Here is a 55599-nt window from a genome sequence, read left to right on the forward strand (position 1 = left end):
CGGGCCGGGCGGGCGGGGCGCGCTCCCCCCCCTCACCCCCCCACCCTTTATACCCCCCCCCCCCCGGGGGGGGCCGCGCCCCGGCGGGGGGGCCCCCCCCCCGACCGTGTGTGACGCGCGAAACCCTCAGTGCCCCGAGCGCCGCCGGGGTCGCATCTCGACCGGGCGGACCTGATACACGCCGCGATCCCGGTCCCGCTGTTCGTCCGCCACCTGGAGCGCGATCAGGATCTCCAGCGCGCTCCACGCCATGCCGAGCATGCCCAGACCGACGAACAACATCCCCCACACCCAGAACCAGGTGTGTGCCCAGACGCCGAGCAGCGCGACCATCGCCGCGACGATCGTGAGCGCCAAGAGCACGCCGGTACGCGCCGCCGCGTTCCGCGCGCCGTCCGGAAGCCGCGCCATGGCCGAACCTCCCTGCCGCCGAGTGCCCGGATGACCCACGCCTGCCCCCTCAGGCGCGGAAGGAACCCGCTCGGGCCCGCTGGTCCGGGATCCGACAAAACTCCCGCCAGGCCTCCGAGATGCCGGGTACCGTGCCCGAACCGTAAGGCTGCTCGGGCCGGTTCGCCGGCCCCGGCCCGACCGGATCGGCCCCGACGTTCGCGCCGTACCACAGGTCGTGCCGCCGACGAGCGAAGTACCGGACGCCGTCCCGCCGTTCGTACACGTCCCGCCATCCGTACACGTAGCCGCAGTCCACGGCCGACGCGTACCCGGCGGCCGGTTGCCGGATCCGTTCGTGGGCCGGGAGCCGCTGTACGTCGTCCATGGTCCGACAGCCTCTCAGGCCGGTCGCCGGCCGATCTCCTGCGGGTTGGACACCACCTCGACACCCGAGGCCGCGTCGAGTCGGTCCGCGAAGCCGGCGAAGGCCCGCTCGACCTCGGTGTGCGCGGACCGAGGTCGAGCGCCGCGGGTGCGCGTGATCCTGCCGTCGCCCCGTCGGGAAGGCCGGCCCCCACCCGATCGGCGAAACGGAACCATCGCCGGCTGGTATACGTATTACCGATCGCAACAAGCCGGCCGGGGTCCAGGCGAGCCCGACGGCGGCCGAAGAAGTCGAAGACGCAGAAGCGGAGGGGACGCGAGTGATCCGGTACCGGGTCCGGGTGGACTTCTACCAGGACGTTCCACCGGACCGTCCCCCGACGGGATACGTGGGTTCGTTGCTCTCGGGCGACTTCGCGGGCCCGGCGCTGCCGCGCGGCGGCGACTCGATCTCGGCGATCCCGCTGGGCGGCGCGCACATAGGGCCGTGGACCGGCGGGCCGTACATGATGGTCCACCGGGTCGAGCACCACCCGGTCCCGGTGGACGGCGAGGGACACATAGTCGAGTGGTGGGAGCAGTATCCCCAGCCCTCGGTACATGTGGTCGTCAACGCCGAGTGGCCGGACACCGAGGAGTCCGAGCACGAGTTGATGAACCTGTACGAGGAGCAGAGCTGGAGTTCGTTCCCGGCCGGCCCGGAGAACCCGTTCCTCCCGGTGGCCGCGGCGGCCGACTTCTAGGCCTGTCCGCCACGGCGGAGCGGGCTAGGACTTGGGCTTCTTGTAGGCATCCGTGTCCACCGACGCCAGGATCTTGTTCACGTCGCCGTCGTATTCACGGGACAGGCCGGCCGTGGAGAACGAGATCATCGACTGTGGCAACCACCACAGTTGGGGCTGGAACGAGTCGCCGCTCTTGCAGGTCACGCTGTACGACGCGTAGTCGTACTTCAGGCTGGCCCTGCTCGGTTCGGCGAGCTTCTTCCCGCCGGTCTTGCTGGTCGGCGGCGCCGGGTCGTCGGTGCGCGTCACGCAGGTCGCCTTCGCGCCCAGGGTCCAGCCGGCGGGATCCTCGAAGTCGACCTTGCGCTGGGCGTTCTTGCCGACCCAGATCCGCAGGCCCGCGCGCTCGCACGTGGTGCGCTGCGCGGCCGGGGTCGCGCTCGGCAGGACGCACACCTCGGTGTCGCTGACCTGCTGCAGCTCCCAGTTGCTGGGCACGGCGAACTTCATGCCCTTGATGTCCTGGGTGAATCCGCCCGGTTTGCCGGTGAGTTTGGGCACTTCGGCGCTGGGGGTGGTCGACTTCGGCTGGGCCTGCGGCTCGGGCTTGTCGTCGTTGCCGCGCAGCGCGAACACCGCGCCGACGCCGATCGCCACCACCGCAACCGCGCCGCCGACGATGATCGCCAGGCGCTTCCGGTTCGGGCCGCCGGAGCCGCCCGCCGCACCCTGTCGGGCCGCCGCACGGCCGGTGGGCGGCGGGGTGTGGCCGCCGGTCGGCGCCTGGTACTGGTTCGAATGTTGGGTGGCGTGGGTCGCGTGCGTGCGGTTGGCCGGGTGCCCTTGGCCGGCGGTGCCGTACTGGCCCGAGGGTGTCCCGTACTGCCCGGACGGCGTGCCGTACTGCCCGGACGGCGTGCCGTACTGCCCCGACGGTTGCGGCGGGACGCCGTGCGCACCGGAGGCGGGCGCGTCGCGGTAGAGCGGCGGTTGCGCGGGGGACGCGCCGTAGGGGTCGTGCGTCGGCCGGCCGTAGGACGCCGGCGGCGGCGTCTGCGGCGTCTGCGGCGGCACGGCGGGCGCGCCGAACGCGGCCGTACCGCCCGAGCGTGCGGGACCGCGCGGCGGTTCGTACACCCGCGGCGCCGGGGTCTGCGGCGCCTGCTGCTGCGGACTCTGCTGCACCTGCCACGGGCCGCCGGAGGCGGGTGTCGTCCACAACTGGCCGATCAGCGAGGTCGCGTCGGCGACCGGGTCGAGCGAGGGCGCCGCGCCGTTGCCGAGCGCGCCGCGCCACACGTGGGTGACCGAGGCCAGCAACTCTCGCGCGTGCGGCCGGTAGTGCGGTTCCTTGTCGCCGGCCCGCTTGACGATCAGGCGCAGTACGTCCGGCACCCCGGACAGGTCGGCCTCCTCCTGGAGCACCCGCAGCGCGACCACCTCCGGCGCACCGGTGCCGAACGGGATCACCCCGGTGGCCGCGTAGGTGATCAACATCGCCCAGGCGTACACGTCGGCGGCCGGCGTGCTGTCGTGTCCCTTGAACCGCTCGGGGCTCATCCAGGCAGGTGACCCGATCATCATCCCGGTGCGGGTCAGCCCGCTGTCCTCCATCGACCGCGCGATGCCCAGGTCGAGCACCCGCGGACCGGCGGGCGAGCAGATGATGTTCTGCGGCTTGAGGTCGCGGTGGATCACGTCGGCGTCGTGCAGCGCAACCAGCGCCTCGGCGAGCCCGGCGGCCAGGCCCATCAGCTCGTCGCCGCGCATCGGGCCGCCCTGGTTGATCCGCGCGTCCAGCGTCGGGCCCGGGACGTACTCGGTGGCGAACCACGGTGTCTCGGCGTCCACATCGGCGTCGAGAACCGGCGTGGTGCACGTGCCCTTGATCGCCCGCAGCAGGTTGACCTCGCGGGTGAACCGGGCCCGGAACTCCGGATCGTCGGCGTACTGCGCGTGCACGACCTTGACCGCCACGCGGCGTTCGTAGTCGTCCAGGCCCGCGTACACCGCGCCCATTCCACCCGCGCCGAGCCTGCCGGTGATCCGGAAGGGCCCGATGTGCTGCGGATCGCCCGGACGCAACGTACGTATCTCGGCGCCGCCCTCGGCCGTCATGGACGTGCCTCCCGTGTTGGTTCGCCGGCCCGCGGCTGCGGCCGTACCGGGATGGAATCCTCTCATCCGGTCTTGTGACCTCCCCAGGGCACCGACTGGTTCCCCGTTCGGGCGACTGCTTCCCCGTTCGGGCGAGAAGGCTCGCCTTACCCGCTGGGGCGCGTGATAAGCAGGCGGTGCCGCCGGGCGGGTCAACGCCCGGATCCGCGACGGGTGTTCGAGCGGGATCGGGCCGCCCGCACGGGTATCGCCGCAGTACACACCGCTGCCACGACCGAAGGGCCGAACGTGAAGATCGTCGTCGACTTCGACAAGTGCAAGAGCAACGCACTCTGCATGGCGGAGGCGCCCGAGGTGTTCGAGGTTCGTGAGGACAACTTCCTCTACATCCTGAACGAGAACCCGACCGAGGAGTTGCGGCCCCAGGTGGAGGAGGCGGCCCGGGTCTGTCCGACCCGAGCCATCACGATCCAGGAGTGAGACCGCGCGATCGGTGCGGGCAAGTCGCCTCATCCGGTGCCGCGTCGGGGTGAGCCGGGGCGAGTCGGGGTGAGCCGAGTGAGTCGGAGTGAGTCGGAGTGAGTCGGAGTGAGTCGGCTCAGGTCGGGTCTTCGGGGTGGGCTCCGGAGACCCGGCTCGACTGCCACATCTCGCGGGCGCCACGGGCACCCTGGGCCATCGCGGTGGACGCGCCGCGGGCACCCTGGACCACGGCGGCCGAGGCGTTCCGGGTGGCCGACCAACCCCGGGCCAACAGCTTGACGTTGACCACCACCGTGCCGGCGGTCCGGTCGTGCCAGGTGCGCCGGCGCGGGCCGAGCACGGCCAGCGGGTCGAGCAAGCCGATCAGGCTCAGCAGCGCGAACAGGCTTGCCGCGCCCCACTGGCGCAGCGCCACCTCGTACCAGGTGAGCAACACCGCGGCCCAGGGCACCACCACGGCCACCAGGGTGCGTCGGGCCGCCCGCCACGCGCCGACCGGAACCCGGCCGGGGACCTCCGTCGCGGCCGTCCCGACCGGAACCACCTTGGCGCCGACCAGGATCTTGCCCAGGGTGCGGCCGAACCGGGCGTGCATGAACCAGTCGTAGAGCGCGGGGACCAGCAGGTGCGCCAGGACCAGCAGGAGCAGCAGCGTCTTGGTGGTGCTCCACAGACCGTCCACGGCCTCCAGCGGCGCCCGTTGCGCCTCGCCCGCGCGGCCGAACACGACGTCCAGGAACGCGGTACGGACCGTCTTGGTGGGCAGGTCCGCAGCCTTGCCCTGGAGGTAGTGGTAGGCCAACACCCACAGCGGCAGGACCAGGGCGGTGGTCAGCGCGTAGTCCGCGGTGCGCGCGAACAGGCGCATGGTCCGGGAGGCGAGCGGGAGTTGGCCGGGGTCGGCGGGTGGCTCCGCGGGCGGGGCGGGCGCAGCGGTCGCCTGATGGGGGATCAGGGGCCGGGCGGTGCCGGGTGGTTGGTACCAGGACAGGTGTGGATCACCGTCGACGGAAGGCTGGTCCCCGTACGGCGACCCTGGCCCGGGTGGGGGCTGAGGGATCGTCACAAGCGGGACGTTATCGCGCAGATCGCGTGTCGGGTCGAGCCGGGGCGGGCCTTCGGTGGCCGGACCTCGGCGGTCGGCGGTCCGCGGTGGCCGGTGCTCGGCAGTAGGCAGTCGGCGGTGGCCGGTGCTCGGCGGTCGGCAGTCGGCGGCCCGCTCAGCTCGTGAGTTGACCGAGTGTCACATCGACCGTGGCCTTGCTGCCGTCGCTCGCGCGGATCAGGCTCACCTTGACCTTGTCGCCGGGCTGCTTGCCGCCCAGCACCTCGGACAGAGTCGACTGGTCGGTGATCTGCTGGTCGTCGATGGCGGTGATCACGTCGCCCGGTTGAATGCCCGCGGCCTTGGCGGCGCCGCCGTCCTGTACCGAGACCACGCCGACGCCGGCGGCCCGGCCGTTGGGGCCCGCCACGGTTCGGACCGTAACGCCGAGGGCGGCCTTGCCGGAGTTGTCGACCTTGCCGTTCTTGATGATCTGGTCGGTGATCGACTTGACCGTGTTGGCCGGGATCGCGAAGCCGATGCCGGGGGCGGCGCTGCCGTTGGTCTGCGGGTCGGTGGCGCCCAGGGTCGGGATGCCGATCACCTGGCTGTCCAGGTCGACGAGCGCGCCGCCGCTGTTGCCGGGGTTGATCGCGGCCGAGGTCTGGATCGCGCTGGAGATGGTCGCGCCGGGTGAGCCGGAGGACTGCGGTTCGCTGACGGTGCGGCCGACGGCCGAGACGATGCCCTCGGTGACGCTGGAGTCCAGGCCGAGCGGATTGCCCATGGCCATGGTGATCTGGCCGACCTGAAGCTTGCTGGAGTCGGCGAACCGGGCCGGCTTGAGATCGCCGGGCGGGTTGTCGAGGCGGATCACCGCGAGGTCGTCCGGGGCGAAGGCGGCGACCAACTTGGCGGTGATCGACTTGCTGGAGTTGGGGAGGGTGACGTCGAACGTGGTCGCCTGGCCGACCACATGGGCGTTGGTGACGATGTTGCCCTTGTCGTCGTAGACGACGCCGGAGCCGAGGCCGGCGCTGGTGGTGATCTGGACCACCGAGGGCAGCACATTGCGCACCACCTGCTCGTACTGGGCCTGAAGATCACCGGCCGGGCCACCACTCGGCGCCACCGACCCGGACGCGACATTGCCGTTGGCACCGCCGCTGCCACTCGCACTATTACTACCGGTACTACCGGTACTACCGGTACTACCGGCGCTCGAATTCTTCTTCGAGTTCGACCCACTGTCACTGCTGCACGCGCTCACGCCGCCGCCCAGCGCGATCACAGCGGCCGTCAGCGCGACCATGGCCCGTCGCCGCGTCGTCCTGGTCACGATGTCTCCCTCGGGTTCGGTACCGGATCGGGTCCCCCGAGCATTCTTCGTACTAACCCCGCCGCGGGACTTTTCACCGTCCCGCCGAGGCCATGCCTCTTTCGCCATGTACTTGTTCGTGTCAAGTTGGCCCTTCGGCGTGGCAGAACCGGAGAAAGAAGGCCGCAAATGTTGACACTCCAGGAAATCTCCGACCGGATGGAGATCCAGGACCTGATGGTCCGCTACTCACACGCGGTGGACACCGGCGACTGGGACGCACTGGACACCGTCTTCACCGCCGATGCGCTGATCGACTACTCGGCGATGGGCGGCTCCACGGGCGGCCTGCGGGAGACCAAGGAATTCCTGGCCTCGGTCATGCCGGGCTTCGGCGCCTACCAACACCTGATCGCGAACTCGTCGATCACCGTCGACGGCGACACCGCCACGGGCCGCACGATGTGCCACAACCCGATGGTCTTCAAGGGCGAGGACGAGCAGACGCCGGGCCCGACGATGTTCTGCGGCCTGTGGTACCTGGACACCTTCGAGCGCGTCGCCGGCGAGTGGCGAATCTCCTCCCGCAGCGAGGAGAAGTCCTACATGTACATCGCGCCGACCGCATAGCCGTCCCGAGGTAGCGTCGATTCATGATCCGCGAAGCCACCCCGACCGACATCCCGGCCATCCACGCCCTGATCCGCGAACTCGCCGACTACGAAAAGCTCCTGCACGAGGCCAAAGCCACCGAGGCCCAACTCCACCAGGCCCTCTTCGGCCCCACCCCGGCAGTCTTCGCCCTGATCGCCGAAGACGAGGAACACGGCCTGCCCGTCGGCTTCGCCCTATGGTTCCTGACCTTCTCCACCTGGGAGGGCGTACACGGCATCTACCTCGAAGACCTGTACGTCCGCCCCGAAGCCCGAGGCGCCGGCCACGGCAAGTCCCTGCTCAAACACCTGGCCACCATCTGCACATCCCGAGGCTACGCCCGCCTCCAATGGGCAGTCCTCGACTGGAACGAACCCAGCATCGCCTTCTACAACTCCCTCGGCGCCCAACAAGAATCCGAATGGCTCGGCTACCGCCTGACCGGCCCAGCCCTGGCCACCCTCGCCGACAGCTGACACCCGCCGTTTATGCACAAACGTGGGTAGTCCTTGCCCTCGCCGACGGCATCTTCTAGCTTCCTCGTGAGTAGTCGAGTGAACACGGAGGGCAAATCATGAAGCTGTCGCGCATCTCTGGTGGGGACCCCGAATGCCGCTCGAACGACTGCCCGACGGTCTATGCCACCGATGAGGATGGTGTCGTCGCCGTTCAAGGCGTCCTCGTGGATCACACCACACCCGAAGGCGAGGCCGTCGTCGCGCTGCCGGAAGAGGTACTCCGGGAGGCCGCACGTGCACTTGGATGGTGAGCACTGGTCTTCGTTCTTCGATTCATTCGAGCACGAGGCATTCAGGCTCGAAACCTTATCTGCCTATTCCATGCTCGGCGAGGAGCAGGAGTATGCGGATTTCATGGCCACCGGGTACCTGGACCTGCCCGAGGACGACCCCTGGCTGACCAAGCTCGCACACTACCGGGCGAGCGGGCGCAAGGTCTCCAGGGTTCATGTCGTCACACCTCCCCTATCCGATTATCTTCGATACGAGTTTGCGGCATATCGCTACAACGTCGCAGCCGGCGAGGACGTCAGGATCCTGGATACGACCAGACGCCGGATCATCCCGCCGATGCCCTCGGATTTCTGGCTGCTCGACGATGCAAAGGTTGTCGAGATGCAGTATGACGAGCACGGCGCTCAAGTAGCCCGAATCCTGCTCGAATCGCCCGACCTCGCCTGGTATCGACGATCCAAGGAATCGGCACTGGCTCTGTCCGTTCCGTTCTCGGAATATCTTTCGGCTTGAGCTTCGATCCGCAGCAGGCCGGCCGAGACCGGTTGCGCTTGGCATCGGCCCTGAGAGCCCTGCGGAGCGCAACCGGCCTCTCGGGCGAGCGCCTTGCCGTCCGATGTGGAATGTCGCAAAGCAAGATCTCCAGGATCGAAACCGGGCGCACTCTGCCGTCGATCCTCGATGTGCAGCAAATACTCGAAGCACTCGGGGTGGACGCGGCCACAGCGGACGAGGTTCGACGCCTGGCAGAGGTTGCGAACACGGAGTACGAGGATGTTCGCACGTCGGTACGACGCGGCCGCCATCACCGACAGCGAGAGCTTGCCGCCCTCGAAGCCGGGGCCGACCACATCCGTCACTTCCTCCCGACGATGATCACCGGCCTACTACAAACTCCCGCATACATGCGACAGGCCATGGCACCGACCGTCGATCCTGCGGCGGGCGACACGGCAAAGATGATGGCCATAAAGCTTGAGCGACAGGCGGTACTCCACGATCAAGGAAAGCAGTTCGAATTCCTGCTGACAGAGTCGGCCGCACGCTGGCATCTCTGCCGGGCTTCCGTAATGGCACTCCAAATGGATCATCTTATTTCCATCTCGAAACTTCCGCAGGTCCGAGTGCACATACTGCCACTCCGGCAACGGATGACGGACGCCCCGTTCAATACATTCGTCATCTACGGGGACCATTTGGTGACCGTCGAACTGTTCAGCGGTCAACTCATCCTTCGAGACCCGAAGGATATTGCATACTATCGAGACTTGTTCGACTACTTTGTCGATCGTTCACTTTCCGGTGACGAGGCCCGGGCTGAAATCGAGTCGTGGTCCGAATCCTTTCGAGAGAAATCCATGCAGGATCGCGACTGACGATGGACACTCGATTACGGTCCGAGGAATCATGAAATGCGACCCGAATCACATCGAGGAGATTTCCATGGGAAAGCACCGCGACCCCGCGACCGATGACGGGCACAAGCCCGAGAAGCCGGTTCCGCCGCCGATTCCGCCGGACAAGCCTGCCAACCCCGGCACTCCGAAGAAGAGGTGAGCCGGGTGTCCGTGAGTACCGAAGACCTCGAACGGGCCCGCGTAAATCTGCTGCGGCAGGTCGAGGCGTCGGTCGGCACGCTGCCCGAGGAATGGCGACAGGCGTTCGCGGGCGTACCGCGGCACATGTTCCTGCCCGATGTGGTGTGGCTGCGCCGGCCGGACGGCACCCGACACGATCGCTGCGAGCGTATGGAGGAACCGGAGCGCTGGTGGGCAGCCGCCTACGCGGACGCACCGGTGGTCGTCCAGGTGTGCGACGGCGCCGATCCGCGACCGGGTGGACCGGCGTGGCCGTCGTCCTCGGCGTCCCAACCCTCGATCGTCGCGGAGACTCTTCTGGCACTCCAAGTCGCCGACGGGCACCGGGTGTTGGAGATCGGCACCGGGACCGGTTGGAGCGCCGGGCTGCTCGCGCATCGACTGGGCCACCGGCAGGTGGTGACGATCGAAGTGGATCCGACTCTGGCCCGATCGGCACGAAACCGCCTGGCCGCGCTCGGGTTGAATCCCACCGTCGTCCTGGGCGACGGCAGTGAAGGATGGGCAACCGGCGCCCCCTACGACCGAATCGTGTCCGGCGCGGCGGTCACCCGCCTGCCGGCCGCCTGGATTCGGCAATGCCGGCCCGGCGGCCTGATCGTCACGCCGTGGGCCACCGCGTGGACCGCGAACGGCACCCTGGTGGCCACGGTACGACGAGTCGGGCCGAGTCCACAGACACTTTCGCGCCGGTGGGGCGTTCATGCACCTGCGCGAGCACCGTTCACGGATCACCGACGTATGCCAGGTCGTCGCCCCGGACCACGACGCCACCCCGAGCACGACGACGGTGTCCCCGTGGGATGTCGCCGGTGGCGACCTCGCCGCCGAATTCGCGATCGGCCTGATGGCCCCCGGCATCTGGCAACACTGGGACGAGGACGCCGGGAGCGACGGCGTACACACCCGCCTGTGGGTGGGCGACGAAGCCGGCACATCCTGGGCAAGCGTCGACTACGACGGACACCAACTCGCCACGTTCGCCGTACACCAACACGGCCCACGCCGCGTCTGGAACGAAATCGAGGCAGCCTGGTCCCGCTGGCGCGCAGCCGGTCGCCCGACCATCGAGGCCTTCGGCTGGACCGCCTCCGCCGACGGCGCCCAGGGAGCACAAGTACCGGAACCCACCGATGAATTCCGCTCCGAGCCACACGCCGACGGACCGTCAGGACTTGGGTTGTCGGCTCGCCGGAATGGCCGTGCCGGCGGCCGATAGGAGGATTGGCAAGGCGGCCAGGGCGTAGATGGCGGGCAACGGGATTCGGTCGATCAGCAGGCCCGTGGTGGCGGTCCCGGCCGAAGCCCCGGCGTTGATCGTGGTGTTGACCCACGCGCCGGTCCTGGTACGGGTGTTCGCGGTGGCCGCCGCGTCGGCCAGGAGGTAGGCCGTGGTGATCGCCGGGGCCACGAACAGGCCGGTGAGCATCGTGACCGCGGCCAGGACGTAGAGGTTCGGGGACAGGCCGGCCGCCGCCAGCGATACGCCCAGCCCGAGGCCGAGCAGCGGCAGTCGGCGATCCGGCGCCGACCGCCAGGACACCGCCCCGTACGCCAGACCGCCGACCGCGCTGCCGATCGAGAGCGCGGCCAGGATCCAGGCCACCGCGTGGGCCCGACCGTGCGCGTCGGCGAAGGCCACCGCCGACAGGTCGATCGCGCCCAGGCTCAGCCCCACCCCGGCGGCCACAACCACCGCCCGCCACAAGCCCGTTCGGCGCGAGACGACGACCGCGTCCGCCTCATCCTCCGATGACGACGACGCCGACGCCTCCGCCGCCCGACCCACCATCGGCGACGACACCAGCGCCAACGTCCCGACCAGGATCAGCCCCGCGCTCACCACCACCCCGGCCGCCGCCGGCGCCACCCCCACCAACGCGCCCACCAGCAATGGCCCGACCGTGAGCACGACCTCCTCGGACACTCCGTCCAGGCTGAATGCTCGCTGCAACAACCGGCGATCGGGGGCCAGTTCGCTCCACAACGCACGCATCACCGGCCCGACCGGCGGCGTACAGGCCCCCGCCGCCGCGACCACGCCGCCCACCCACACACCGGACACCCCCGGCCGCCACGTCACGACGGCGATCCCGACCAGCAACACCGCGTACACCGCGACCATCGGCGGCAACACCCGCCGCGGCCCGTACCGATCCACCAACGCCGCCCGTACCGGCGACAGAAACACGCTCGTCGCCCCGAACAACGCCATCACGGTGCCCGCCACCGCATACGACCCGGTACCGGCCTTCACCGCCAGCAACAACGACAGCGAGACCATCCCGTACGACAGCCGCCCCACCAACGCGGCCCCGAACGCCCGTCGGGCACCGGGTATCCGCAACACGGCGGCATAGGAGAGAGCCGGCCCGGACGGCACATCGGCAGCGGGCAACTCGAAAACAGGCTTGGCAGCCACAGGACGAACGTTCCTCTGCGCAGTCGGCACGGCCCCGCCGCACCGAAAAGACCTACGTGGACGCCGAATCGGCCGTGCCCGTCGATCGGGTCACGGCCGCGAGACGCGTCCTACGCACAGAGGAGGAACATGCCCGCCAAGCTACCAAGAACCGGCCGGCCCGGCCTACTTCTTCGGCGCCGCCGTCAACCCCGTGCACGGCCGCAACGTCTCGCGCCGATCCAGGATCCGCCGTGCCTCCGCGCCGGCCGCCGGCATCGGCACGCCGCGCTTGTCGATCGAGGCGGGGGTGAACTTCTCGCCGACCACCTTGCCGTCGCGGATGGTGAGGGTGGCCACGCCGGTGTCGTTCGAGTCCGGGTACGGGGACGTGCCGTACCAGAGGAAGTTGCCGTAGCCGTAACCCACGTAGGTGTCGCCCAGCCAGCCCGCACCCTGCATCACATGCGCGTGCGTACCCAGGATCGCCGCCGCGCCCGCGTCCGCGAGCTTGCGGGCCACGCTCTTCTGGTCCCCGCTCGGGCACTTGTCGCCCTCGATGCCCCAGTGCATGTACACGATCACCACGTCGGCCTGGCTCTTCGCGTCCTTGACCGCCCGGACCAGCCGATCGGTCTGCAACGCGGTGGCTATCCCGGGCTTGTTCGGGCCGGCCTGGTAGAGCTGGTTGGTGATGTCCTGCACCTGGCTCGCGGCCAGGAACGCGACCTTGACGCCCTTCACGTTCTTGATGAACGGGCGGTACGCCTGGTCGGCGTCCTTGCCGATCCCGACCACGCCGATCGGCGGGTCCTGCACCGCGGCGACCGAGTCCTCCAGGCCGACCTTGCCGTAGTCCACCGCGTGGTTGTTGGCCATGCTGACCGCGTCTATCCCGACCGCCTTCAGCTCGGTCAACGCCTTCGCCGGGGCCCGGAAGTGGTACGTCTTGTTCTCCGGCGTGCCGCGCTCGGTGATCGCGGACTCCAGGTTGACCATCGCCAGATCCGCGTCCGCGAGCGTGCGGCCGATCGGCCCGAGCGCGCCCTCGGCGCCGGCGTTCAGGCGCGGCACGGTGCGCTCGAAGAAGTGCACGTCTCCCGCGAGCGCGACGGATATCTCGGTCCCCGGCGCGGCCTTGTCCGGCGGCGGCGCAGTGGCGCTGCCCGGTGCCGCCGAGGTTCCGCCCGGGGCCGGCGCCGGACCGGCGTCCGCGGCGTTCTTCGCCTTGTCCGAGGAGCCGCCCGAGTCCGACCACATCCCGCATGACGCAAGACCCGCGATCAGCAGCGGAGCGAGGCCGAGCGCGACGGTCCGGCGGCGGCGGGGCGGGCGCGGTCGGCGAGGTGGGCGGAGGGGGCGGGGTATAGGCACGCGGACAAGGTAGCCCAGCGACGTACGCGCCCGTACGTGCTCCCGAGCGTGATGAGAATTACCCCGCCTTTACCTATTCCTTTACCTCGCCGAGCGCAACGCGTCAGCCGTTCAACGCCTCGTAGACCCGGTCGCACAGCTCGGGATGCATGTCGAAGTAGCCCTCGTCGTCCACCTCGAACGCCCCGGTCCGAAAGCTCTCGGTGACCGTGCGCAACATCAGCGGGATCGACGCGTAGACCATCGGCTCGTCCGCGCCCTGGACGTAGCTGGCCACCTGGACGTCCGCGCCGTCCCAGACCGCCGCGTAGAAGTCGGCGGCCGGCGACACCAGGAGCGGCAACCACTGCACGCCCTCCGGCTGGTCCATCTCGACCTCCTCGCGGAACTCGACCGCCTCGGCCAGGCTGACCAGGACGTAGCCCGGTATGAACGACGCCTCGTCCACCAGCTGGTCCGGCTCCTCGCGGGTGCCGTCCGCCCAACCGAACCAGGAGATCAGCTCGGCGGGCACGCCGGCACCCACTCGGGTGACCACCGCCTCGGCCGAGAGACCCGGCTCGAGCAGCCGCACCACGGGGCGATCGAGGCCGACCAGCTCCGCCCGCACGGCGTCCAGACCTTCGTGAACGGCGTCCATGCCACGTCCCTTGTGTTGTTCGACTGCGTGTGTGTGATCCGGCTGCGTCGACCCAGCCGCCGGACCGAAGGATCAAGCCTGACAGACATTCGACCCATCGACGCACACCACCCGAAATCCGCGATCCCGGGGCTTGAACCTCACCCGACGGGAGGCGACACGGTGGATCCATGGCCACCTCCCGGACGCTGATCGAGCAACCGGGCGCAACGTTGCCGGTCCCCCACGTGGGTGACGACGGCCTACGCGCGCTGGCGCCGGTTCGCCGCGGCCGGCCTCGCCGCGCGCTACCTGGTCGAGATCGAATGGCCCGAGCCGTACCGCCGCGCCGAAGCCCCGCGCGTCCTCGGCGTGCTCCCGTGGACCGCGACCATCGCCGTCCCGATCGCCGGCACACCGCACACGGCAACCCGAAGTCACACGGAAACCCGAAGTCACACGGCAGCCCGAAGTCGCCTCACCCCACCGAACTGACCCACCGTCAAAACACGCGAGGCCACCGGGATTTCCCCGATGGCCTCGTCCGTCGTGCGCGGTTGCGCCGCCCGCTCGTGCTCGCTACGCGGACGGGTACGGCAGCGGCAGGACCGCGCTGGTCGGCAGTACCTCGACCTTGAGGTCCGGGTCCGGGCCCGCGCCCTGGAAACGACCGAACTTGGGCACCGCGTTGCGGCGGTACTTGGTGGTCGAGTGCTCCGGGTCCTTGTCGAACTCGGGAATGACCTTGTCGCCGAAGAGCTCGATCATCTCGAGGTTCTCCTCGTGCGTCATGCCGTCGTTGACGCCGAAGACGAGCTGGTCACAGCCCACCTCCTGGTACGCCTTGACCTGCTCGCACACCTCGTCCGGCGTGCCGACGAGCATGAAGCCGCCCTCGATCAGCTGGTCGAGCAGCTCGTCGCCGCCCAGCGAGAGGTCGAACGTGGGCGACGGCCAGGTGACCGCGTCCGCCGACTTCGGCATCGTGTCGTGGTACAGGTTCACCAGGGTGACCAGGTAGCCGCGGCCCTTGCTGAGCGCGATCTCGCGGGCACGCTTGCGGTCGGACAGACAGATGACGGCGTTCGTCATCATCACGTTGTTGTTCTGGTAGTCGCCGACGATCTCGACCGGGTTCTCGGCGGCTTCCTTGTAGGCCTCGATCCGGCCCTTGAGGTTGTAGACCGGTTCGAAGTTGAACGCGATCGCGCCGATGCCCATCGAGCCGGCCTTGCCGAAGGTGGCCGGGTTGCCGCAGGCGACCCAGATCGGCGGGTGCGACTCGCCGTAGGGCTTCGGGTGGATGTCGTGCGGCGTCGGCACGGTGAAGTGGTCGCCCTCGAACGTGTAGTCCGTCTGCGCCCACATCCGCGGGACCTCGCGAACGACCTCGTCCCACTCGGTCTTCGTCGAGTTCTTGTCCATGATGTTGAACGAGGCCATCTCGTGGCTGCCCGCGCCACGACCGGTGCCCCACTCGAAGCGGCCCTCGGTGATGTGGTCCATCATCGCGGCGCGCTCGGCATAGCGGACCGGGTGCTCCTTGCGCGGCGACAGGCTGTTGATGCCGGTGGCCAGGTGGATCCGCTCGGTCTTCGCGGCGACGTACCCGATCACCACCTCGGGCGCCGACATGTGGCTGTACTCGACCAGACCGTGGTGCTCGCCGAACCAGGCGTACTTCCAGTTGTGCTTGTCCGCCTTGATGGCCATTTCCATCTCGCGCATCAGCACGAGGTGCTCGCTCGCGCGATCGTGAGCGGCCGGACCGGGGGTGTACCCGTTCAGGAAGATGCCGAACTCCACGTGGAGCCTCCCAAATCGCCTGGTTCAACCGGCGCTGCGTACGCCTGTATGAGGTCTGCGTACGGGACAGTATGCGAGCGTCGGCCGGAACTTTGTTTACACGTGGCTAACGTCACGTCAGATGCCAGGCGCCGCCCGGGACATCGAGCTGACGCATAGTCAGATCCTCTCGCGGCAAAGGCGGAAGATCCAGGGGAACGGGGGATTGTGGCCCGCAACACCCCTGATCCGACACGGAGAAAGCCCCGTCCGCAGGGAAGACGAAGGGCGAAAAGGAGCAGCCGCTCAGCGCATCGCCGTACGCCCCGGCAACAACGTCCCGCGACCGGCCTGCGGCTCGTTTGTCCTCAACCGCCGGACAGGCTGGGGTCGGCCGGGTCGACGGTTACGGCCGGCGCATGGAGGCTTCCGACACTTGAGGACATGCGACGTCTCCAACCCACCCGGCCAACCACATCCAGCCCGTCCGGCGGTTGAGGACAAACGAGCTACGTGCGCCCATCACCTCGGGACACCGACCAAATCCAGCCCGTCCGGCGTTTGAGGACAAGCGGGCCGCAGGCCGGCCCATCCCCAGCCCGTCCGGCGCCTGAGGACAGGGCCAGGACCGACCCACCAAGCCCGTCCGGCGTTTGAGGACAAGCGGGCCGCAGGCCGGCCCCGCCCCGCCCCCCAGCCCATCCGGCGCCTGAGGACAAACAGCCCGACCCAATCCGCTGCCGCCGCCCAAGGCAATGTCAGCCGAGCCGCCTAGCCTGAAAGGTATGTGCCGAAACATCACGACGCTCCGCGGCCTCGACCCCGCCGCCACCGACGTGGAGATCGAGGCCGCCGCCCGTCAATACGTCCGCAAAGTGAGCGGCGTCCAGACCACGTCACCCCGCACCGAGGAAGCCGTCGAACGCGCCGTGGCCACCATCACCGAGGCCACGAAACTGCTGCTCGCCGAGCTGCCCGAGCGCCGCCAACCCCCGCCCACGCTCCCCCCGCTGCGCCGCCGCGAAGCCGCCGCCCACGCCCACGCCCACCCCCACTGAGCCGCCCGACCACCCCACAGTCACCTCACCAGTCACTTCACCAGCCACCCCATCGGCCACCCCACCAAACACTCCCAAACACCCACACAAACCCCGCCACGACCCACTCCGGGGCCACTGGGAAAAGCCCCGCCAACGCCGCGCCAACGCCGCGCCGACCACTCGGCCGACCGCTCACCGACACCTCACCGACCACTCGCCGAACCGCTCCGAACACCTTGCTCGGACGCCCGGTTGCCGCCCTCGACCGCGTTATGGTGGATGGTCCCTGCCGCCCCTCCGAGGAGCCTCACACACCGTGTCCGACTCGTTCGTTCATCTGCATGTCCACACCGAATACTCGATGCTGGACGGAGCGGCGAAGAACGACAAGCTGTTCGCCGAGGTGGCCCGTCAGGGCATGCCCGCGGTGGCCATGAGCGACCACGGCAACATGTTCGGCGCCTACGAGTTCCAAGGCACGTCCAAAAAACACGGCGTCAAACCGATCATCGGCATCGAGGCCTACGTCGCCCCCAGCACCCGCCACGCCCGCCGCCCCGAGTTCTGGGCCCCCGGCGGCAAGCGCGCCCCGAGCGAGGACGGCGAGGGCGGCAAGGACGTCTCCGGCGGCGGCCGATACACCCACATGACGATGTGGGCGGAGAACGCGCAGGGCCTGCGCAACCTCTTCCGCCTCTCCAGCCTCGCCTCCATCGAGGGCTACTACATGAAGCCCCGAATGGACCGCGAGCTGATCGCCGAGCACCACGAGGGCATCATCGCCACCACCGGCTGCCCCTCCGGCGAGGTACAGACCAGGCTGCGCCTGGGCCAGTACGACGAGGCGATCAAGGCCGCCTCCGCGTACCAGGACATCTTCGGCAAGGAAAACTACTTCCTCGAACTGATGGACCACGGCCTCGACATCGAGCGCACCGTGCGCCAGGACCTGCTGCGGATCGCCAAGGAGCTGGACATCCCGCTCCTGGCCACCAACGACTCGCACTACGTCACCGAGGACCAGGCCGACGCGCACGACTCGCTGCTGTGTGTGGGCGTGGGCAAGAACAAGGCCGACCCGAACCGGTTCAAGTTCGCCGGCACCGGCTACTACATCAAGACCTCCGACGAGATGCGCCGGCTGTTCGGCGAACTGCCCGACTCGTGCGACAACACCCTCCTGATCGCCGAGCGGATCCAGCCGTACGACGAGGTGTTCACCGAGGTCAACCGGATGCCGCAGTTCGACGTCCCGGAGGGCGAGACGCAGGCGACCTATCTGCGCAAGAAGATCGCCGAGGGTCTCCAGCGCCGCTTCGGCGACAACCCGAGCCAGGAGGTGCTGGACCGGATCGAGCTGGAGATGGGCGTGATCACGCCCATGGGCTTCGACGCCTACTTCCTCGTGGTCGCCGACATCTGCCAGTACGCCCGGGACAACGGCATCCCCGTCGGCCCCGGTCGTGGCTCGGCGGCCGGTTCGATGGTGGCCTACCTCACCGGCATCACCGGCCTGAATCCGCTCGACTACGACCTGCTGTTCGAGCGTTTCCTCAACCCCGAGCGGATCAACCCGCCGGACGTCGACATCGACTTCGACGACCGCCAGCGCGACCAGATGGTGCGCTACGTCACCGACAAGTACGGCTCGGCCTACACCGCCCAGGTCAACACCTTCGGCACGATCAAGGCCAAGGCCGCGATCAAGGACTCCAGCCGGATCCTGGGCTTCCCGTTCGCCACCGGGGACCGGATCACCAAGGCCTACCCGCCGGACATCATGGGCAAGTCGATGCCGCTCGCCGGCATGTTCGACAAGGACCACCCGCGCTACACCGAGGCCGGCGAGATCCGCGCGCTCTACGAGTCCGACCCCGAAGTCAAGATCGTGATCGACACCGCGCGCGGTATCGAGGGCCTGACCCGCGGCACCGGTGTGCACGCCGCCGCGGTGATCCTGTCCTCGACCCCGCTGCTCGACCTGATCCCGCTGCATCGGCGGGACAAGGACGGGGTGATCATCACCGGCTTCGACTACCCGTCGTGCGAGTCGATGGGCCTGGTCAAGATGGACTTCCTGGGTCTGCGCAACCTGGGCATCATCGACCACGCCATCAAGATCATCAAGGCCAACCGGGGCGTCGACGTCGACATCGAGAAGATCCCGCTCGACGACCCGACCACGTTCGAACTGCTGTCCCGGGGCGACACGTTGGGCGTGTTCCAGCTCGATGGCGGCCCCATGCGCGCGCTGCTCAAGCTGATGAAGCCGACCGAGTTCGAGGACATCTCCGCGGTCTCCGCGCTCTACCGCCCCGGCCCGATGGGCATGAACTCGCACATCAACTACGCGCTGCGCAAGAACGGCCAGCAGGAAATCACGCCCATCCACCCGGAGTTGGAGGGCCCACTCAACGAAGTCCTGGGCCCCACCTACGGCCTGATCGTGTATCAGGAGCAGGTACAGCGTGCCGCCCAGGTGCTGGCCGGCTACAGCCTCGGCCAGGCCGACCTGCTCCGCCGGGCAATGGGCAAGAAGAAGAAGGAAGTTCTGGAGAAGGAGTTCATCCCCTTCCAGGCCGGTTGTCGCGAGCGCGGCTACGGCGACGAGGCGATCCAGGCGGTGTGGGACGTACTGGTCCCGTTCGCCGGCTACGCGTTCAACAAGTCGCACTCCGCGGCCTACGGCCTGGTGTCCTACCAGACCGCCTATCTCAAGGCGAACTTCCCCGCCGAGTACATGGCCGCGCTGCTCACCTCGGTCGGCGACGAAAAGGACAAGATGGGGATGTACCTGGCCGACGCCAGGTCGGCCGGCATCCGGGTGCTCTCCCCCGACGTCAACGAGTCCGTCGCCGACTTCACCGCCGTCGGCTCGGACGTGCGGTTCGGCCTGCGGGCGATCCGCAACGTGGGCGACAACGTGATCAACGACATCGTCGAAGCCCGCACGAGCAAGGGCAAGTTCAACTCCTTCGCCGACTTCCTGACCAAGATCGGGCTGCCCGCGTGCAACAAGCGCGCGGTCGAATCCCTGGTCAAGGCCGGGTCGTTCGACGCGCTCGGGCACACCCGGCGGGCCCTGGTGGACGTACACGAGCAGGCACTCGACGCGGTGGTGGGCCTGAAGAAGCAGGAGGCCGCCGGCCAGTACGACCTGTTCGGCGGCGGCGACGCGAGCACCGAAGAACCCGCCGTCGGGCTGGACTTCACCCTCACCGACCAGGAATGGCCGCGCAAGCTCAAGCTGGCCACCGAACGCGAGATGCTCGGCCTGTACGTCTCCGCCCACCCCCTCGACGGCGCCGAACACATCCTGTCCCGACACCGCGACACCTCGATCACCGAGCTGAAGAACTCGGGCCGGACCGAGGGTCAGGTACAGCTCGCCGGCCTGATCACCGGCATCCAGCGCAAGGTCAACAAGTCCGGCTCACCGTGGGCGATGATCAACCTCGCCGACCACGACGGCGAGATCGAGGTGTTGTTCTTCCCGCAGTCCTACACCCTGGTCGCACACGCCCTCGAGGAGGACGTCGCGGTCAGCATCAGGGGCCGGCTCAACGAACGCGACGGCGCGCTCAGCGTGTTCGGCTCCGAGCTGGTCCCGCTGGACATCGGCTCGGCCGAACACGGCGGCAAGGCCCCGGTGTGCCTGCGCCTGCCCACCACCAAGGTCAACGAGAAGCTGGTGAAGGACATCAAGCGGGTGTTGTCCTCGCACCCCGGGGACAACCCGGTGCACCTGATCCTGGAGAGCGCGCGCATGCGCACCCGCTACAACCTGGACTTCCGGGTCAATCCCGAGGGCGGGCTCGCGGGCGAGATCAAGTCGATGCTGGGCGCGGGGGTCTGGAGCATCTGAGCCACGGCTGAACCGTACGGCGGGGCCGGGCGGACGAGAGCAACTCTCGTCCGCCCGGCCCCGCCGTCGTTTTTCGGCGCCCCTCAGCCGTGCAGGCGGTCGTACTCCTCACGCGCGGCCAACACCCGGGACATGTGGCCCTCCAGGTGCTTGATCAGATCCAGCAGCTTGGCCGCCGTCGCATTGCCGAGGTCGGTGAGGGTGTACTCGACACGCGGCGGGATCGCGCTGTGTACCTCGCGCAACACGAAGCCGTCCCGCTCCAGCGCCTGGAGCGTCTGCGCGAGCATCTTCTCGCTGACCCCGTCCACCCGGCGGCGCAGCGCGTTGAAGCGCAGCGGGCCGTCGTACAGCCCGCCCAGGACCAGCACGCCCCAGCGGCCGGTGATGTGCTCCATGGCCGCCCGCGAGACGCACTCCTTCGCGAAGACGTCGAATTCGAACTCCGGGGTCGGGTCCGGCCCGGTCGCGGTCTCGGTCGCGGTTTCGGTTCCCATCGCTGCCCCCTTCGTCGACTGCGGCTACGGCTGTGCCCGCTTGCGTCGAGGCTACCTCCGAGTCAGCACTTTCGAAAGTAGTGCACTATCCAAAAGCATGCACTCTCCATATACCTACACTCTCCATCCACTTGCACTTTCAAAAAGTTAGTGCCATCGTTTGGTGAGCGACCGGACGACGGGTTCGGCGCACACGAGAGGAACTCGCCATGATCGTCGTCACCGGAGCCACCGGGCAGTTCGGCCGCCTCGTCATCGACGCCCTGCTCGAGCGCGGCACGCCCGCCTCTCAGCTCGTCGCCGCAGTCCGGACACCCGCCAAGGCGGCCGATCTCGCGGCCAAGGGGATCGAGGTGCGCGAGGCCGACTACACCCGCCCGGAGACGCTGGTACCGGCCTTCACCGGCGCCGACAAGCTGCTCTTCGTCTCCTCCAACGGCCCGGAGGCGGACCGGATCGCGCAGCACGCCGCAGTGGTCGCCGCCGCCGCCGAGGCGCGGGTCGGCCAGCTCCTCTACACGTCCATCTACGCCGCCGCCGAGAGCCCCCTCGGCCTGTCCCGGGTGCACCGCGACACCGAGGCGCGGATCGCCGCCACCGGCCTGCCCAGCGTGCTGCTGCGCAACGGCTGGTACACCGAGAACTACACCGGCTCGCTGGCCGGCGCCGTCGAGCGCGGCGCGGTCGCGGGCTCGGCCGGCGAGGGCCGGATCGCGTCCGCCTCGCGCGCCGACTACGCGGACGCCGCGGCCATCGTGCTGCTGAGCGACGACCAGGCCGGCAAGGTGTACGAGCTCACCGGCGACACCAACTGGAGCCTGCCCGAGCTGGCCGCCGAGGCGGCGAAGCAGAGCGGCCGGGAGGTCGGCTACGCGAACCTGCCGGCCGAGCAGTACACCGGGATACTGGCCGGCGTCGGCCTGCCGCCCTACCTCGTCGAGCTGCTCGTGGACGCCGACGTCCAGATCTCCGGCGGCGCGCTGGCGGCCATCACCGCCGACCTGTCCACCCTCCTGGGCCGCCCGACCACGCCGCTCGCCGAAACGGTCGCGGCAGCGCTCAAGGGCTGACCGGACCCGAAGCGACCGCCGCACGGCAGTGCCCCGGAACCGGCAATCGAGCCGGGGTCGGGGCGCTTCCGGTCGCGGCCGGGCGGGACCGTCGAAGCAACCGGCACCACGTGCGTCGCGGCCCCGCCCCTGTGATCTGATGGCTGCGTGAGCCGCGCCGTCGAGGAATCCAACCGCCGCATGTTGCGCGCCCGGGACGCGATGGACCGGTCCTACGCCCAACAGTTGGACATCCCGACCCTGGCCCGGATCGCCCACGTGTCGGAAGCACACTTCACCCGCACCTTCCGGGCCACCTTCGGCGAGACCCCGCACCGCTACCTCCAGCGCCGCCGGGTCGAGCGGGCGATGTTCCTGCTGCGCGAGACCGACCGCAACATCACCGACATCTGCTTCGAGGTCGGCTTCGGCAGCCCCGGCACGTTCAGCCGCACGTTCCACGACATCGTCGGCCGATCGCCGCGGACGTACCGCAAGGAGACGTCGTCGGCCGGCGTCCCGACGTGCTTCACGATGGCCTGGACGCGGCCGAGCGCCTGACCGGGAGCCGGCCGGGGCGCCCAGTGGGATTGAGCAGTTTTGGATAAGTTTCACCACGCGCCGCCGAGTAGCGTGATGCACATGTTCAACGCAATCACGCAATCGCAGATTTACGTTCTCGACCAGGACGAGGCCCTCGACTTCTACGTCGGCAAGCTCGGCTTGGAGGTCGTCGCCGACGTCCCCCTCGGCCCCATGCGCTGGCTGACCGTCTCCATCCCCGGTCACCCCGAGCGCTCGATCCTGCTCGAACGACCGGGCGCGCCCGCGCTGTCCGAGGAAACCGCGGCGCAGGTAAGGGAGTTGGTGACCAAGGGGGCGATGGGCGGCTGGCTCATCTTCAACACCGACGACTGCCGCAAGACGTACGAGGAACTCCGCGCCAAGGGCGTCGAGTTCACCGAGGAGCCGACCGAACGCCCCTACGGCACCGACTGCGGCCTGCGCGACCCGTTCGGCAACAACATCCGCTTCACCCAGCCGAAGGTCTGAACTGAGCGCGGATTGCGCTGATTCGCCCGGATCCGGGTCGTCGCCATGGTCGGTCTTTGCCGATTCACCGCCGAAACGCCGGCCTGAAACAAGCGGTCAGGCGATACCGTCCTTCACGGAATCCCCTGCTCGGCCGTCCTCGGGACGCGCCGACACAGGACTGACGAGAACGACGGCGAGGTTCGATGGCAGACCGCGGGCTTACCGGCGACGACACGGATCCGGGGCCGGCCCGGGGCTCCGAATCGGGGTCGGAGGCGGGAACGCCTTCGCCGGCCAAGGCCGGGACGCGGGCCGAGGCCCGGGCCCGCCGGCGCGGCGGGCGCAACTCGGCGACGGACGACGACACTTCGGGCCCTCGCGGGCGGCGCCGGCCCAAGCGGTTTCGCAAGCTGAAGATCACCGCGCTCGTCGTCGCGACGGTGCTCGTGCTGATCAGCGCGGCGGGGTGGGCCTATTGGGAGCACCTCAACGGCAACATCCAGTCCTCGGAACGCAATTCGGGCGACGGCGACATAGCCAAGCCCAAGCCGGACGCATTCGGGCACACCCCGCTGAACATCCTGCTCCTGGGCTCGGACGGCCGGGACAGCGCGGAGAACTGCAAGCTGGGCGGGGCGTGCGGTGACGGCGGTGTGGCGAACGCCGACGTGCAGATGTTGTTGCACGTATCGGCCGACCGCAGCAACGCGTCGCTGGTGAGCGTCCCGCGCGATACGCGCGTGGCGATCCCGGCGTGTACCGACCCGAAAACCAAGAAGCGCTACGAACCGATCAACGACAGCATCGCCGACAGCCTGGGCCGAGGCGGCCCGGGCTGTGTGGTCGCGGCCTGGCAGAACCTCACCAAGGTGCACATCGACCACTTCATGATGGTGGACTTCTCCGGCGTGGTGTCGATGGCCGACGCGGTCGGCGGCGTCGAGGTATGCGTGCAACAGAACATCAAGGACGAGAAGAACTACGTCGACCGGCAGGGCGTCCAGCACTCGGAGGGTTCACACCTGAAGCTGGAGGCGGGCAGCCACAAGATCCAGGGCGTCCAGGCGCTGCAATGGCTGCGCACCCGGCACGCGTTCGAGTACGGCGGCGACCTCGGGCGGGCGAAGGCCCAGCACATGTACCTCAATTCGATGGTCCGCACGCTGAAGAAGGCCAGCACGCTGGCCAATCCGACCAAGGTCTTCCCACTGGCCGAGGCGGCCACGAAGGCGCTGCACGTGGACGACGGCCTGGGCAGCCTGAACAAGCTGATCGACCTGGCCGGCGAACTGAACAAGATCCCGACCAACCGCATCACGACGACCACGATGCCCAGCGGCGAGGACCCGCGAAACAAGGACCACCTGATCCCCGCCCCGGAGGCGGAACGCATGTGGACGATGTTGCGCGCGGACACCCCGTTCGACAAGAACGGCCCCGCCCCGGACGCCGCCCCGCCGCCCCCGCCCGCCCCGACGCTGGACAAGGCCACGGTCGCCCTGACCGTGCGCAGCACCCCGACCGGGGACCGCGCCGGCACGGTGAGCCAGGAACTCGTCAAGCAGGGCTTCAGCAAAACGGTGAAGGACACCACGGCGACCAAACGAGCAGCCACCACCACGCTCACCTACCCGGCCGCCGCCCAGGACGCCGCCCAGGCGGTGGCCACCGCCCTGTCCCTCCCGCCGGCCGCCCTCCAGGAGTCCCAACAGGCCACCCACCTGACCCTCACCATCGGCGCCGACTGGAAATCCGGCCCCACCTTCCCGGCGGGAGGCACCAACGGCAAGCCCGCCGCCAACACCCCGGCCCCCCCGGCCGCCGGCGACCTCCCCACCACGGCCGGCGCCCTCAACGCCTCCGACGACAAGGCCTGCATGTCGGTCAACCAGGAAAAGGACTCGAGGGGCGTCCCGTACTACACGTGGTGACCGGGCAAACCAGCCGAACAAGCAGAAAGCCGCAGGTCACCAAGTGACCTGCGGCTTTTTCACCGGGTGGGGCGTCAGGGGATCGAACCCTGAACCCGCGGATTAAAAGTCCGCTGCTCTGCCAATTGAGCTAACGCCCCGAGGGCTGTCGCGCGGTGATCCGCGTTTTGCCCACCGGCAGAGTACCGGTATCGCCCCGAGCCTGCTGCGAGTATCCCCGGACACGCCGTGACCTGCGGCAATGGTGGGCGGGCGGCGGCCCGTACCCGCACCGTCGACCGACGGGGAGGGTCGGGAAGGGCCGGGGAGGGTCGAGCCGGGTCAGTGCCCCGCGGAGGTGAGGTCGCCCACGACGCCCGCCTGCGCGTCGTAGCGGGCCCGGGCCTCGGCGATCCGGTCCTGGTGTTCCTCGGTCCAGGTGACCAGCGACCGGATCGTGGTGTGCAGCGTGGTGCCCATCGGGGTGAGCGCGTAGTCCACGCGGGGCGGCACCACCGGGTACACGGTGCGCCGGACCAGGCCGTCGCGTTCGAGCTGACGCAGTGTCACGGTGAGCATGCGCTGGCTGATCCCGTCGATCTCGCGGCGCAGTTCGGTGAAGCGCAGCGTACGGCTCTCCAGGATCGCGATCACCAACAGCGACCACTTGTCGGCGACCCGATCCAGGATCTGCCGTACCTCGCACCCCTCGCGCACGTCCCATTGCAGGGCGTCGTAGTCCTCCTGGTTACTCGCGCAGGGGGTCGGTTCCTTTGAAGTGCCTTCTTCCATGAAAGTCGATGCTGCCCAAGGATGGGGACGGTTACAAGAGGGAACCGGGTTCGTTCGCAGAACCGACGCTGTCCGAGGCCATGCGAAGCCATGCGAAGCCGTCCGAACCCCGGCATCCCGATCCACCCACCCGTGTCCCAAGGGGCTCCCGCATGTCCGCATCCACGTCCTCACCCACCACCTCGCCCACCCCGGACGAGGCGAACGCATCCAGAACACCGCACACACCCCCCGAGGACGACGCCGGACAGACCGGACAGTCCGGCCGGATGACCGTCCGCGCGTGGGGTGTGCTGATCGTGCTCTGCGGCGCGATCTTCCTCGAAGGCATCGACATCGCGATGCTCAATGTCGCGCTGCCCACCATCCGGGACGACCTGGGCATGTCGACCGGCGCGGTGAGTTGGGTGATGAGCGCGTACGTGCTCGCCTACGCCGGGTTCATGCTGCTCGGTGGCCGCACCGCCGACCTGCTGGGCCGGCGGCGGATGTTCCTGTTCTGGCTGACCGTGTTCCTGGTCTTCTCCGGCCTGGGCGGTTTCGCCACCGAGGGCTGGATGTTGATCGTCGCGCGCTTCGTGACCGGCGCGTCCGCCGCGTTCATGACGCCCGCCGGGTTGTCCATCATCACCACCGGCTTTGCCGAGGGGCCGCAGCGCAACCGGGCGCTGCTGTTCTACGCGGGCACCGCCGCGGGCGGCTTCTCGCTGGGCCTGGTGATCGGCGGGCTGCTGACCGCGATCGACTGGCGGCTGGTGTTCTTCGTCCCCGTCGCACTGGCCGCAGCGATCCTGTTGGCCGCGCTGACCCTGATCCCCCGGGACGACCGGCCGGACCGGACCGGGCAGAGCTTCGATGTGATGGGCGCGATCAGCGTCACCGCCTCGATGTTGCTCCTGGTCTACGGCGTGGTCCGACTGGAGCACCCGGCGCACGGCTGGGGTTGGACGGTCGCGGTCTTCGCGGGCGGTGTCGTCATGCTGCTCGTCTTCGTGGCCGCCGAACGGCGCGCGGCCACCCCGCTGGTTCGGCTTGGCATCCTGCGCTCGGGCGCGCTGGTGCGGGCGAACCTGGGCGCGCTGCTGTTCGCCGGGTCGTTCTTCGGGTTCCAGTTCGTCGCGGTGTTCTACCTCCAGGAGGTCCGCGACTGGTCGACACTGCAGACCAGTTTCGCGCTCCTGGCGGTCGGCGCGGACGCCGTACTCGCCCCGACGGTGACACCGCGCCTGGTCGAGCGGTTCGGGAATCTGCGGGTGATCCTGGGCGGGATGTTGCTGGCCGCGCTGGCGTACGCACTGTTCCTGTCGATCGAGGCGGACACCACCTACCTGGCCATGTTCCCGACGATGTTGCTGCTCGGGACGGCCTTCGCGTTGGCGTACGGTCCGCTCACGATCGCCGCCACGGACGGCATCGAGGAGGACGAACAGGGCCTGGCCGGCGGCCTGTTGTACACCGCGTTCCAATTCGGCGCGGCGCTGGGGCTGTCCGCGGTGACGGCCGTGCTGGCCGGCGCGGGTGGTTCGGAACTCGACGGCTTCAAGACCGCATTGATCGTGCCGCTGGTGGGCGCGCTGCTCGGCGCGGTGGTCACCGCGTTCGGACTGCGTCGGCGGCAAGTCCCGGTGAAGTAGCCGGGATTGGGGGAAGGGCCGCTCGCCGATCGACACCGGGATCGATCGGCGAGCGGCCCGGATCAGGTCCGGCCTCAGGTCCGGACTCAGACCCGGGGACTCATGCCTGGACTCAGGCCCGGCCTCAGGCCCGGGGACTCATGCCCGGACTCAGACCCGGCCTCAGGCCGCGGGACCCAGACCCGGCCTCAGGCCCGGGCGGAGGTCACGGGCCGGGCCACCTCAACCGACACCGGCTCGGCCGCCCCAGGCCGCTTCGGCCGACGCACCCCGATCATCAGCACCGTGACCGCCGCCGCCACGAACATCCCGACGCCCGCGATGGTCATGCACACATGCATCGCGTCGGCGAAGCTGTCGCCGAGCGCGCCCAGCGCCCTGCCGGTCGGCTCGGGAGCCAGGCCCAGCCGGCCCGCTGCGGACAGCCCCTCGCCGGAGACCGCCGAGGCGACATGTTCGCGATCCGCGACGCTCAGCCCCGAGTCGGCCAGGTGGTTCGGCAGCGCGGCGACGATGCGATTGGTCAGTACCGCGCCGAGGATGGCCGGGCCGAGCGCGCCGCCGAGTTGACGCAGGGTGTTGTTGCCCGCGCTGGCCATGCCCGCCAGGTGGTGCGGCACGCTGCCGACGGCGATCGAGGTGATCGGCGTCATCACGAACGCGAAGCCGACGCCGATCACCGTCAACGGCAGGATCAGCGCGGCGAATCCGGTGTTCGGGTCCAGGGTGTTCAGGGTCAACATGCCGATCCCGGTGAGCGTCAGGCCGCCGGTGAGCAGGGCGCCCGACGGGATCCGGCCCATCAGCCGGCCGACGATCGGGCCGATCACCACGGTGAGGCCGTTGATCAGCAGGAAGCGGTACGCGATCTCGAGCGCGCTCAGGTGCTGGACGTTGCCGAAGAACAGGCTGAGTGAGAACACGATGCCGACCAGGCCGAACATGGTCAGCATGGTGACCACGCCGGCCCCGGTGAAGGCCCGCGAGGAGAACAGTTCGAGGGACAACATCGGCGTCGCCGAGCGGCGCTCGACCACGACGAACGCGACCAGTCCGAGTACCGCGAGGGCGAACGCGGCCAGCACGGGGGCGCCCGTCCAGCCGCTGGTCCCACCCTCGATCACGCCGTAGATCAGGCCGGTGATCGCGATGATCGCGGCGATTTGGCCGGGGACGTCGATCGCCCGGCCGTGCGGCGAACGCGAGTCCTCCAGGAGTACCGCGGCGACCGCCGCGCCGATCAGGCAGACCAGCACGGTGGGCGCGAAGATCCAGCGCCAGGAGGCGTGTTCGAGGATCGCGCCGCTGAGCAGCGGGCCGAGCGACATGCCCAGGCCCAGCGCCGCGGCCCACGCGGATATCGCCTTGGCGCGGGCCCGGAAGTCCGGGTAGGCGTGGCTGATCAGCGCCAGGCTGGAGGTGAGCAGGGCCGCGCCGCCCGCGCCGGACAGCGCCTGGCCGACCCAGACCTGGGCGACGCTGTGCGCGGTGAGGTTGGTGGCCGAGCCGACCGCGAGGAGTACGAGACCGGCCAGGAACGCCTTCTTGCGGCCGTACAGGTCGCCGATCAGGCCGAAGGTCAGGATCAGCGCGGCCATCGGCAGGATGAAGATGTCGCTGATCCACTGCAGATCGCTCGTGGACGCGTCGAGCCCGCGCTGGATGGTCGGCAGCGACACCGCGACGCCGCCGATGGGCACGTACGACGCGAAGACACCCAGACAGGCGAGGACGACGGTGAGCGCGGGGCGAGCCACCGCGGAGGTCGGCGGCGGCGAGCCACCTGCGGCGGTCGGGGCGGACTGGGCGTTCTGGGCGGTCGTGGGCATGGTGCGGCAGCCTTCCAAGTAATCCGAAGGCTGCTAAGTTATCAGAAGCCTGCGAACATGTATGCACCCTGAGAACATCACCACACACTGCGATGTTCTTCGAGGACTGCGAAGATGTCGTATGCGTCGCATGCGTCGCATGCGTCGTATGCGTCGCATGCCGAACCGCCGCCCAACGTGCCCTACGGTGACGGGGTGCGGCGCCCGCGGGTGAACCCCCACCAGGTGCCGACGCCGGCCACACGGAGATCGTTCACACGAAAACCGGCCGTACGGAGATCGGCCATACGGAGATCGGAGAAGGAAGCGCGTGATGCCCACCCACCGCGAAATCGCCCCCGCCGCGTGGAGCGAACAGGTACCGCACCTGCTCTGGCGCGCGCAGCAGTCGATGCAACGGCTGCTCAACGAGCGACTCGATGGGATCGGCGTCTCGATCAACCAACTCGGCCTGGCCGGCCGGCTCGACGAGAACGGCGCGATGTCCTCCGCCGACCTCGCCCGCGCCCACCACATCACCCCACAGAGCGTGACCACCGCGATGGTCGCACTGGAACGCGCGGGCTGGATCGTCCGCCGACCGCACCCGGTACACAAGCGGGTGGTCCTGCTCGAACTGACCGAACTCGGCAGCGCCGGCGTCGCCGAGGGCCGGCGGGTGGTCAAGGAGACCGACGAGATGATCACCCGAGCGATCGGCACCGAACAAACCGCGGTATTCGCGGCGAACCTGCGGATGATCACCGCCGTGGTCGACGGCCCGGACGCACCGACGAGCCGGATGTGGCCGGAACCCCCGCACTGAGCCCGGCTCGCCCCACCAAACCCCGCCTCAGTCAACGCCGTTCGCAGCCCCGTCCCCCGCCGGCACCCGAAACGCCGGCACCCGAAACGCCGGAGCCAGCCGCGCCTCGGTGAACACCCGCAGGTACGCCGGGATCGTCCCGGCGACGGCGACCGCGAATACCGCGAAGGCGATCCGTACCCCGAACCACTGGGCGAGCAGGCCGATCAGCCCCGCGCCCAGTGGGATCGCACCCCACCCGAACAACCGGGACGCGCCGCTGTAGCGGCCCATCATCCGCTCGGGCACCAGGTTCTGCCCGATCAGCCGGGAGTCGACCGCCCACAACGTGCCGCCGAGCCCGCCGACGAAGGCCGCCGCGGTGACCGCCCACAGGTTGGTGGTCACCGCCGGTACCACCATCATCACGAACGTACCGACCAGATCGGCGAACATCACCCGCCGATGGCCGAGCAGCCGGTTGAGCCGACCCACGAGCACCGCGCCGAGCAGGCCGCCGACCCCCAACGCGCTCAGCACCACCCCGTATTCGCGCGCCGAAAGGTGCATCAGATCGTGCGCGACCAACGGCATCAGCGCCAACCACGCACCCCAACTCGCGTACAGCACGGTCAGGATGAGCGCCATCGTGCGCAGCAGCGGATCCCCCCAGAGATACCCGACCCCCGCGCCGATCTCCCGATTCACACTCGCCCGCGCGCCCGGCTCGACACCGGCGTCCACGTCAGTCCGCCCGGCCGCCCGAAACCGCCCGGTGAGCAGAAGCAGCAACAGGCTCGCCGCAAGGTAGGCGACCCACGTCACCCCGAGCGCGATCCCGGTACCGGCGGCCAGCAGCAGCCCGCCCACGAACGGCCCCGCGAACTCGTTGGCGGCCGTCTCGGCGCCGGTGATCAACGCGTTGGCCCGCTCCCGGTCGTCCCTCGGCACGATCGCCGGGATCAGCGCCGACGTCGAGGTCAGCGCGATCACCTCGGCCACCCCCAACACCAGCCCGCCACCCACGAGCACCGCGATGGTGACGCCACCACCGAGCGCGATCGCGACCAGCCCACCGATGGCCAACAGCCGCAACCCATCGGCCAGCCACAACAACCGCCGCCGATCGACCCGATCCACGAGCACGCCGACGTGAAGCGCGACGAGCAGCCAGGGCAGGGAGAGCGCGAAGGAGACCAGCGAGACGAGCGCCGGCGAGTCCGTATTCCGAGCGGCCAACACCGGCAGCGCGATCTTGGTGATGCCGTCGGCCAGGTTCGTCACGATGGTAAAGGCCAGCAGCACGAGGGTATTTCGCGATCCGACCCGGCGCGGCTCGCCCGGCGGCAGGCGATCAACCTCCCGCTCCCGCTCCCGCTCGACCGGCCCGCTCTCCAAGGCCATCGCCCACCCCTAACTACCTAAACGATTGACCGGTTAGTGTGCATCCGGATCGTGACACCGACCCACGCACGCCGTCAACCGGTAAACCCGATAGCCGGTTAGCCCGGGGGTAGACTGGGCAACCGAACCCCGACCGACCGGGCAACGCCGGACAGACCCAACCGAATCCGGATGGACCGAACCCGAACCCGAACCCGAACCGACCGGACCCGGACCGACACGGAGGCCCCCGATGCTCGAAGCCCCGCCTTCGGCCGTCCTGCTCCAGGCATTCGTCAACACCCTCGACGTCGAACTCGACACGGACGACCTGGGCACCCCACCCCTGCTCGCCGAGTGGCTGACCGACCGGGGCCTGCTCGACACCGGCGAGCGGATCGACGCGGCCGACCACGACCGGGCCCTGCGCCTGCGCGCCGGACTACGCGAAACCTTGGGCGTACCCGTCGGAGACGCGCCCGACCCGGAGCTGGTCCGGCAGGCCGACGAGGTGTTGCGCGCCATACCCCTGGTATTCGAACTCGGCGCCGACGGCCGACCCGCAGGCTTCGTCCCCGCCCAGGAACTACCGCCCGCCGCAAGGGCGTTGGCCACACTCACCATCGCCTGGAGCGAACTCGTCGGCAGCGGCGAGTCCACCCGCCTCAAGCGCTGCGCCGAGCACGGCTGCGCCTGGGTCTTCTGGGACGTATCCAAAAACCGCAGCCGCCGCTGGTGCTCGATGCGAGTATGCGGAAACCGCACCAAGGCCCGCCGCTACGCAGCCAAACACGCACCGCCGGCCGACGAACGTGACGACGCCGCCCAGGACTTGCCGGGCGGCGCGTAGCCCACCCGGGGAAGAACGCCGGTCCGATCTCGCCCCTTGAAGCCGGCCCACACCGACATCGCGTACATCGCACCCCGACAGCCGGTCGCGCGGCGCCAACTCCTTCCACCTCGCGGACGAGCCCGCCGTCCCGATCTCCAACAGCGCCACCGCCGTACTTGTCGGGTCGGGCCAGACGCCGCCCTCGAGATTGCTGGACACAGATCCCGCCCGCCCGTTCGTCCGCTTCTCGGCGGTGGCCCGTCACGTCCATCCCCGGATGCTGCAGCGGTCGCCGTCCGCGCAGGACGTGTGGAGTGCGCCGCTGAATCCCGGCCCGGTCGAGCCGGACCTACCGTTATCTCCCCAACGGTGCCCGCGACCCGCCCACCGCCCACACCTCGACCGCAGATCCCGCGCTGCGCGTGTTCCTGGACCCCTCGGACGCCCGCCATGTCACCGACAGGCGAGCACCCGCTTCACCGGTCGCCGCACGGCCTGCACCCTCCAGCCGTCGGTTCCCCGGCGCTACACGACGCATGACGGATCGTCAGATGGGCGAGCGGTGGCACGGAGCCGGGGCCATACCCCGTCTCCAGTGCTGCGTAAGCCTTCTGGCAGAGCATCAGCACTCGGCCCACCTCCGGGCATCTACTCCATGCGCAACCCCTCGGGCCGCATCAGCCGCCACAGAGCGGGCAGCCCCAGCACCGTCACCGCCACGACCGCCACAGCTGCGCCGCTCTTCCGGGCGGCCGAGGTCAGCAGGCGCATCACGCGCTCCCCGGTGAGCAGGTCAAGCGCGCCGGTCGGTTCGTCCGCGAAGACCACGCGTGGTGCGGGGGCCAGCGCGCGGGCCACCGCGACCGGCCGGGTTGCCGTCCCGGGTCGCCGCCCCAGCACGCAATCGAACCTCGGGGTCACACCAGATCAAGCACGATGGGCGAAAGCTCGTCGATTCGCTCGTCCGAGATTTCGGGCATACGGTAGTCGATTGCTCGCACATGATCCAGAAAATCCGGATTCAATAGAACGTGATATACGGGCAGATAATAGAGAAGATCTCTCTTCCAGATCCATTCACCGTCGGTCATCGGCGAACCGGCGCCGGGAATATTCTCTTCTCCGCCAAATACGTCCCGCTTGAACGCCATGAAGTCGAACAACGACGTCCCGGCCTCCAAATAGGCCAGAATCTTCGCCTCGTCCACAAGCGGGTCGTCGCCTCGGGCATCGAGGATGCTTCCCATCGATTTCCCGGCTCCAGGTTTCCAAAGTTCATCGTAGAGCCCAAGGATCTTCATCTCATCCACCTCTTTCTAGGAAATAATCGGAAGGAATATCCTAAAATATCCGCCATTGGCGATAACCGGATTCCCCTTCGCATCCAGGGCGATCAAATCGGTCGGGGCATGGACGGGAACGCCGAGCTGGCGTGCCACTTCCTGGGCTGCCGGCCCATGCGGTGAACCAATGGCATCGGCGCCGGAATGACACGATATCAAACGGACCGGGCCACCCGCATAGTCGGGATTATTGATTATGGCTTCCACGATATGTGTAGGGTTCGTCTCGTTCGAGAAATACGAGCCATCTGTTCTCCGGTGCGTGGGACCGAAGAATCCTTCTTCGTTCCCGTGCACGACCACATCGTGCAGCCCCGGAACGTTGCCGGCTCTCCCATAGTTTCCCCGGGTCGCCGGATCGCCCCCGATCGCCGAAGCCTCCGGTCGATAATAGATGGGTTCCCCGGTCCGCAGCGCAGCGTCGCCGGGAACTTCCGGGGGTACGGGCGTGCGCGATGTCCTCGAATGCAATTCTGCCTGCTGCCGACGGGTACCCATATCGATGCGGGACGGTGTTCCGTCCAAGACGTCGGTGATGCTTGGTCTCGAGCCGGGTCGGGCAGTGGCTTGCGAGGCCCTGCCGCCGGCGGCACCGCCCGCGGTGCCCGCGAGGACGTCGAGCAGGCTGACCTTGCCCTGCGTGGTCGCGTCGATGATGGCCGCCGTGCCGCCACCGGCGAGCGCCTGGCCCGTAACGCTGTTCAGGGCCGCCGGAGCCTTTGCAGTCAAGGCGGTGAGGGCGCTGAGGCGGGTTGGCAGGACCAGCTTGGGGAGTTGTTGGGCGCCTGCGGACATCGTGCCGCCTACGGCGCCGCCGGCCGCGCCGTAGGCGGCGGTCTCCAGGAGGTGATCCGTGGTGAGACCGTGCTGCGCGCCCATCGCGATCTTGATCGGCTGGGCCACTGCGAGGTCCAGCGCGACCGAGGTCACCGCGCCGATAACTGCGCTGCCGACGATCGTGCCGATGATTTCGAGCACGGAGGCACTGATCGCGAGGCCGCACGCGGTCGCGGCGGACTCGGCAGCGAATGTGGCCGCAGACATCGCGGCACCCGAGATGATGTTGACGCCCGGAACGACCAACAGGCCGGCGCCGACCAGGATGGTCGCGGCCACGGCCAGGATCTCGGCCTTGAGGACGGTCTTCTGGGTCTGCACCGCATCGGCCAGTTTGCGCAGCGACGCCGCCTGTTCTCGGCATGAAGCGGCCGTCGAGGGAAGCCAGTTCCGGCCGCTGCCTTCGTACTGGCTCCAGAACGCGGCGAAGTTGTCGATCGGCAGACCGGTGTTGCGGGCGATGATGCCTCGGGCCGGTCCCGAGGCGCCGGCGATGACCTGGTCGAGTACCGCGGCCAGTCGCTCGTAGCCGCCGGCCAACTCGCGAAGCTTGTCCTCGTCCGCCTTGGGCCACGGCAGCCCCAGGAATCGGACAACCTGCTCGACCGCCTCGTCGCCCAGGCTGACCAGGCCCTTGAGTACCCGCATGCACTCGTCGAGACCCGCCTCTGCGAGATCGACGACGAAATCGACCGCCTCGCCGGCCTTGTCCAGCCCCGCGTCGACCGCCTCGCCGGCCTTGTCCAGGCCGTCCTCCAGCAGATCAGCGGCATCGCCGAATATGCCCATGCCTGGCCCTCAGCTCAGGCGTTTGGCGTTGGCGTCATCGGTATCCAGCGTGTTGCTCACCATCGCTTCCAGCGCCGGGGCGATACTCGCAACCCCCTGCGCCAGCACATCGGCGCCCTGGATGATCACCGTCTGGTTCGCCGCGAAGGTGGCCCCGAATTTGCGACCGTTCTCGTCGTCGCCCCAGGGCTCGCCGAGCCCGGCCGCCATCGCCTTGAACGCGTCCGCAGCCGCGCGTAACCGCTCGGCCTCCGTGACGAACTTCGGCATGGCCGACCGGATGTCCGCCGAATCAATCCTGATGTCCTCGCCCGACATGGGCCGCCCCGTGTTTTCGACATGGATAACACTATGTGATCATTCGATGACTACTACGGGCAGCGTAGTCGAGGCCGGGATGGTAGGCACGGCTATCCCCGAGCCGCTGCGAGGGTGGCCGGGGCACCGGCTACCGTGGCTGGATCGGAGTGACAGGGTGGCCGTGGACCATCCGAATCGTTGCGCACGGCGGCCCCGCTCTGAGCCAGTCGAAGATCCAGGGCGCCGAGCCGCGATGCCCCGCCGATCCCCACTGGTACGGCGAGTTCGCCGTCGGCTGCTCGGAGGACCTGGAGCACCTCGCCTTCCACGCCCGTAGCGAAGGCCCCACCCACCCCGACGCGACATGCCGCTGTCATGGCGAAGGATGCGCGTGGCACGAACGCATTCCCGGCCGATGCACGGGCGCCATCCGGTTCGTAATCAGCGGGACGCAGGGGTGTGCAGAGCCGGACAGAACTGCACACCCCTGCCCGCCCCAACTCCCGTTACCACCACCGCTGTCCAACTTATATTCCGCGGGCTCGAGTTCGATCCCCCGACGACCCACCCAGCAAGAAACCACAGATCCGGGGCTGTGTGCTGCCACCGAAGCAGTAGACCAGGGACGACGTATGAGGTCACCTCGCCCCTCATGGGCGAGGCATTCTTGCGTAAGTCAGGCGCGCTTCAGATTGGCGAGGAGTGTCACCCACGACCCCTGGCCGGCACGGACTATGCCGATCTCGAGGTCCTAACTGTCCCGAACTACCGTCCCCGGAAGGAGAGTCGGCGCAACCTCGACACAGTCGTTGGTCGGGCCGCTACGCGACGACTTGCGAAACGGTGCGGCCAGGTCGATGTGCTCCGGTTGCGTCGGTAGCCGGTTTACCTGGTCGAGGAAGGTGGACCACGTGCCGATGTGGAACGTGCGACCGGCCGCCGTGGGCTCCGCTTTCGAGTCGCGGACCCCTGCGCCGGCGTCGGTGAGAGCAGCCGCCATTACACACTGGGCGGTGCCTCCGGAGTACGAAGACGTGCGCCACGGGGTCGGAGTTGGCGTGTCGGGAGTCATTGCATGTCTCCTCGCTCGCGTCTTCGCGGCCCCCATGGCCGCCGTGTGCTTCGAGGGCGGTGCGCAAGTCCGGTCTTCTCCACCGTGGAACTTCGGGAGCTCACGAATCGACGAGGCCGCCTCACCCACCCGGGCGGGGCGGCTTTCGTCGTGCTCAGCGCTGAGCGCTGAGGAAGCTTGCCCACGCTTGTGCTTGGAACGCGATCCCAGGGGCCGTAGGGCACTTCGAGTCGCGCACGCCGGCGCGGCCGGACAGCATGACCGCCGACTCGACACAGTCACTGGTGCCACCCGAGTACGTCGACTTGCGCCACGGCGTTGCGTTCACATCGAACGACTGCATGTGTCTCTCCTCGCCTCGTACCTACACTTCGGAGACGGAGGCCGCCTCGGGCAAGGCGGCCTCTCTCTTGTACGTCAAACGCGCTTCAGGCCGGCCACCAGAGCGGACCATGCGGGCCCATCGGTACGGATGATGCCGGTGCGACGATCCTTGCTGTCGCGGACAGCCGTACCCCCGTCGACGAGCAGGGGTGCGACCTCCACACACTCGTTCTGTGCACCGCTGTAGGTGGATGTGCGCCATTGCAAAGCTGTCACCGCCGCTCCTTACGTACCAATTCCATGAACGCGACCGACGCCACCAAGGCCCGCCGCTACGCGGCCCGACACGGGGTCGTCGGCCGACGGCAGAGACGACGCTGCCGAACGTCGACCCGCCGCTGCCCTTCAGCGTCGCAGCAACATCACGTCGAAGTCGGGTGCGTCGAACTCCGGTTGATGGGAACCAATTTGCCGGTACCCCCACCGCTCGTAAGCGCGTCGCGCGCTCGTGTTGTCCTTCCGTACGAACAACAGGGCGAAGTCGGTTCGAGAGCCTGCCAGTAGCTCGCTGTGCAAGCTGCGAGCGTGTCCTTGTCGCCGCCAAGCGGGTCGGACCATCATTTCGCAGACCGCGAAAAGAGTCCCGCCATTGACCTCCTCCGGTACCCAGTCCGGGACTTGATCGCCCCACCATGTCTCGGGAGTAACGACTTCGAACCCGTACGCATCGGCGATGATGTCGCCGTTCGCCATCAAGCCGACGAGTCGGAAGCCCGGTTTCCGCACGTGTGTTTCGAGGCGTTGACGAAATGCCGCCACGGACTCGAATCGGCGGTGCAATCGCTCGGCGTACGCCTCGGCATACAGGTCGGCCAAGGGCGTCAGCCATCGCGGAGACTTCGGACGGACCGAACACGTGCAGGTCTATCCGGTTCACTTCACACTCCGATTCGTCAGGCGGAGACCGCGTCGAAGTGCTCGACAAAGACCCGAACTTCGCGCACATGCTCATACGGGCGGAGCGCGTTGACCGCGTTCCCGACCATCTGTGAAACCCGCTCCGATCGCACTTGCGTCAGATCTACGAGCACACGTTCACCGGCACTGGCAGCCATATCGAATTGCTCGCATGCCACGTTGTCGAGAGCTTGCTGGGCCTCATACAAAGCACGGTTACGGACGAACTCCGGCGCCTGGAGCATGACCGCCTGAGCCGACTGGGCTGCGGCTCGGCGCGGATCTCCCAGGGCCGTCCAACACTGGCCTTCCAAGCCCGCCATCTCGGCTGCTCCGAAGAAGGTCATCCATTCGGGATCCTCATCCTGCGGCCCCTGTTCGAAGTAACGGTGCGCCGATCGGATCGCCTTCTCACAGGCCGGGCGATCTCGCAGCACCGCCCATCCACCCGCTTCGCGCAGCGCCAGCAGCGACCGAAGCCGTGGGGTCGCCCAATCGGCGGCCACACTCTGCGCGACCTGTGCCGTGCGGATGGCTTCGCGTGGCCGCACGGCGTCCCGTGCCAGATACGACATGTTGCAGAAGACATGGGCTTCAAGTCGGGAATCGTCGGCCATGCGCGCGCCGGAAATGGCCTCGGCGTAGTAGGAGCGTGCATCCGCGAGACGTCCCGCGTCATGGCACAACCATCCGACGGAAATGGCCAACTCGCCGGCAACGGACTGGAGGTCCTTACCGGTTTGCTCCGAGAAGGCGCACTCGTTGAGCCACTGGTACGCGAGGCGCAGGCTGCTGGTCGCCGCAGAACACAGGTCGGTCGCGGATCCCCTTCGATCATCCGCAGTCCGGATCCTGGTCACCGCGTCGCGAACTTGGCGCACCTCCCGCTGCCCGATGGTCGCCCCCGCTGCGCCGGCGGTGGCCGGCGGGGCTATGCCCCCGAGCATCACAGAAGTGCTACCGGCGACAAAGTGACGGCGATTCACGGCCTCCTCCTCTTCGTTCGTTGTCTTGCTGGGTTGCGAGACGCGTCGACGCCGCTCCGGGACGGCGAAGCCGAGATCCTCCAACGCCCGGCCCGGAAGCAATCGACGCAACACCCGCTCGATTGCGTAGTTCGGGCATCGGATCCGACCCGATTCGATCCGTCCCACGTAGGACGCGTCCGTCCCGAGGTTTACCCCGATCTCCAGTCCGGCACGACGCATCGCAGCCGAGAACTCGGCCGGTGGCTCGCCTCGTTCCAAACGCATCGACCGGAAAGCTTCGTTCCGGGACCGACCGGGTCCTGACGTGGACATGCGCGCCCCTGGCAACAGGTGCCGTAGGTGATTCCGACCGTACTTCGTCGCACACATCCTGCGCAGGGGATCCTCGCCCTGGCGATGAAATGCCCTACGAATGCCACAAAATGCCATCACGTGCCGCGTTCATCCCCGGCGCGAACCCGCGACCTATCCATCCGACTCGCGATGTTCCGAGTGTGAGGAACCGCCGATGCCGACGAGTTCAGCGTGTTCGGCTCCCGGAGCCGCGAGGAGTACTTCGTGACCATCAGATTCGCAACCGTCAACCCCAATACGCCGCTGGTCCGCGACAAGGCGACCGGCGTCATTGCCGTCCCACCGTTCATCCACGACGAGCACGGCGAGCCGACCGAAGCCACGGACCTCCTGCTCAACCCCGGACACGCCGAGTTGCTGTACGCGGGTCTGTCCCGGGCACTCTCCGGCAAGGACCCGAAGGGGCGGACGCCATGACCGAGATCGCCGTGCGCAAGAGCTTCCCGCGTGCCGTGGAATCGGCCGGCCTGGCGCGGGCGACCATGCGTCGGGTCTGCGACGAGATCGAACTCACCGGCGAATGGCGCGAGGACGTGGTCCTCATGCTCTCCGAGCTGGTCACCGACGCGACGCTGCACTCCACCGTCGACTGGCTGACCGTGGACGTCAGGACCATGTACGCCATCCTCGACACCGGCGACGGCCTCACGCGCGTGCTGCTCGTCGGCGTCCAGGAGGTCGTACCCCGAGCAACGTGGTCCCCGTACGGCTACACCCAACCCCCGGTCCCACCACGGCGATTCGTAACCGGCTAGGGACTCGGGATCGTCGCCCGGATCGTGCCCGGCTGGCCCGGCGGCGAGCGCGGATGGCTACCGGGCACCGGCGGCCCGACGTCCTGGTTCCTCGCCAGCGGCGTCCACCCCGACCTCGTCACCGGCTCGATCGCCATATGCACCTCATGCCACTACGCGGCTACCGCGACGAGAACCTGCTCACCGCGGAAATACTCGACGCCCCCGCCGAACCCGCGATCCCAAGCCCCGCCGACAGCCTAGGCCCCGTGGCGACGCTCGCGGCCGAACCACTCGCCGCCGAGGCGTAGTTCGCCTCCGACCGCCCGGCCGGTCACGCGCCGTGGCGTCATCCACCACACGCCCGGCCGGGTTTCCGCACCCGGGACCAATCCAGCTCTCACGCCCCGCCGCTCACCCCCCGACCAGCGCACCTCGCACGGCGTGGACATGTACGCCCCGACGAAAGCCAAGCATCCACAAGGGAGTTCCATGAACGACGACACCAAGGACGCCGCGCGGCAGCGCCTGAAGCGGGCCGTACTCGTACGAGCGGTGGTGCGATCGACCTACCACCAGAGCCCGCCCGGCAGCTACGACCAGCGTGAGGCCCGCCGCCAACTCCAGGTCGCCGATACCACCGTCCGCAGGGCCGTATTCGCAGGCCGCGCCAACGGGCTTTCCAGAGTCGAGATGGCAGGCGTCGTCGGGGTGAGCGTGTCCCGAATCGCCGACATCCTCAAGGCACCCACCACGGACTAGCCCGGCGGCTCGGATCCACGAACCCGCCACTGACCGCATCCCGGGCCCGCCCAAACCCCGCGCGGGGCGAGGCCAGCCTGGCCTCAACCACCACCCGAAGCAACCACCACGGCCGGCCAGACGAGCCCGAAGTTGCGCGGCAGAGGCGGTCCGCCAAAGCATCGTGTTCCCCCGACCCGTCGTCGATCTCCACGTAAAGTGCGATCAAGAGAGGGTGATCAGGTCTGCCATCACACGCTCCTGGACGCCCTCAACCCGCTCCGGAACCCAAACCACAGAGCTACGTGTCGAACGCGGTTGCGGCTCGGCGGAGATGCGCGGCCATTGCAAAATCAAGGTCGGCGCCCAGGTGGAGGCAATGGAGGCAGTGGAGGCAGTGGAGGCAGTGGAGGCAGCAGTGAAAGTCCCGGACATGTCGCGCGATGCGCGTCTCACCGCCCATGGCGCAGTCTCCACATCCCTCGCCCTGTACAGCGATCGTGCCCTGCGCGAATTCGTGGACACGGCCGTGCCGATCGGATCCGGCATCGGCGGGAATGCGGCCCTGCTGGAGGTCGCCGGAACCCCGGTCTTCGTGAAGCGGGTGCCCCTCACCGACCTGGAGAGGCGGCCCGAACACGTCCGGTGCACGGCGAACCTGTTCGATCTGCCCGTCTTCTGCCAGTACGGCATCGGCACCATCGGCTCGCCGGGCTTCGGGGCCTGGCGAGAACTCGCCGTGCACACCATGACCACGAACTGGGTACTCGCAGCGGAGTACGAGGGCTTCCCCCTGATGTACCACTGGAGGATGTTGCCCGACTCGACGCCCCTTCCCGAGGAACTGGCCGACGTCGAACGGGCTGTGGCGTACTGGGGCGGCGGATCGCAGGTACGCCGCCGGATCCAAGCTCTCCAACAGTCCTCGGCGAGCATCGCGCTGTTCCTGGAGTACATCCCGCAGAACCTGCACCAGTGGCTCGGCACTCAGGTCGAAGCAGGGGACCGGACCGCCAACCGGGCCTGCGCCATGGTGGAGCGGGAACTGGCAGCCGGCGCCTCGTTCATGAACGACCGCGGGCTCCTGCACTTCGACGCGCACTTCGAGAACATCCTGACCGACGGCCGGCGCCTCTACTTCGCGGACTACGGCCTCGCGATCTCCTCCCGGTTCGAACTGTCGCAGGACGAGGCCGACTTCGTCGACCGGCATCAGACCTACGACCGCTGCCACACCACCACGTATCTGGTGAACTGGCTGGTCACCGCTCTACTCGGATACCGGAGGGAGGACGGGGACGGCCGCTACGCGCTGGTGCGCGCCTACGCAGAGGGCAAGCGCCCCACCGGAATCCCAGCGGAGGCCGCAACGATCATCGCCCGGCACGCGCCGATCGCCGCGGTGATATCGGACTTCAACCGCAGGTTCCAGCGCCAGAGCAGACAGACCCCATATCCGCTGGAGGAGATCCGCCGGATCGACCGCATGTAGCAGGTCCTCCGTCGGCTGACGGACGACCTGCCGAACTGCGACCCGTCGCCGCGCGCTCTCCGCCCGCACCCCGGGCGAACCCGCCCACGCGCCGACGCCAAGCGCCGACGCCACTCAGCCACTCAGCCACCCGGTCACCGGTCACCGGTCACCCGGTCACCCGCCCCACCTCAGTCCCCACCTCAGTTCACGCAAGGAATCCCGCCCATCTTCACCGAACCCCCCTGTGGTCCCGTGCTCGGTGGGTCGACCGGGGTGACCGGAGGCGGCGGCACCGTCGACGGCGGCGGAGTGCTCTGGGTCCCGCGCCGCTTCGAAGTCGCCGACGGAGACGACGTGGCCCCCGGAGCCGAACCCGTCGGACCGGCGGCGGCGGTGGTCGAAGGCGGCGGCGGCGGTGGCGGCACCGCGGCCCCCGACGGGGAGATCGCCGGGTCGTGCGCGATCGCGCCCGCGACGATCGCCTTGATCTTGACCGGGTCGACGATGTTGACGTCCTGGTCGCCGATCTGGTCGTAACGCTCGATCGGCAGCGTGAAGAACTCGGCATTGCCGCCGGTCAGGTTGGAGGCCTGCTGGGCGAAGTCCAGGACGTCCCAGGAGTTGTCGATCACCAGGTCCTTCTTGACCACGTCGAGCAGGCTGCGCATCTTGCCCACGTCGCCGAACACGCCGCCGTTCTTGAGCTTCGTGGCCACCGAGGACAGGAACGCCTGCTGGCGGTGGGTACGGTCCAAGTCGTAGTTCGGCAGGCCGTGCCGCTGACGCACGAACGCGAGCGCCTGTGAGGCGTTGAGCTGCTGACGTCCGGCGGGGAAGTCCGCGCCCGAATAGTGGTCCTTGACCGGGCCGTTGAGGCATACCTCGACGCCGCCGAGCGCGCCGGCGATGTCGTAGAAGCCCAGGAGATTGACCTCGGCGAAGTGGTCGATCGGCACGCCGAGGAACGCCTGGACCGTGCGCAGCGTCGCCGCCCGACCCGCCTCGCGGCCCTTGTGTTCCAGTTCCACCGGGTCCTTGACGCCCTGCGCGGCCAGCTTGTTCTCGGCGACGTACTTCGCGTTGTCGTACGCCTCCTTGATCTTGCGCTTGTGCCCGGTGCCGGGGATGTCCACGTAGTCGTCGCGCGGGATGGAGAACGCGGTGACCTTGCCGCCGTTGGCCGGGATGTGCATCAGGATCAGGGTGTTGGTGTTGTATCCGCCGACCTCGCTGGACGACCCCGCGTGCAGTTCGTCCTGGAGGAGCTTCTTCGGCAGATCCTTGCCGTTCATGTCCCGGCGGCTGTCCAGCCCGATCAGCAGCAGATTGACCGCGTTGTCCAGGTGCTTGGGCGCCTCGGCCTTCGCCTCGTCCAGGGCGTTGGACGTCTGCATGCCGTGGGTCAGGTCCCGGTAGACGTACCAGGTGACCCCGCTCGCCAGCAGCACCGCGATGGACAACGTGCACACCAGGACCCGGCCGAGCACCGCCCATGGCTTGGTGCGTCGCGGCCGACGCCGGCGGCGCGCGCCGGCGGTGGACTCCGAACCCCCGCTACGCATGGACCGACCTGCCATTCCGCCGGCCCAGTACGAGGCGCACCACCACCGCCGCGGCGACCGCGGCCTCGGCGGCGGCCATCACCGGGAACGCGTGCACCGCCCAGCGCGCCACCTCGGTGGCGAGTGCCTTGGAACCCTCCCGGGTGTGCTTGCCGGAGATGAACCCGGCCGCGACCGTCACCGCCGCGACGATCAGCGGGGGGGTCGGTACGACCCACCACAGGCCGGTCCGGGTCGCCATCGCCACCGCGCACAACGCGGCGACCACCACGGACACCGCGAACACCCCGCCCGGAGAGGCGCCGAAGGCCCGATCCACCAACGCGCCAAGCACCGGGACGCCGACCAGAATCAGCGGGACGAGCACGCCCGGGAACCGCCGACGGGCGCCCGGAGAACTCCCCGGCCGCCCTTCGACTTCAGGCATCTGCGTCAATGGCTGTGGCACGCCTGTACTCCCTCGTCCCGACCGGCCCGTCCGGAAGCAGGACGAGCCGAAGGCACGTACGGTTCCAGACTTGCGCAATTAAGCAACTATGGCGGATCGCCCGAACCCCGAATCACTCGGGATACCTCAGAGCCGACCCGCAAGCCACCGCCACCCTCGTCTCCGCGCGCCACCGAAGCCGCACACCACCCGCACACCACCCGCACACCGCCGCGTCCGACCCGAACAGCCCGACCCGAACAGCCGGAGCCGGCAGGCGTGTTCGGCAGACCGGACCGGCCTACTCCGGCGGCGTCAGCCCCAACGACCGGATCAGATCCCGCATCTCGGTCCGGTAGATCCGCCCCGGATCACCCGTCTGCCCGCGCAGGTGGCCATAGATCTCCAGCGACACCAGCCCGTGCAGCCGCCCCCACACCCGCAACGCGAGTGCGACCGCCGTCGGCGGCAGCTCCGGGAACTGCGCGCGCACCAGCGCGACCAGGGTCGGATCGAAGTCGGGCCAGTCGTACGTCTCGTCCGACTGCAACGCCTCGGCCGACGGCCACGCCGCCGCGACCAGACCGGTCAACCCGGCGCACGCCCGATGCGCCGCCTCGATCGCGGCCCCGCCCGGCGGCGCCTGATACCCGGGCACCGGATCGCCGTAGATCAACCGGAAGCCCTCCGGATTGGCCACCGACCAGGCCCGAAACGCCCCGGCCCAGGCCAGCAGCCGACCCGCCGCATCGGCCACCGAGACCTCGTCCCGAGCCTCCTCCGCGACCTCCACGAGCGACGTGTACACATCGCTGATCAGCACGCTGACCAGCTCGTCCCGGGTCGCGTAGTAGCCGTAGATCGCATTGGCGGTCATGCCCATCTCCCGGGCGATCGCGCGCAGCGTAATCGCTCCCGGGCCGCCCTCGGCCAGCAGCCGGAGGGCGATCGTCCTGATCTCGCAGGCGGTCTCCACGCGGAGGCGAGCCCGGCGGGTGGGTGTCCGTTCTTCCGTGGCCATGACCGAACGGTACAGCGTTGCAATACTGCTCGCCGTGCTGTAACTATACGGCGTGCAGTAAATGCACACCGCACAGTCCCGCGCAGTCCCCGTCCCACAGAACGGTCCCGCCGTGCCTGTTTCCCCTGCCCGCAGCACCTCCGCCGAGTCCGAAGCGAGCCGATCGAGCCGATCGATCCGGTCGATCCGGTCGATCCGGTCGATTCGATCGACTCGGGAGAGCCCGGCCCGAGGCGCCCCCACCGCAGTGGCGCTCGCCGTCCTCGCCGGCGCCCAGTTCGTGGTCGCCCTGGACTACAACATCGTTTACGTCGCCCTCCCCGACATCGGCAGCGGACTGGGCTTCAGCGCCCAGTCGTTGCAGTGGGTGGTCAGCGCCTACGCGGTGACGTTCGGCGGCCTGCTGCTGCTCGGCGGCCGACTCGTGGACCGCGTCGGCGCCCGCCGGATGTTCCTGCTCGGCCTCACCCTGTTCGGCCTGGCCTGCCTCGCGGGCGGCTTCGCCGGCAACCCCGGCGTGCTGCTGACCGCCCGCGCGGTCCAAGGCGTCGGCGCCGCGATGCTCGCCCCCGCCACGCTGTCCCTGATCAACACCGGCTTCGCCGAGGGCGCCGAACGTACCCGAGCCCTGTCGATCTGGTCCGCCGCCGGCAGTGCGGGCCTCGCAGCCGGCGCCCTGCTGGGCGGCGTGCTCACCGAACTCGGCGGCTGGCGCTGGGTGATGTTCGTGATGGTCCCGGCCGCCGCGCTACTCCTGGCCGCCGCGCCGCGCGCCCTCGGGCCGATGCCCACCACACCGGACACCCACGAGCGCGCCGGCTTCGACATCCCCGGCGTACTGCTGGCCACCGCCGGCTCGACGCTGCTCGTCTTCGGCCTGGTCAGCGGCCCGGACGCGGGCTGGACCTCGCCGCGCGGCGCCGGCGCGATCGCGCTCGGCGCGGTACTGCTCGGCGTCTTCCTGCTCGTCGAACGGCGCACCCGCGACCCACTGGTACCGCTGCGCCTGTTCGGCAACCGCAGCCTGGCCGTCGCGATGGCCGCGATCCTGGTCTTCCAGAGCGGACTCGGCGGCGCCTACTACGTCTTCACCACCTACCTCCAGAACGGCCTTGGCTACAACGCGCTGGAGACCGGCCTCGCCTTCATCCCGGTGACCGTTTTGTCGGTGATCGCCGGCATGCGAATCGGGCCCGCCCTGATCGGCCGCCGGGGCCTGCGTTTCACGCTGTTCGTCGGGATGCTCACCAACGGCGTCGGCATCGGCGCCCTCGCCCTCGGCATGTCGACCGACGGCCCGTTCGCCGCGCTGCTCCCCGGCATCCTGATCTGGGGCCTCGGCGGCGGGGTCACCTTCACCGCGCTGTTCGTCACGGCGGCCTCCGGAGTGCAGGCCGGCGAACAGGGCATCGCGTCCGCGCTCGCCACCACCGCCCAGCAACTCGGCGGCGCCGCCGGGCTCGCGGTACTGATCGCGGTGGCCAACGCCCACCTGGACCTGCACGCCGGCCCGGCCTCCCCCGCCGACCTGATCGACGGGCTGCGTACAGCCGGCCTGGTCGCCGGCGCCGCCGCCGTCCTCGGCGCCTTCCTGGCCTTCGCCCTGAAGCGCCCGAAGGCCACGGAAGCCAACTCCTGAACCACCAACCGAATCAACCGAATCAACCGAATCAACCGTAACAATCACCAGGAGCACCACAAATGACCGCAGTTCAGCCCGACCACACCACCACCCCAACCGCCGCCGTCCAAGCCTTCTTCGAGCTCTGGAACCTCCAGGACCAGCCCGCCCGCGAGGCCGCCGCGCAGCTCGTGTTCACCGACGACGCGACGCTGATCGACCCGGACTGGACGGCCACCGGCCGCCCCGAGATCACCGACGCAATCGGCGCGGCCCGCCGCGACAAGCTCGGCGACCTGCGCCTGGACCTGGCCGAGGTACTCGGCACCCACCACGACACGGCGCTGTTCACCTGGCACCTCACCAAGCCCGACGACCCGTCGACCCCACTGATGACCGGCCACGGCCTGGTCGAGCTCGAAGCCGGCCGAATCCGCCGCGCATACAACTACTTCGGCTGACCGAGCCGGCCAAGCAGGCCAAGCCAACCAAGCCAGCCAAATCGACCAAAAAGCGGCGGGACCCGACCACCAGGTCGGGCCCCGCCGCTCGCCGCCTCAAACCAAAACCTCCACCTTCACGGCCGCCTCGGCCGAAACCACCCGCCGCCGCCTCGGCAACAACTGCACCAGCGTCGCGACCGCCGCACAAAAGGCCGTCAGCAGCCACAACCCGTGCACAAACGCGTCCCGGAACGAATCGGCCGTCGGCGCGTCCCCCAGCGTGTCGTAGAACACGATCCCCACCAGGGCCACCCCCAGCGCCCCGCCCAACTGCTGGGCCGTGGACAGCAGTCCCGCCGCCGCCCCCGCGTGCCTCGGCGTGATCCCCGCCAACACGGTCTCCGCCATCGGCCCCATCACCAGCCCCATGCCGAACCCGGCCAGTGCCAGCCCCGGGATCAGCCACAACGTCTCGTGGGTGTTCGACACGGTCTCCACGAGCACCAACTGCCCAGCCCCCTGCACCAGCGCACCGGCCGCCAACACCTGCCGACCCAACTTGGCCGCGAGTTGCCCCGAGATTGCCGAGGACAGGAAGTACCCGACACCCAGGGCGATGAACAGCAGCCCCGAGTCCAGCGCCGACATCCCGTGTCCCAGTTGCAGATACAGCGCCAGGATCAGGAAGAACGCCGCGTTCACCAGGCCGTACACCAGCGCGGTCGTGACGCCCACCGAAAACGGCCGCTCCCGGAAGAGCACCGGGTCCACCAGCGGCGCACCGCCGGTGCCGGCCAGGTGGCGCTGGTACAGCGTGAACGCACCGAGCAGCAGCGGCGCGACGCCGAACGAGAGCCAGGTCCACAGCGGCCAACCCTGCTCCCGACCCTGGACCAGCGGCAGTACCACCGCGACCAGACCGAGCGTGACCAATACGGTGCCGACCAAATCCAGCCGAGTACCGCCCTCTCCACGGCTCTCCGGAACCAACTTCGGCACCAGCTTCGGCACCAACACCAGCGCAACCAGACCGACCGGCACATTGATCCAGTAGATGCTGCGCCAGTCGAGCCCGAACAGGTCGGCCTGGATCAGCGCGCCGCCGATGAGCTGACCGAAGACCCCCGCGAAGCCCATCGCAAGGCCGTACGCGGTGAACGCCTTGACCCGCTGCTCACCCACGTAGAGCACATTGACGATGCCGAGCACCTGCGGCATCAGCAACGCCGCCGCAGCACCCTGAAGCACCCGAGCGGCGATCAGCATTTCCGCGTTCCCGGCCAACCCGCAGCCCGCCGACGCAAGGGTGAACAATCCGAGCCCGATGGCGAACATCCGCCGTCTGCCGTAGATATCGCCCAACCGACCGGCGGTGATCAGCCCGGCGGCGACCGCGAGGCCGAAGCCCGCGACCACCCACTGAATCGCGGCCGGCGTCGCGTGCAGGTCCTCCTGGGTGGCCGGGATCGCGACGTTGACGATGAAGAAGTCCAGCGTGGTGATGAAGATTCCGGCGAGCAGGACGAACAACGCGCCCCACGACTGCCGGGGCGTCGATGCCGCTGCTTCGGGAACGATGGCCGTCGTGGTGGCGGACATGGCGAGTCCTTTCCGGACGAACGCGCCGCAGCGCGCGGGGGAAAGCGCGTCGAACCGACAGGCCCGAATCGGCGCACATGGGAAGAGAGATCGAAAAACGCGGGCACCACCGGCCCGCGCTCACCGCGAGGACCCCGGGGGCCGGGCTACCGTGACCCGGCCCCGGGTCCGTCAAGCGGGTGCAACAACCAACTCGAATGGGCGGCAAACCGCCACCCACACCTCACAGTCCGGCCGGCACCTTGTCCAGGAAGCCGCTGACCAGCACGATCCGACCGTCCTCGGCGACCTGGATCACATCGAAGCCGACCACGATGGCCTCCTCGCCCGCCGGCCCGAGGTTCCACGTGAAACGTGCCAGGTCGTGGTGGCCGTCCACCGGACCGCCCAGGCTGAACACCAGGCCGGCGAACTGCCCCTGGACCGCGCCGAGCGTCGCGTCGATCGCGTCGTGACCCTCGGCCACCACCAGCGGGTCCACATAGCGGGCGGCCTCGGTGTAGACCGCCTCGACCAACTTGCGTCGCGCGGCCGGGTCGGTCTCGTTCCAGGTGGCGATGTAGCGCTCGGCCAGGGCGGTGAAGTCGATGTTCGTGGTCATGGTGACCGGCTCCTCATGGTCGCTCCGGGCTTCCGGTCGTTCCGGCTGCTCCGTTGCACATGAACCTACGGACCCCCGCGCAGGCCGGAATCGGTCACGCATAGGTACTTTGGCGAGGGCGATCGGCATACGTAGGTAGACCCGATCGGTAGACCTGATCGGTAGACCCGGGGAACGGATCGGCATGCTGTACGGCAGAGACACCGAGCTGAACACGATCGAACACCTGCTCGCCAAGGCCCGCGAGGGACGCAGCGGCGTGCTGGTGCTGCGCGGCGAGCCCGGGATCGGCAAGACCGCCCTGCTCGATCACGTCATCGGCACGACCGACCTGCGGACGATCCGCGGCACCGGGGTCGAGTACGAGGCCGAGCTCCCCTACGCCGGCCTGAATCTGCTGCTCCGCCCGGCACTCGGCCGGCTCGACCGGCTGCCCGTCCCACAGCGCCAAGCCCTGGCGGCCGCCTTCGGCCTGGCCGTGGGCGAGCGCTCCGAGCCGATGTTCGTCGGCCTCGCGGTGTTGTCCCTGCTCTCCGAGTACGCCGACGACGGCCCGCTGCTGTGCGTGGTCGACGACGCGCATTGGTTGGACCGCGCCTCCACGGACGCGCTCGTGTTCGCCGCCAGGCGGTTGTACGCGGAGGGCATCGCGCTGATCTTCGCCGCCCGCGACGACCGGCACGCCTTCCCCATACCGGGCCTGCCCGAGCTGCGCCTGGACGCGTTGCGGCCCGAGGACGCGGGTGCGCTCCTGGACGGACACGCCAAGGAGTTGTCCGCCGCCGCCCGCCACCGGGTGCTCGCCGAGGCCGGCGGCAACCCGCTCGCGCTGCTCGAACTGCCGGTGTCGCTGGCCGGCGAGCGGTCCGGGGACACCCTGCGTCCGGGCGCGTTGCCGCTCACCAGTCGACTGCAGATCGCCTTCCATGGCCAGGTCACCCGGCTCGACGAGCGCACCGGGATGTTGTTGCTGCTGGCCGCGAGCGACGATTCCGGGGACCTGGGCATCCTGCTCCGGGCGGGCGCCGAGTTCGGCGCGGGACCGGCCGAGCTGGCCGGCGCCGAGGAGGCCGCGCTGATCGTCCTCGACGACGACCGGCTGCGCTTTCGGCATCCGCTGATCCGGGCCGCGGTACAGCAGCGCGCGCCGATCGATCGGCGAATGGCCGCGCACCGCGCGCTGGCCGGCGCGTTCGACGCACCCGATCACGCGGATCGGCGGGCCTGGCATCTGGCCGCCGCCGCGACCGGCGTGGACGAGCCGGCCGCCGCCGCCCTGGAGAGCACCGGCGAGCGGGCCCGGGAGCGCAGTGGCCATCTCGCCGCGGCGCTGGCCTACGAGAAGGCCGCCCGGCTGACCGCGGACCTCGACGCGCGTACCCGCCGACTCACCCTGGCCGCCGAGGCGGCGTCCGAGGCGGGCGAGTCGGACCGGTCCCGCGTGTTCGCCGAACGTGCCCTGTCCACCGCGACCGACGACCCGACCCGGGCCCGGCTGCTGCACGTTCGCGCGCTGTCCGACTTCTGGCAGGGCGCCTTCGCCGGCGCACACGAACTGCTGCACCAGGGCGCCGCGCTCACCGCCGACACCCACCCCGAGCGCGCGGCCCGGATGTTGCTCCAGTCCGTACACACCGCGTGGTACCTCGGCGAGCCGCAACTCCGGGAAACCATCGACCGGTTGACCACGCTTAAGCTGCCGCCGACCGCCTCGGTCACCCCGGTCGCCGAATTCATCATCGCCGCGTTCCCACCGAACGAACACAAACCGAACGAACACAAGCCGAGCGAAGAAAAGCCGAGCGAAGAAAAGCCGAACGAACACAAGCCGGCGGAGCACACCGAACCACCACCCGTGCTCGGCGACCTGATCCGGGTGGCCCGGCACACCGGCAACGACGAGCTGCGCGACCTGCTGCTCGCCTGCGGCGTCGGTCTGACGCTCGGTCAGGACGTGGACGCACATCGGGTCGCGGCGATGTTGGCCACCGAGAGCCGGCAACACGGCGGCATCGGCCGCCTGCCGACGATCCTGTTCTTCCTGGCCGAGGCCGAGGTCTTCGAGAGCCGCCACACCGACGCGCTCGCCACCGCGACCGAGGCGCTGCAAATCGCCCAGGACAGCGGCCAACAGCAGTGGGTCAGCCAGTTCGAGAGCGTGCTGGCCTACCTCGCGGGCATCTCCGGCGACGAGGAGGCCGCCCACCAGCACGCCGAGGCGGCCCTGGCCGGCGGCGTCGGCAGCGCGATGCCCGCCGGCGCGCCGTGGTCCGCGTGGGCCCTGGGCCTGCTGGATCTGGGCCTGGGTCGCCCGGAATCCGCGCTGAACCGGCTGGAACGGCTGGGCCGCGAACCGATCCGGCACCACATCTGCGCGACCCGGGCGATCCCCGACCTGGTCGAGGCGGCAGTCCGGTCCGGCACCCCCGAGCGGGCCCACGAACCGCTGACCCGCTTCGAGCAGTGGGCCCGGCGGGCCGGCCAACCGTGGGCCGATGCCCTGGTCCTGCGCTGCCACGCACTGCTCGCCGCCGACGACGTGGCCGAGAAACTGTGGCTCGCCGCGCTGGACCGACACGAGAGCGAACGCCGCCCGCTGGAGCGCGCCCGAACCGAGCTGCTCTACGGCGAATGGTTGCGCCGACTGCGCCGCAAGACCGACGCCCGCGACCGACTGCGTACCGCACTGGCCGAGTTCGACCGCCTCGACGCCCGCTCCTGGGCCGACCGCACCCGTACCGAACTGGGCGCAATCGGCGGCAGCGCCACCCCGCAGGGGCGACAACCCTCCGGCGTACTGGCCTCGCTCACCCCGCAGGAGCTACAAATCACCCGACTCGCCGCCCAGGGCCTGTCCAACCGAGACATCGCCGCCCAACTCTTCCTGAGCCCACGCACCGTCGGACACCACCTCTACAAGGCATATCCCAAGCTCGGCATCGCCTCCCGCACCGAACTCCCCACCATCCCCGACCTAACGCCCCACGCCGGCTGATCCCGGCCGCCCCCACTGCGCCGCAACCCACTCCAACGCCGGGTGGTCCGCCCCGCCACCGGCCCGGATGTGCTCGTACAGACCACGCAGCGCCTCCATTCCCTCCGCCGCCCACAACCGCTCGGCGGCCCGGGTCAGATTGAAGTGGAACCAGGCGAAGTTGATCGCGCCGTGCTCGAACGAGCGGTCCATGTCCGCGAGTTCGCGCAGCAGGGTGACCTCGGCCGGCAACTCGTCCACCGTCGCGGTGAACGCCCGCAGCACCGGCAGCAGTTCCGGTTCGACCCGATGCGCGTAGCCGACCATCGCCAGGTCGGCGTGCAACTCGGCGATCCACATCCCCGGATAGCCGGGCCAGGCCTGATCCTGGAACAGATGCGTCAGCTCATGCACCGCCACCAGATCGAAGTACGGCCGCAGTGCGGGTGGTTCCCCGAACACCGCGCGCAACGCCGCAGCCGGCTCGGCACCCAGATGCGGCCGAATGGCCGCGTACAGATCGGCGCCGAACCAACCATCGTCCGCCGCCACCCGCAGGTCTTCCCCGCTGCCCTGCGGCGTCCCATAGAGCGGCACCGTCGCGACGCTGTCCCAATCCGCCGCGTCCGCCACCGACAACCGGATGCGCGGCGCGAACCCCAGTCCCTCGGTCAGCCACGCGGCGGCCCGATCCACCCGCCCCGCGACGACCGCGGCCCGCTCCCGCGCCCCCGGGCTGTATCGGACCGCAACACCGAAGCCGTCGAGAGTCGCCATCGTCGCCACACATACCTCCGGGAAGAGTTCGGCGGCCACCATAGACACAGCCGACGATGCCCCACCCGAATTTCCCCGCCCCCGGAACGATCTTGACCAACCGACGGGGAAAACCGAACGGTCAGGCCGGCCGGCGCGGATCCCGCCCGGACCCGGCCAACGCCCGCTCCCACGCCGTGGCCTCCTCCGCAACGGCCACCGGCGCGGCGAAACCAGCATATTCCCGGTACATCTCGGCATACCGCACCACGATGCCCTCGATCGCCGCACCCGCCGCCGCCGACGCCCGATACTCCTGCCCGGTCGCCCGGGCCACGTCCCAGCCGTGCAGCACCAGCTCCGCGAACACCATCGCGGCGATCTCCGCCGCCGGCATCGGATTGCCGCCGCCCAGGTCGATCTCCCCCGCCCACACCTCGGGCTCGGCCCACGCCGCGACCGCCCGGCGCAGCTGCGCACCGTACGCGTCCGCCCAGTCCGCCTCGGCGGCGAAGTCCCGCTTGGTCAGCTCCTCGGGCAGCGCGGTCCGCAGCGCCCGATGCTCCAGCCCGTGCGAGGTGTACAGGACCCAGTGGTTGATCAGCGTGCGGGTGTCGTACTCGGCGCACGGCGTCGGCCCGGACAACTGCTCGGGGGTGACGCCGTGGGCGATCCGGTCGGCCTCGGCGGCGGCCTCGACGAAGAGGTGGTGAATGTTCATGGCGACGACGCTAGGCAACACCCCCGAAGCCGGTCTTGAACAAACGCGACAAGCCGACAACACAACACCACGACCGGGCACTGTCCGAGCCGCCGGCTACCGTGACGGGATGCGGATTCCCTACCGCCCGCGCGGGGTGTTGCGCACGACCGTCGCCACCGGCGACTGGGACGTGCGCCTGCACCGGCCCGCGCCCGACCTCGCGCCCTTCGTCGACCACTACTGGATCGTCCGCTGGGACCTGCGCGGACGACCGCCACACCGGCAGCAGGTGCTCTCGCACCCCAACCTGCACGTGGTCTTCGAGCAGCCGCACCCGGCGATCTACGGGGTGGTACGGGACGTCTTCGAGCGCGAGCTGAGCGGGGTCGGCCACGTCTTCGGGATCCGGTTCCGCGCGGGCGGCTTCCGGCCGTTCCTGGCCGGTCCGGTGGCGGAGCTGACCGATCGGGTGTTGCCCGCGGTCGACCTGTTCGGACCGGCGATCACCCACGTGAGCGACACCGTGCTCGACACCCCCGACGAGGCCGGCCGGGTCGCGCACGCCGAGACCTGGCTGCGCGGCACGTTGCCCACGCCGGGCGACCCCGACCCGCTGATCGCCGAGGTGGCCACGATCGTCGACCGGCTGACCGCGAACCCGACCCTGTTCCGGGTCGACGAGCTGGCCGAGGAGGTCGGCATGTCGGTCCGCCGGCTCCAGCGCCTGTTCGCCGAATACGTCGGGGTCGGCCCCAAATGGGTGCTGCGCCGGGCCCGGCTCCAGGAGGTCGCCGAGCGGGCCGAGCACGGCGCGGGCATCGACTGGGCGGCCCTCGCAGCCGATCTGGGCTATGCCGACCAGGCCCACCTGACCCGCGATTTCACCGCCACCGTGGGCACCGCGCCCGGCCGCTACGCCAGGGCCTGACCGCCCCCGCCCCGCGCCCGAGCCGGCCCCAATCGTCCCCGCGTCGTCCGCGCGCCGAGAACCCACGCCGGAAATGCAATCCTTGACGGGTGTCCACCACCCTCGTCGAAACCCAATTCCATGCCGTCCTGAGCGCGTCCGACGACGCCCTGGAGGACACGATCGACCTCGGCGCGTCCCTGCTCGCCGCCTCCGCCGCCGACTGGCCGGAGGTCTCGCGCGCGGTGCTCGCGCTCTACGAGCGCATCGCCGACGGTTGTTGGCGGCGCGGCTGGCAGCCCGCCGACGTGGTCCGCGCGGTCACCCGCGAGCTGGGCGAGCGACACGCCCCGATCGCCGCCGACCTGGTCGCCGCGCAGGCCCGGGCCTACCCCGGCACCGGCCGCCGGTGGACCGCCCAGCTGCGCGACCTGGACGCGACCACCCCGTGGTGGAGCGGCGACGACGCCTATCTCGCCGAGCTGGGCACCCGGGAGCATCTGGACCGCTTCGGCACCGCCGCCCGGGTCCTGGAACTGCTTCGCACCATCGCCCGGTTGCCCGCGATCGAACCGCTGGCCGCCGCGTCCTTCCAGGAACCCGCCCGCAAGCAGCCCGCGACCGGCGAACCCCGCCAGCTCGGCCGCATCCGGGCCCTGCTCGCCAAGGCCGAGTCGAGCGAATTCCCGGAGGAGGCCGAGGCGTTCACCGCCAAGGCACAGGAGCTGATGACCCGTCACCGGATCGACGAGGCACTGCTCGGCGCGCAGGA

General features: G+C 69.2%; 57 protein-coding genes, 1 tRNA gene and 2 pseudogenes (1 of these 60 only partly in view). 29 read left to right on the forward strand and 31 right to left on the reverse strand.

Annotation, left to right across the window (positions count from 1 at the left end):
* Nucleotides 1-126: 126 nt before the first annotated feature.
* Nucleotides 127-411, reverse strand: a complete 285-nt coding sequence (locus ABIA38_RS02860) for a hypothetical protein (protein ID WP_424636774.1) — start codon at nt 409-411, stop codon at nt 127-129.
* Nucleotides 412-460: 49 nt separating this feature from the next.
* Nucleotides 461-778, reverse strand: coding sequence for a hypothetical protein (locus tag ABIA38_RS02865; protein WP_424636775.1), 318 nt, complete (start codon nt 776-778; stop codon nt 461-463).
* A 319-nt stretch (nt 779-1097) separates the two neighbouring features.
* Between ABIA38_RS02865 and ABIA38_RS02870 the strand changes: the two genes are divergently transcribed.
* Nucleotides 1098-1520, forward strand: a complete 423-nt coding sequence (locus tag ABIA38_RS02870) for a hypothetical protein (protein ID WP_078976054.1) — start codon at nt 1098-1100, stop codon at nt 1518-1520.
* A 24-nt stretch (nt 1521-1544) separates the two neighbouring features.
* On the opposite strand, the gene ABIA38_RS02875 is transcribed toward ABIA38_RS02870, so the two are convergent.
* Nucleotides 1545-3620, reverse strand: coding sequence for a protein kinase domain-containing protein (locus tag ABIA38_RS02875; RefSeq protein ID WP_424636776.1), 2076 nt, complete (start codon nt 3618-3620; stop codon nt 1545-1547).
* Between the two features lie 288 nt (nt 3621-3908).
* Between ABIA38_RS02875 and ABIA38_RS02880 the strand changes: the two genes are divergently transcribed.
* Complete coding sequence (locus tag ABIA38_RS02880) at nt 3909-4100, forward strand: ferredoxin (RefSeq protein ID WP_424636777.1); 192 nt, start codon at nt 3909-3911, stop codon at nt 4098-4100.
* A gap of 118 nt (nt 4101-4218) precedes the next feature.
* Here ABIA38_RS02880 and ABIA38_RS02885 read toward each other — a convergent pair whose 3' ends face one another.
* Both ABIA38_RS02885 and ABIA38_RS02890 read right to left on the reverse strand, forming a co-directional pair.
* Entirely contained in the window at nt 4219-5169 is a 951-nt protein-coding gene (locus ABIA38_RS02885) for an RDD family protein (RefSeq protein WP_424636778.1), read from the reverse strand.
* A 154-nt stretch (nt 5170-5323) separates the two neighbouring features.
* A complete protein-coding gene (locus ABIA38_RS02890; RefSeq protein WP_424636779.1) occupies nt 5324-6487 on the reverse strand; it encodes a S1C family serine protease in 1164 nt (387 codons plus the stop codon).
* A 168-nt stretch (nt 6488-6655) separates the two neighbouring features.
* Here ABIA38_RS02890 and ABIA38_RS02895 point away from each other — a divergent pair, with 168 nt between their 5' ends.
* The 5 genes from ABIA38_RS02895 (at nt 6656) to ABIA38_RS02915 (ending at nt 9248) form a co-directional block, all read left to right on the forward strand.
* Entirely contained in the window at nt 6656-7096 is a 441-nt protein-coding gene (locus ABIA38_RS02895) for a nuclear transport factor 2 family protein (protein ID WP_424636780.1), read from the forward strand.
* A gap of 23 nt (nt 7097-7119) precedes the next feature.
* Nucleotides 7120-7596, forward strand: coding sequence for an N-acetyltransferase family protein (locus ABIA38_RS02900; RefSeq protein ID WP_424636781.1), 477 nt, complete (start codon nt 7120-7122; stop codon nt 7594-7596).
* 98 nt (nt 7597-7694) lie between these two features.
* The gene (locus ABIA38_RS02905; RefSeq protein ID WP_424636782.1) at nt 7695-7889 is read left to right on the forward strand and encodes a hypothetical protein; all 195 of its coding nucleotides are present in this window, start codon (nt 7695-7697) and stop codon (nt 7887-7889) included.
* Nucleotides 7873-8385 carry a DUF6879 family protein gene (locus ABIA38_RS02910; RefSeq protein WP_424636783.1) on the forward strand — a complete coding sequence of 171 codons (513 nt, stop codon included), beginning with the start codon at nt 7873-7875 and terminating at the stop codon, nt 8383-8385. The genes ABIA38_RS02905 and ABIA38_RS02910 overlap by 17 nt, the downstream gene beginning before the upstream one ends.
* Nucleotides 8382-9248, forward strand: a complete 867-nt coding sequence (locus ABIA38_RS02915) for a helix-turn-helix domain-containing protein (RefSeq protein ID WP_424636784.1) — start codon at nt 8382-8384, stop codon at nt 9246-9248. The genes ABIA38_RS02910 and ABIA38_RS02915 overlap by 4 nt, the downstream gene beginning before the upstream one ends.
* A 48-nt stretch (nt 9249-9296) precedes the next feature.
* Here the strand turns inward: ABIA38_RS02915 and ABIA38_RS02920 are convergent, their stop codons facing one another.
* Entirely contained in the window at nt 9297-9605 is a 309-nt protein-coding gene (locus ABIA38_RS02920) for a hypothetical protein (protein WP_424637189.1), read from the reverse strand.
* 15 nt (nt 9606-9620) lie between these two features.
* On the opposite strand from ABIA38_RS02920, the pseudogene ABIA38_RS02925 reads away from it, so the two are divergent.
* Nucleotides 9621-10070: pseudogene (locus tag ABIA38_RS02925) on the forward strand (methyltransferase domain-containing protein); the annotation flags it as partial.
* A gap of 103 nt (nt 10071-10173) precedes the next feature.
* On the forward strand, nt 10174-10689 hold the full coding sequence (locus ABIA38_RS02930) for a hypothetical protein (protein ID WP_424637190.1): 516 nt from the start codon (nt 10174-10176) through the stop codon (nt 10687-10689).
* Here the strand turns inward: ABIA38_RS02930 and ABIA38_RS02935 are convergent.
* The 3 genes from ABIA38_RS02935 to ABIA38_RS02945 all read right to left on the reverse strand — a co-directional run bounded on the left by ABIA38_RS02935 (nt 10639) and on the right by ABIA38_RS02945 (nt 13885).
* Nucleotides 10639-11892, reverse strand: a complete 1254-nt coding sequence (locus ABIA38_RS02935) for an MFS transporter (RefSeq protein ID WP_424636785.1) — start codon at nt 11890-11892, stop codon at nt 10639-10641. The genes ABIA38_RS02930 and ABIA38_RS02935 overlap by 51 nt on opposite strands.
* Nucleotides 11893-12057: 165 nt before the next feature.
* On the reverse strand, nt 12058-13131 hold the full coding sequence (locus tag ABIA38_RS02940; protein WP_424636786.1) for a CapA family protein: 1074 nt from the start codon (nt 13129-13131) through the stop codon (nt 12058-12060).
* A gap of 217 nt (nt 13132-13348) precedes the next feature.
* Complete coding sequence (locus tag ABIA38_RS02945) at nt 13349-13885, reverse strand: hypothetical protein (protein ID WP_424636787.1); 537 nt, start codon at nt 13883-13885, stop codon at nt 13349-13351.
* A gap of 231 nt (nt 13886-14116) precedes the next feature.
* On the opposite strand from ABIA38_RS02945, the gene ABIA38_RS02950 reads away from it, so the two are divergent.
* Nucleotides 14117-14359: a hypothetical protein gene (locus ABIA38_RS02950; RefSeq protein ID WP_424636788.1), complete on the forward strand. Its 243-nt coding sequence runs from the start codon at nt 14117-14119 to the stop codon at nt 14357-14359.
* 84 nt (nt 14360-14443) lie between these two features.
* Here the strand turns inward: ABIA38_RS02950 and ABIA38_RS02955 are convergent, their stop codons facing one another.
* The gene (locus tag ABIA38_RS02955; protein ID WP_424636789.1) at nt 14444-15670 is read right to left on the reverse strand and encodes an LLM class flavin-dependent oxidoreductase; all 1227 of its coding nucleotides are present in this window, start codon (nt 15668-15670) and stop codon (nt 14444-14446) included.
* A 764-nt stretch (nt 15671-16434) separates the two neighbouring features.
* On the opposite strand from ABIA38_RS02955, the gene ABIA38_RS02960 reads away from it, so the two are divergent.
* Both ABIA38_RS02960 and dnaE read left to right on the forward strand, forming a co-directional pair.
* Nucleotides 16435-16707, forward strand: a complete 273-nt coding sequence (locus ABIA38_RS02960; RefSeq protein ID WP_424636790.1) for a DUF2277 domain-containing protein — start codon at nt 16435-16437, stop codon at nt 16705-16707.
* A 298-nt stretch (nt 16708-17005) separates the two neighbouring features.
* Nucleotides 17006-20554, forward strand: a complete 3549-nt coding sequence (gene dnaE, locus ABIA38_RS02965) for a DNA polymerase III subunit alpha (RefSeq protein WP_424636791.1) — start codon at nt 17006-17008, stop codon at nt 20552-20554.
* An 83-nt stretch (nt 20555-20637) separates the two neighbouring features.
* Here dnaE and ABIA38_RS02970 read toward each other — a convergent pair whose 3' ends face one another.
* Entirely contained in the window at nt 20638-21051 is a 414-nt protein-coding gene (locus ABIA38_RS02970; RefSeq protein WP_424636792.1) for a winged helix-turn-helix transcriptional regulator, read from the reverse strand.
* A gap of 209 nt (nt 21052-21260) precedes the next feature.
* Between ABIA38_RS02970 and ABIA38_RS02975 the strand changes: the two genes are divergently transcribed.
* The 4 genes from ABIA38_RS02975 to ABIA38_RS02990 all read left to right on the forward strand — a co-directional run bounded on the left by ABIA38_RS02975 (nt 21261) and on the right by ABIA38_RS02990 (nt 25066).
* A complete protein-coding gene (locus ABIA38_RS02975) occupies nt 21261-22121 on the forward strand; it encodes an SDR family oxidoreductase (protein WP_424636793.1) in 861 nt (286 codons plus the stop codon).
* A gap of 147 nt (nt 22122-22268) precedes the next feature.
* The gene (locus tag ABIA38_RS02980) at nt 22269-22661 is read left to right on the forward strand and encodes a helix-turn-helix domain-containing protein (protein WP_424636794.1); all 393 of its coding nucleotides are present in this window, start codon (nt 22269-22271) and stop codon (nt 22659-22661) included.
* Between the two features lie 81 nt (nt 22662-22742).
* Nucleotides 22743-23153 carry a VOC family protein gene (locus tag ABIA38_RS02985; protein ID WP_424636795.1) on the forward strand — a complete coding sequence of 137 codons (411 nt, stop codon included), beginning with the start codon at nt 22743-22745 and terminating at the stop codon, nt 23151-23153.
* Between the two features lie 185 nt (nt 23154-23338).
* The gene (locus tag ABIA38_RS02990; RefSeq protein ID WP_424636796.1) at nt 23339-25066 is read left to right on the forward strand and encodes an LCP family protein; all 1728 of its coding nucleotides are present in this window, start codon (nt 23339-23341) and stop codon (nt 25064-25066) included.
* A 67-nt stretch (nt 25067-25133) separates the two neighbouring features.
* On the opposite strand, the gene ABIA38_RS02995 is transcribed toward ABIA38_RS02990, so the two are convergent.
* Together ABIA38_RS02995 and ABIA38_RS03000 are read right to left on the reverse strand one after the other, a co-directional pair.
* Nucleotides 25134-25206, reverse strand: a tRNA-Lys gene (locus tag ABIA38_RS02995).
* Between the two features lie 181 nt (nt 25207-25387).
* On the reverse strand, nt 25388-25837 hold the full coding sequence (locus ABIA38_RS03000; RefSeq protein WP_424636797.1) for a winged helix-turn-helix transcriptional regulator: 450 nt from the start codon (nt 25835-25837) through the stop codon (nt 25388-25390).
* A gap of 269 nt (nt 25838-26106) precedes the next feature.
* Here ABIA38_RS03000 and ABIA38_RS03005 point away from each other — a divergent pair, with 269 nt between their 5' ends.
* Nucleotides 26107-27471 (forward strand): MFS transporter, encoded by a 1365-nt coding sequence (locus ABIA38_RS03005; protein WP_424637172.1) that lies wholly within the window; start codon nt 26107-26109, stop codon nt 27469-27471.
* 188 nt (nt 27472-27659) lie between these two features.
* On the opposite strand, the gene ABIA38_RS03010 is transcribed toward ABIA38_RS03005, so the two are convergent.
* A complete protein-coding gene (locus ABIA38_RS03010) occupies nt 27660-29300 on the reverse strand; it encodes an MFS transporter (RefSeq protein ID WP_424636798.1) in 1641 nt (546 codons plus the stop codon).
* Nucleotides 29301-29613: 313 nt separating this feature from the next.
* Between ABIA38_RS03010 and ABIA38_RS03015 the strand changes: the two genes are divergently transcribed.
* Complete coding sequence (locus tag ABIA38_RS03015) at nt 29614-30105, forward strand: MarR family winged helix-turn-helix transcriptional regulator (RefSeq protein ID WP_424636799.1); 492 nt, start codon at nt 29614-29616, stop codon at nt 30103-30105.
* Between the two features lie 27 nt (nt 30106-30132).
* Here the strand turns inward: ABIA38_RS03015 and ABIA38_RS03020 are convergent, their stop codons facing one another.
* Nucleotides 30133-31488, reverse strand: coding sequence for an MFS transporter (locus tag ABIA38_RS03020; RefSeq protein ID WP_424636800.1), 1356 nt, complete (start codon nt 31486-31488; stop codon nt 30133-30135).
* 232 nt (nt 31489-31720) lie between these two features.
* Between ABIA38_RS03020 and ABIA38_RS03025 the strand changes: the two genes are divergently transcribed.
* Nucleotides 31721-32317, forward strand: a complete 597-nt coding sequence (locus ABIA38_RS03025) for a CGNR zinc finger domain-containing protein (protein WP_424636801.1) — start codon at nt 31721-31723, stop codon at nt 32315-32317.
* A gap of 699 nt (nt 32318-33016) precedes the next feature.
* Here the strand turns inward: ABIA38_RS03025 and ABIA38_RS03030 are convergent.
* From ABIA38_RS03030 to ABIA38_RS03070, 9 genes and pseudogenes are all read right to left on the reverse strand, one after another.
* Nucleotides 33017-33199 (reverse strand): annotated as a pseudogene (locus ABIA38_RS03030) (ABC transporter ATP-binding protein); the annotation flags it as partial.
* A gap of 17 nt (nt 33200-33216) precedes the next feature.
* Nucleotides 33217-33609 (reverse strand): hypothetical protein, encoded by a 393-nt coding sequence (locus ABIA38_RS03035; protein WP_424636802.1) that lies wholly within the window; start codon nt 33607-33609, stop codon nt 33217-33219.
* Between the two features lie 6 nt (nt 33610-33615).
* On the reverse strand, nt 33616-35268 hold the full coding sequence (locus ABIA38_RS03040) for a hypothetical protein (RefSeq protein ID WP_424636803.1): 1653 nt from the start codon (nt 35266-35268) through the stop codon (nt 33616-33618).
* 9 nt (nt 35269-35277) lie between these two features.
* Nucleotides 35278-35586: a hypothetical protein gene (locus ABIA38_RS03045; protein WP_424636804.1), complete on the reverse strand. Its 309-nt coding sequence runs from the start codon at nt 35584-35586 to the stop codon at nt 35278-35280.
* 733 nt (nt 35587-36319) lie between these two features.
* The gene (locus ABIA38_RS03050) at nt 36320-36676 is read right to left on the reverse strand and encodes a DUF397 domain-containing protein (RefSeq protein ID WP_424636805.1); all 357 of its coding nucleotides are present in this window, start codon (nt 36674-36676) and stop codon (nt 36320-36322) included.
* A 118-nt stretch (nt 36677-36794) separates the two neighbouring features.
* Complete coding sequence (locus ABIA38_RS03055; RefSeq protein ID WP_424636806.1) at nt 36795-36983, reverse strand: DUF397 domain-containing protein; 189 nt, start codon at nt 36981-36983, stop codon at nt 36795-36797.
* Between the two features lie 74 nt (nt 36984-37057).
* Nucleotides 37058-37240, reverse strand: coding sequence for a DUF397 domain-containing protein (locus ABIA38_RS03060; protein ID WP_424636807.1), 183 nt, complete (start codon nt 37238-37240; stop codon nt 37058-37060).
* A 129-nt stretch (nt 37241-37369) separates the two neighbouring features.
* Nucleotides 37370-37840 (reverse strand): GNAT family N-acetyltransferase, encoded by a 471-nt coding sequence (locus tag ABIA38_RS03065; protein WP_424636808.1) that lies wholly within the window; start codon nt 37838-37840, stop codon nt 37370-37372.
* Nucleotides 37841-37917: 77 nt separating this feature from the next.
* On the reverse strand, nt 37918-39174 hold the full coding sequence (locus ABIA38_RS03070) for a tetratricopeptide repeat protein (protein WP_424636809.1): 1257 nt from the start codon (nt 39172-39174) through the stop codon (nt 37918-37920).
* Nucleotides 39175-39468: 294 nt separating this feature from the next.
* Here ABIA38_RS03070 and ABIA38_RS03075 point away from each other — a divergent pair, with 294 nt between their 5' ends.
* From ABIA38_RS03075 to ABIA38_RS03095, 5 genes are all read left to right on the forward strand, one after another.
* Nucleotides 39469-39681 carry a hypothetical protein gene (locus tag ABIA38_RS03075; protein WP_424636810.1) on the forward strand — a complete coding sequence of 71 codons (213 nt, stop codon included), beginning with the start codon at nt 39469-39471 and terminating at the stop codon, nt 39679-39681.
* Nucleotides 39678-40019, forward strand: a complete 342-nt coding sequence (locus ABIA38_RS03080; RefSeq protein ID WP_424636811.1) for a hypothetical protein — start codon at nt 39678-39680, stop codon at nt 40017-40019. The genes ABIA38_RS03075 and ABIA38_RS03080 overlap by 4 nt, the downstream gene beginning before the upstream one ends.
* Nucleotides 40020-40156: 137 nt before the next feature.
* Nucleotides 40157-40309 (forward strand): hypothetical protein, encoded by a 153-nt coding sequence (locus ABIA38_RS03085; protein ID WP_424636812.1) that lies wholly within the window; start codon nt 40157-40159, stop codon nt 40307-40309.
* A 181-nt stretch (nt 40310-40490) separates the two neighbouring features.
* A complete protein-coding gene (locus tag ABIA38_RS03090) occupies nt 40491-40760 on the forward strand; it encodes a hypothetical protein (RefSeq protein WP_424636813.1) in 270 nt (89 codons plus the stop codon).
* A 412-nt stretch (nt 40761-41172) separates the two neighbouring features.
* Nucleotides 41173-42231, forward strand: a complete 1059-nt coding sequence (locus ABIA38_RS03095; RefSeq protein WP_424636814.1) for a protein kinase family protein — start codon at nt 41173-41175, stop codon at nt 42229-42231.
* Between the two features lie 182 nt (nt 42232-42413).
* On the opposite strand, the gene ABIA38_RS03100 is transcribed toward ABIA38_RS03095, so the two are convergent.
* The 3 genes from ABIA38_RS03100 to ABIA38_RS03110 all read right to left on the reverse strand — a co-directional run bounded on the left by ABIA38_RS03100 (nt 42414) and on the right by ABIA38_RS03110 (nt 45223).
* Entirely contained in the window at nt 42414-43775 is a 1362-nt protein-coding gene (locus ABIA38_RS03100) for an LCP family protein (protein WP_424636815.1), read from the reverse strand.
* On the reverse strand, nt 43768-44202 hold the full coding sequence (locus ABIA38_RS03105) for a DUF6542 domain-containing protein (protein ID WP_424636816.1): 435 nt from the start codon (nt 44200-44202) through the stop codon (nt 43768-43770). The genes ABIA38_RS03100 and ABIA38_RS03105 overlap by 8 nt, the downstream gene beginning before the upstream one ends.
* Before the next feature lie 301 nt (nt 44203-44503).
* A complete protein-coding gene (locus ABIA38_RS03110; protein WP_424636817.1) occupies nt 44504-45223 on the reverse strand; it encodes a TetR/AcrR family transcriptional regulator in 720 nt (239 codons plus the stop codon).
* 247 nt (nt 45224-45470) lie between these two features.
* On the opposite strand from ABIA38_RS03110, the gene ABIA38_RS03115 reads away from it, so the two are divergent.
* Complete coding sequence (locus tag ABIA38_RS03115; RefSeq protein ID WP_424636818.1) at nt 45471-46862, forward strand: MFS transporter; 1392 nt, start codon at nt 45471-45473, stop codon at nt 46860-46862.
* Nucleotides 46863-46924: 62 nt separating this feature from the next.
* A complete protein-coding gene (locus ABIA38_RS03120; RefSeq protein ID WP_424636819.1) occupies nt 46925-47305 on the forward strand; it encodes a nuclear transport factor 2 family protein in 381 nt (126 codons plus the stop codon).
* 96 nt (nt 47306-47401) lie between these two features.
* Here the strand turns inward: ABIA38_RS03120 and ABIA38_RS03125 are convergent, their stop codons facing one another.
* Both ABIA38_RS03125 and ABIA38_RS03130 read right to left on the reverse strand, forming a co-directional pair.
* The gene (locus ABIA38_RS03125) at nt 47402-48886 is read right to left on the reverse strand and encodes an MFS transporter (protein ID WP_424636820.1); all 1485 of its coding nucleotides are present in this window, start codon (nt 48884-48886) and stop codon (nt 47402-47404) included.
* A gap of 223 nt (nt 48887-49109) precedes the next feature.
* Nucleotides 49110-49487: a nuclear transport factor 2 family protein gene (locus ABIA38_RS03130; protein WP_424636821.1), complete on the reverse strand. Its 378-nt coding sequence runs from the start codon at nt 49485-49487 to the stop codon at nt 49110-49112.
* 184 nt (nt 49488-49671) lie between these two features.
* Here ABIA38_RS03130 and ABIA38_RS03135 point away from each other — a divergent pair, with 184 nt between their 5' ends.
* Nucleotides 49672-52482 carry an ATP-binding protein gene (locus ABIA38_RS03135; RefSeq protein ID WP_424636822.1) on the forward strand — a complete coding sequence of 937 codons (2811 nt, stop codon included), beginning with the start codon at nt 49672-49674 and terminating at the stop codon, nt 52480-52482.
* Here the strand turns inward: ABIA38_RS03135 and ABIA38_RS03140 are convergent.
* Nucleotides 52462-53238, reverse strand: a complete 777-nt coding sequence (locus tag ABIA38_RS03140) for a hypothetical protein (RefSeq protein ID WP_424636823.1) — start codon at nt 53236-53238, stop codon at nt 52462-52464. The two genes, ABIA38_RS03135 and ABIA38_RS03140, sit on opposite strands and share 21 nt — an antisense overlap.
* Nucleotides 53239-53359: 121 nt before the next feature.
* Entirely contained in the window at nt 53360-53938 is a 579-nt protein-coding gene (locus ABIA38_RS03145) for a TIGR03086 family metal-binding protein (RefSeq protein WP_424636824.1), read from the reverse strand.
* Between the two features lie 109 nt (nt 53939-54047).
* Between ABIA38_RS03145 and ABIA38_RS03150 the strand changes: the two genes are divergently transcribed.
* Both ABIA38_RS03150 and ABIA38_RS03155 read left to right on the forward strand, forming a co-directional pair.
* Nucleotides 54048-54848, forward strand: a complete 801-nt coding sequence (locus ABIA38_RS03150; protein WP_424636825.1) for an AraC family transcriptional regulator — start codon at nt 54048-54050, stop codon at nt 54846-54848.
* An 89-nt stretch (nt 54849-54937) separates the two neighbouring features.
* A protein-coding gene (locus ABIA38_RS03155; RefSeq protein ID WP_424636826.1) for a DUF2786 domain-containing protein crosses the window boundary here: on the forward strand, nt 54938-55599 show its 5' portion. 565 nt of this gene lie beyond the right edge of the window; 662 of the gene's 1227 nt are visible here — the first part of the coding sequence; its start codon is at nt 54938-54940; the stop codon falls past the right edge of the window.

This window comes from Embleya sp. AB8, assembly GCF_049739465.1.
Lineage (GTDB): Bacteria > Actinomycetota > Actinomycetes > Streptomycetales > Streptomycetaceae > Embleya.

What these genes read in the sequence shown, in the direction of transcription:
- ABIA38_RS03105 (WP_424636816.1), bottom strand. Translation starts at nt 44,202, where the DNA reads ATGCCTGAAGTCGAAGGGCGGCCGGGGAGTTCTCCGGGCGCCCGTCGG.
- ABIA38_RS02990 (WP_424636796.1), top strand. Translation starts at nt 23,339, where the DNA reads ATGGCAGACCGCGGGCTTACCGGCGACGACACGGATCCGGGGCCGGCC.
- ABIA38_RS02970 (WP_424636792.1), bottom strand. Translation starts at nt 21,051, where the DNA reads ATGGGAACCGAAACCGCGACCGAGACCGCGACCGGGCCGGACCCGACC.
- ABIA38_RS03110 (WP_424636817.1), bottom strand. Translation starts at nt 45,223, where the DNA reads ATGGCCACGGAAGAACGGACACCCACCCGCCGGGCTCGCCTCCGCGTG.
- ABIA38_RS02875 (WP_424636776.1), bottom strand. Translation starts at nt 3,620, where the DNA reads ATGACGGCCGAGGGCGGCGCCGAGATACGTACGTTGCGTCCGGGCGAT.
- ABIA38_RS02900 (WP_424636781.1), top strand. Translation starts at nt 7,120, where the DNA reads ATGATCCGCGAAGCCACCCCGACCGACATCCCGGCCATCCACGCCCTG.
- ABIA38_RS03095 (WP_424636814.1), top strand. Translation starts at nt 41,173, where the DNA reads ATGTCGCGCGATGCGCGTCTCACCGCCCATGGCGCAGTCTCCACATCC.
- ABIA38_RS02945 (WP_424636787.1), bottom strand. Translation starts at nt 13,885, where the DNA reads ATGGACGCCGTTCACGAAGGTCTGGACGCCGTGCGGGCGGAGCTGGTC.
- ABIA38_RS03090 (WP_424636813.1), top strand. Translation starts at nt 40,491, where the DNA reads ATGAACGACGACACCAAGGACGCCGCGCGGCAGCGCCTGAAGCGGGCC.
- ABIA38_RS03130 (WP_424636821.1), bottom strand. Translation starts at nt 49,487, where the DNA reads ATGACCACGAACATCGACTTCACCGCCCTGGCCGAGCGCTACATCGCC.
- ABIA38_RS03080 (WP_424636811.1), top strand. Translation starts at nt 39,678, where the DNA reads ATGACCGAGATCGCCGTGCGCAAGAGCTTCCCGCGTGCCGTGGAATCG.
- ABIA38_RS03100 (WP_424636815.1), bottom strand. Translation starts at nt 43,775, where the DNA reads ATGCGTAGCGGGGGTTCGGAGTCCACCGCCGGCGCGCGCCGCCGGCGT.
- ABIA38_RS02895 (WP_424636780.1), top strand. Translation starts at nt 6,656, where the DNA reads ATGTTGACACTCCAGGAAATCTCCGACCGGATGGAGATCCAGGACCTG.
- ABIA38_RS02905 (WP_424636782.1), top strand. Translation starts at nt 7,695, where the DNA reads ATGAAGCTGTCGCGCATCTCTGGTGGGGACCCCGAATGCCGCTCGAAC.
- ABIA38_RS03005 (WP_424637172.1), top strand. Translation starts at nt 26,107, where the DNA reads ATGACCGTCCGCGCGTGGGGTGTGCTGATCGTGCTCTGCGGCGCGATC.
- ABIA38_RS02940 (WP_424636786.1), bottom strand. Translation starts at nt 13,131, where the DNA reads ATGTGGTCGGACTCGGGCGGCTCCTCGGACAAGGCGAAGAACGCCGCG.
- ABIA38_RS03125 (WP_424636820.1), bottom strand. Translation starts at nt 48,886, where the DNA reads ATGTCCGCCACCACGACGGCCATCGTTCCCGAAGCAGCGGCATCGACG.
- ABIA38_RS03085 (WP_424636812.1), top strand. Translation starts at nt 40,157, where the DNA reads ATGCACCTCATGCCACTACGCGGCTACCGCGACGAGAACCTGCTCACC.
- ABIA38_RS02985 (WP_424636795.1), top strand. Translation starts at nt 22,743, where the DNA reads ATGTTCAACGCAATCACGCAATCGCAGATTTACGTTCTCGACCAGGAC.
- ABIA38_RS02865 (WP_424636775.1), bottom strand. Translation starts at nt 778, where the DNA reads ATGGACGACGTACAGCGGCTCCCGGCCCACGAACGGATCCGGCAACCG.
- ABIA38_RS02930 (WP_424637190.1), top strand. Translation starts at nt 10,174, where the DNA reads ATGCACCTGCGCGAGCACCGTTCACGGATCACCGACGTATGCCAGGTC.
- ABIA38_RS03025 (WP_424636801.1), top strand. Translation starts at nt 31,721, where the DNA reads ATGCTCGAAGCCCCGCCTTCGGCCGTCCTGCTCCAGGCATTCGTCAAC.
- ABIA38_RS03055 (WP_424636806.1), bottom strand. Translation starts at nt 36,983, where the DNA reads ATGCAGTCGTTCGATGTGAACGCAACGCCGTGGCGCAAGTCGACGTAC.
- ABIA38_RS03040 (WP_424636803.1), bottom strand. Translation starts at nt 35,268, where the DNA reads ATGGGCATATTCGGCGATGCCGCTGATCTGCTGGAGGACGGCCTGGAC.
- ABIA38_RS03140 (WP_424636823.1), bottom strand. Translation starts at nt 53,238, where the DNA reads ATGGCGACTCTCGACGGCTTCGGTGTTGCGGTCCGATACAGCCCGGGG.
- ABIA38_RS03020 (WP_424636800.1), bottom strand. Translation starts at nt 31,488, where the DNA reads ATGGCCTTGGAGAGCGGGCCGGTCGAGCGGGAGCGGGAGCGGGAGGTT.
- ABIA38_RS03150 (WP_424636825.1), top strand. Translation starts at nt 54,048, where the DNA reads ATGCGGATTCCCTACCGCCCGCGCGGGGTGTTGCGCACGACCGTCGCC.
- ABIA38_RS03145 (WP_424636824.1), bottom strand. Translation starts at nt 53,938, where the DNA reads ATGAACATTCACCACCTCTTCGTCGAGGCCGCCGCCGAGGCCGACCGG.
- ABIA38_RS03050 (WP_424636805.1), bottom strand. Translation starts at nt 36,676, where the DNA reads ATGGGGGCCGCGAAGACGCGAGCGAGGAGACATGCAATGACTCCCGAC.
- ABIA38_RS03015 (WP_424636799.1), top strand. Translation starts at nt 29,614, where the DNA reads ATGCCCACCCACCGCGAAATCGCCCCCGCCGCGTGGAGCGAACAGGTA.
- ABIA38_RS03135 (WP_424636822.1), top strand. Translation starts at nt 49,672, where the DNA reads ATGCTGTACGGCAGAGACACCGAGCTGAACACGATCGAACACCTGCTC.
- ABIA38_RS03070 (WP_424636809.1), bottom strand. Translation starts at nt 39,174, where the DNA reads ATGCGTTTGGAACGAGGCGAGCCACCGGCCGAGTTCTCGGCTGCGATG.
- ABIA38_RS02975 (WP_424636793.1), top strand. Translation starts at nt 21,261, where the DNA reads ATGATCGTCGTCACCGGAGCCACCGGGCAGTTCGGCCGCCTCGTCATC.
- ABIA38_RS03010 (WP_424636798.1), bottom strand. Translation starts at nt 29,300, where the DNA reads ATGCCCACGACCGCCCAGAACGCCCAGTCCGCCCCGACCGCCGCAGGT.
- ABIA38_RS03000 (WP_424636797.1), bottom strand. Translation starts at nt 25,837, where the DNA reads ATGGAAGAAGGCACTTCAAAGGAACCGACCCCCTGCGCGAGTAACCAG.
- ABIA38_RS02960 (WP_424636790.1), top strand. Translation starts at nt 16,435, where the DNA reads ATGTGCCGAAACATCACGACGCTCCGCGGCCTCGACCCCGCCGCCACC.
- ABIA38_RS03045 (WP_424636804.1), bottom strand. Translation starts at nt 35,586, where the DNA reads ATGTCGGGCGAGGACATCAGGATTGATTCGGCGGACATCCGGTCGGCC.
- ABIA38_RS03120 (WP_424636819.1), top strand. Translation starts at nt 46,925, where the DNA reads ATGACCGCAGTTCAGCCCGACCACACCACCACCCCAACCGCCGCCGTC.
- ABIA38_RS02860 (WP_424636774.1), bottom strand. Translation starts at nt 411, where the DNA reads ATGGCGCGGCTTCCGGACGGCGCGCGGAACGCGGCGGCGCGTACCGGC.